This window comes from Streptomyces sp. NPDC048001, assembly GCF_043203115.1.
Lineage (GTDB): Bacteria > Actinomycetota > Actinomycetes > Streptomycetales > Streptomycetaceae > Streptomyces > Streptomyces sanyensis.
This window is the reverse complement of the sequence record NZ_JBIDBN010000005.1, coordinates 287852-343551: the sequence shown is the minus strand read 5'-3', so window position 1 is coordinate 343551 and position 55700 is coordinate 287852. Positions and strand designations below refer to the sequence as shown.

52 protein-coding genes and 3 riboswitches (2 of these 55 running past the window's edge) are annotated in these 55700 nt (G+C 75.5%); of the genes, 29 read left to right on the top strand and 23 right to left on the bottom strand.

What is annotated here, in order from left to right; all coding sequences use genetic code 11:
* Window positions 1-417 carry the 5' portion of a right-handed parallel beta-helix repeat-containing protein gene (locus ACGF15_RS11940; RefSeq protein WP_345609629.1) on the bottom strand. Its footprint begins 651 nt before the window's first position, so the window shows 417 of its 1068 coding nt (coding positions 1-417); it begins with the start codon at window positions 415-417; its stop codon lies beyond the left edge, outside the window.
* A 182-nt stretch (window positions 418-599) separates the two neighbouring features.
* Here ACGF15_RS11940 and hemC point away from each other — a divergent pair, with 182 nt between their 5' ends.
* The gene (gene hemC / locus ACGF15_RS11935) at window positions 600-1535 is read left to right on the top strand and encodes a hydroxymethylbilane synthase (RefSeq protein WP_362608652.1); all 936 of its coding nucleotides are present in this window, start codon (window positions 600-602) and stop codon (window positions 1533-1535) included.
* Between the two features lie 74 nt (window positions 1536-1609).
* On the opposite strand, the gene ACGF15_RS11930 is transcribed toward hemC, so the two are convergent.
* Window positions 1610-2155 carry a hypothetical protein gene (locus ACGF15_RS11930; protein ID WP_392798170.1) on the bottom strand — a complete coding sequence of 182 codons (546 nt, stop codon included), beginning with the start codon at window positions 2153-2155 and terminating at the stop codon, window positions 1610-1612.
* 302 nt (window positions 2156-2457) lie between these two features.
* Here ACGF15_RS11930 and ACGF15_RS11925 point away from each other — a divergent pair, with 302 nt between their 5' ends.
* The 5 genes from ACGF15_RS11925 (at window position 2458) to ACGF15_RS11905 (ending at window position 7485) form a co-directional block, all read left to right on the top strand.
* Window positions 2458-3279 (top strand): metallophosphoesterase, encoded by an 822-nt coding sequence (locus ACGF15_RS11925; protein WP_345609635.1) that lies wholly within the window; start codon window positions 2458-2460, stop codon window positions 3277-3279.
* Complete coding sequence (locus ACGF15_RS11920; protein WP_392798166.1) at window positions 3276-4016, top strand: 4'-phosphopantetheinyl transferase; 741 nt, start codon at window positions 3276-3278, stop codon at window positions 4014-4016. Before ACGF15_RS11925 ends, ACGF15_RS11920 begins: the two co-directional genes overlap by 4 nt.
* 221 nt (window positions 4017-4237) lie before the next feature.
* A riboswitch (cobalamin riboswitch) is annotated at window positions 4238-4362 on the top strand.
* Between the two features lie 80 nt (window positions 4363-4442).
* A complete protein-coding gene (locus ACGF15_RS11915; protein WP_392798308.1) occupies window positions 4443-5507 on the top strand; it encodes an ABC transporter substrate-binding protein in 1065 nt (354 codons plus the stop codon).
* Window positions 5504-6673 (top strand): iron ABC transporter permease, encoded by a 1170-nt coding sequence (locus ACGF15_RS11910; RefSeq protein WP_362608646.1) that lies wholly within the window; start codon window positions 5504-5506, stop codon window positions 6671-6673. Before ACGF15_RS11915 ends, ACGF15_RS11910 begins: the two co-directional genes overlap by 4 nt.
* Window positions 6670-7485: an ABC transporter ATP-binding protein gene (locus ACGF15_RS11905; RefSeq protein ID WP_392798162.1), complete on the top strand. Its 816-nt coding sequence runs from the start codon at window positions 6670-6672 to the stop codon at window positions 7483-7485. The genes ACGF15_RS11910 and ACGF15_RS11905 overlap by 4 nt, the downstream gene beginning before the upstream one ends.
* Before the next feature lie 7 nt (window positions 7486-7492).
* On the opposite strand, the gene ACGF15_RS11900 is transcribed toward ACGF15_RS11905, so the two are convergent.
* The 3 genes from ACGF15_RS11900 to ACGF15_RS11890 form a co-directional block, all read right to left on the bottom strand.
* Window positions 7493-8296: a class I SAM-dependent methyltransferase gene (locus ACGF15_RS11900; protein ID WP_392798159.1), complete on the bottom strand. Its 804-nt coding sequence runs from the start codon at window positions 8294-8296 to the stop codon at window positions 7493-7495.
* Window positions 8293-9498: an alpha-hydroxy-acid oxidizing protein gene (locus ACGF15_RS11895; RefSeq protein ID WP_392798156.1), complete on the bottom strand. Its 1206-nt coding sequence runs from the start codon at window positions 9496-9498 to the stop codon at window positions 8293-8295. Before ACGF15_RS11895 ends, ACGF15_RS11900 begins: the two co-directional genes overlap by 4 nt.
* Before the next feature lie 480 nt (window positions 9499-9978).
* A complete protein-coding gene (locus ACGF15_RS11890) occupies window positions 9979-10815 on the bottom strand; it encodes an alpha/beta fold hydrolase (protein WP_392798305.1) in 837 nt (278 codons plus the stop codon).
* Window positions 10816-11250: 435 nt separating this feature from the next.
* Between ACGF15_RS11890 and ACGF15_RS11885 the strand changes: the two genes are divergently transcribed.
* A complete protein-coding gene (locus ACGF15_RS11885) occupies window positions 11251-11940 on the top strand; it encodes a class I SAM-dependent methyltransferase (RefSeq protein WP_392798153.1) in 690 nt (229 codons plus the stop codon).
* Window positions 11941-12078: 138 nt separating this feature from the next.
* On the opposite strand, the gene ACGF15_RS11880 is transcribed toward ACGF15_RS11885, so the two are convergent.
* Together ACGF15_RS11880 and ACGF15_RS11875 are read right to left on the bottom strand one after the other, a co-directional pair.
* Window positions 12079-13149, bottom strand: coding sequence for a hypothetical protein (locus ACGF15_RS11880; RefSeq protein WP_392798150.1), 1071 nt, complete (start codon window positions 13147-13149; stop codon window positions 12079-12081).
* Between the two features lie 202 nt (window positions 13150-13351).
* Entirely contained in the window at window positions 13352-14104 is a 753-nt protein-coding gene (locus ACGF15_RS11875) for a (2Fe-2S)-binding protein (protein ID WP_345609653.1), read from the bottom strand.
* Window positions 14105-14275: 171 nt separating this feature from the next.
* A riboswitch (cobalamin riboswitch) is annotated at window positions 14276-14396 on the bottom strand.
* Between the two features lie 176 nt (window positions 14397-14572).
* Between ACGF15_RS11875 and ACGF15_RS11870 the strand changes: the two genes are divergently transcribed.
* Window positions 14573-14839, top strand: coding sequence for a metal-sensitive transcriptional regulator (locus tag ACGF15_RS11870; RefSeq protein WP_345609655.1), 267 nt, complete (start codon window positions 14573-14575; stop codon window positions 14837-14839).
* Window positions 14840-14932: 93 nt separating this feature from the next.
* Here ACGF15_RS11870 and ACGF15_RS11865 read toward each other — a convergent pair whose 3' ends face one another.
* Complete coding sequence (locus ACGF15_RS11865; protein WP_392798146.1) at window positions 14933-16270, bottom strand: cation:proton antiporter; 1338 nt, start codon at window positions 16268-16270, stop codon at window positions 14933-14935.
* 379 nt (window positions 16271-16649) lie between these two features.
* Between ACGF15_RS11865 and ACGF15_RS11860 the strand changes: the two genes are divergently transcribed.
* Both ACGF15_RS11860 and ACGF15_RS11855 read left to right on the top strand, forming a co-directional pair.
* Entirely contained in the window at window positions 16650-16952 is a 303-nt protein-coding gene (locus ACGF15_RS11860; RefSeq protein WP_345609659.1) for a metalloregulator ArsR/SmtB family transcription factor, read from the top strand.
* On the top strand, window positions 16949-17341 hold the full coding sequence (locus tag ACGF15_RS11855) for a VOC family protein (RefSeq protein ID WP_256522067.1): 393 nt from the start codon (window positions 16949-16951) through the stop codon (window positions 17339-17341). Before ACGF15_RS11860 ends, ACGF15_RS11855 begins: the two co-directional genes overlap by 4 nt.
* A gap of 94 nt (window positions 17342-17435) precedes the next feature.
* On the opposite strand, the gene ACGF15_RS11850 is transcribed toward ACGF15_RS11855, so the two are convergent.
* A complete protein-coding gene (locus tag ACGF15_RS11850) occupies window positions 17436-19040 on the bottom strand; it encodes an ABC-F family ATP-binding cassette domain-containing protein (protein WP_392798142.1) in 1605 nt (534 codons plus the stop codon).
* A 296-nt stretch (window positions 19041-19336) separates the two neighbouring features.
* Between ACGF15_RS11850 and ACGF15_RS11845 the strand changes: the two genes are divergently transcribed.
* Complete coding sequence (locus tag ACGF15_RS11845; protein WP_345609665.1) at window positions 19337-20542, top strand: cation:proton antiporter; 1206 nt, start codon at window positions 19337-19339, stop codon at window positions 20540-20542.
* Between the two features lie 123 nt (window positions 20543-20665).
* The gene (locus ACGF15_RS11840) at window positions 20666-22567 is read left to right on the top strand and encodes an alkyl sulfatase dimerization domain-containing protein (protein WP_362608728.1); all 1902 of its coding nucleotides are present in this window, start codon (window positions 20666-20668) and stop codon (window positions 22565-22567) included.
* Between the two features lie 81 nt (window positions 22568-22648).
* Here ACGF15_RS11840 and ACGF15_RS11835 read toward each other — a convergent pair whose 3' ends face one another.
* On the bottom strand, window positions 22649-22906 hold the full coding sequence (locus ACGF15_RS11835) for a lipopolysaccharide assembly protein LapA domain-containing protein (protein ID WP_392798138.1): 258 nt from the start codon (window positions 22904-22906) through the stop codon (window positions 22649-22651).
* Between the two features lie 183 nt (window positions 22907-23089).
* Between ACGF15_RS11835 and ACGF15_RS11830 the strand changes: the two genes are divergently transcribed.
* From ACGF15_RS11830 to ACGF15_RS11765, 14 genes are all read left to right on the top strand, one after another.
* Window positions 23090-23530: a DUF6325 family protein gene (locus tag ACGF15_RS11830; protein WP_392798135.1), complete on the top strand. Its 441-nt coding sequence runs from the start codon at window positions 23090-23092 to the stop codon at window positions 23528-23530.
* 101 nt (window positions 23531-23631) lie between these two features.
* Window positions 23632-23928: an SHOCT domain-containing protein gene (locus ACGF15_RS11825; protein WP_345609673.1), complete on the top strand. Its 297-nt coding sequence runs from the start codon at window positions 23632-23634 to the stop codon at window positions 23926-23928.
* A 516-nt stretch (window positions 23929-24444) separates the two neighbouring features.
* Entirely contained in the window at window positions 24445-24795 is a 351-nt protein-coding gene (locus ACGF15_RS11820; protein ID WP_392798132.1) for an NADH-quinone oxidoreductase subunit A, read from the top strand.
* Window positions 24786-26012 carry a hypothetical protein gene (locus ACGF15_RS11815; protein WP_392798129.1) on the top strand — a complete coding sequence of 409 codons (1227 nt, stop codon included), beginning with the start codon at window positions 24786-24788 and terminating at the stop codon, window positions 26010-26012. Before ACGF15_RS11820 ends, ACGF15_RS11815 begins: the two co-directional genes overlap by 10 nt.
* Window positions 26005-26934, top strand: a complete 930-nt coding sequence (locus ACGF15_RS11810; RefSeq protein ID WP_392798126.1) for an NADH-quinone oxidoreductase subunit H — start codon at window positions 26005-26007, stop codon at window positions 26932-26934. Before ACGF15_RS11815 ends, ACGF15_RS11810 begins: the two co-directional genes overlap by 8 nt.
* A 19-nt stretch (window positions 26935-26953) precedes the next feature.
* Window positions 26954-27523, top strand: coding sequence for an NADH-quinone oxidoreductase subunit J (locus tag ACGF15_RS11805; RefSeq protein WP_345609681.1), 570 nt, complete (start codon window positions 26954-26956; stop codon window positions 27521-27523).
* Window positions 27520-27825, top strand: a complete 306-nt coding sequence (locus ACGF15_RS11800) for an NADH-quinone oxidoreductase subunit K (protein ID WP_345609683.1) — start codon at window positions 27520-27522, stop codon at window positions 27823-27825. Before ACGF15_RS11805 ends, ACGF15_RS11800 begins: the two co-directional genes overlap by 4 nt.
* Entirely contained in the window at window positions 27822-29690 is a 1869-nt protein-coding gene (locus ACGF15_RS11795; protein WP_362608719.1) for a proton-conducting transporter membrane subunit, read from the top strand. The genes ACGF15_RS11800 and ACGF15_RS11795 overlap by 4 nt, the downstream gene beginning before the upstream one ends.
* A gap of 4 nt (window positions 29691-29694) precedes the next feature.
* Window positions 29695-31200 (top strand): NADH-quinone oxidoreductase subunit M, encoded by a 1506-nt coding sequence (locus ACGF15_RS11790; protein ID WP_345609687.1) that lies wholly within the window; start codon window positions 29695-29697, stop codon window positions 31198-31200.
* Window positions 31197-32618, top strand: coding sequence for an NADH-quinone oxidoreductase subunit N (locus tag ACGF15_RS11785; protein ID WP_345609689.1), 1422 nt, complete (start codon window positions 31197-31199; stop codon window positions 32616-32618). The genes ACGF15_RS11790 and ACGF15_RS11785 overlap by 4 nt, the downstream gene beginning before the upstream one ends.
* 161 nt (window positions 32619-32779) lie before the next feature.
* Complete coding sequence (locus ACGF15_RS11780; RefSeq protein WP_392798120.1) at window positions 32780-33598, top strand: hypothetical protein; 819 nt, start codon at window positions 32780-32782, stop codon at window positions 33596-33598.
* Complete coding sequence (locus ACGF15_RS11775; RefSeq protein WP_392798117.1) at window positions 33598-35880, top strand: bifunctional serine/threonine-protein kinase/ABC transporter substrate-binding protein; 2283 nt, start codon at window positions 33598-33600, stop codon at window positions 35878-35880. The genes ACGF15_RS11780 and ACGF15_RS11775 overlap by 1 nt, the downstream gene beginning before the upstream one ends.
* Window positions 35880-38090 (top strand): bifunctional serine/threonine-protein kinase/ABC transporter substrate-binding protein, encoded by a 2211-nt coding sequence (locus ACGF15_RS11770; protein WP_392798114.1) that lies wholly within the window; start codon window positions 35880-35882, stop codon window positions 38088-38090. Before ACGF15_RS11775 ends, ACGF15_RS11770 begins: the two co-directional genes overlap by 1 nt.
* A 191-nt stretch (window positions 38091-38281) precedes the next feature.
* Window positions 38282-39148, top strand: coding sequence for a hypothetical protein (locus ACGF15_RS11765; protein WP_345609697.1), 867 nt, complete (start codon window positions 38282-38284; stop codon window positions 39146-39148).
* Between the two features lie 57 nt (window positions 39149-39205).
* Here ACGF15_RS11765 and ACGF15_RS11760 read toward each other — a convergent pair whose 3' ends face one another.
* Both ACGF15_RS11760 and ACGF15_RS11755 read right to left on the bottom strand, forming a co-directional pair.
* Complete coding sequence (locus tag ACGF15_RS11760; protein ID WP_345609698.1) at window positions 39206-40435, bottom strand: aromatic amino acid transaminase; 1230 nt, start codon at window positions 40433-40435, stop codon at window positions 39206-39208.
* The gene (locus ACGF15_RS11755) at window positions 40428-41399 is read right to left on the bottom strand and encodes a DMT family transporter (protein ID WP_392798110.1); all 972 of its coding nucleotides are present in this window, start codon (window positions 41397-41399) and stop codon (window positions 40428-40430) included. The genes ACGF15_RS11760 and ACGF15_RS11755 overlap by 8 nt, the downstream gene beginning before the upstream one ends.
* A gap of 147 nt (window positions 41400-41546) precedes the next feature.
* Between ACGF15_RS11755 and ACGF15_RS11750 the strand changes: the two genes are divergently transcribed.
* The 3 genes from ACGF15_RS11750 to ACGF15_RS11740 all read left to right on the top strand — a co-directional run bounded on the left by ACGF15_RS11750 (window position 41547) and on the right by ACGF15_RS11740 (window position 44146).
* Complete coding sequence (locus ACGF15_RS11750) at window positions 41547-42041, top strand: Lrp/AsnC family transcriptional regulator (protein WP_256522105.1); 495 nt, start codon at window positions 41547-41549, stop codon at window positions 42039-42041.
* 172 nt (window positions 42042-42213) lie between these two features.
* The gene (locus ACGF15_RS11745; protein WP_392798106.1) at window positions 42214-43059 is read left to right on the top strand and encodes a DUF4253 domain-containing protein; all 846 of its coding nucleotides are present in this window, start codon (window positions 42214-42216) and stop codon (window positions 43057-43059) included.
* Between the two features lie 155 nt (window positions 43060-43214).
* A riboswitch (cobalamin riboswitch) is annotated at window positions 43215-43450 on the top strand.
* Window positions 43451-43705: 255 nt separating this feature from the next.
* Window positions 43706-44146 (top strand): acyl-CoA thioesterase, encoded by a 441-nt coding sequence (locus ACGF15_RS11740; RefSeq protein WP_392798103.1) that lies wholly within the window; start codon window positions 43706-43708, stop codon window positions 44144-44146.
* 391 nt (window positions 44147-44537) lie between these two features.
* Here the strand turns inward: ACGF15_RS11740 and ACGF15_RS11735 are convergent, their stop codons facing one another.
* From ACGF15_RS11735 to ACGF15_RS11685, 11 genes are all read right to left on the bottom strand, one after another.
* Window positions 44538-45368 carry an endonuclease I family protein gene (locus ACGF15_RS11735; protein ID WP_392798100.1) on the bottom strand — a complete coding sequence of 277 codons (831 nt, stop codon included), beginning with the start codon at window positions 45366-45368 and terminating at the stop codon, window positions 44538-44540.
* A 251-nt stretch (window positions 45369-45619) separates the two neighbouring features.
* Window positions 45620-45799: a hypothetical protein gene (locus ACGF15_RS11730; RefSeq protein WP_345609710.1), complete on the bottom strand. Its 180-nt coding sequence runs from the start codon at window positions 45797-45799 to the stop codon at window positions 45620-45622.
* Window positions 45796-46713, bottom strand: coding sequence for an alpha/beta hydrolase (locus tag ACGF15_RS11725; protein ID WP_392798096.1), 918 nt, complete (start codon window positions 46711-46713; stop codon window positions 45796-45798). The genes ACGF15_RS11730 and ACGF15_RS11725 overlap by 4 nt, the downstream gene beginning before the upstream one ends.
* Before the next feature lie 69 nt (window positions 46714-46782).
* Window positions 46783-47052: an acyl-CoA carboxylase epsilon subunit gene (locus tag ACGF15_RS11720; protein WP_362608689.1), complete on the bottom strand. Its 270-nt coding sequence runs from the start codon at window positions 47050-47052 to the stop codon at window positions 46783-46785.
* A complete protein-coding gene (locus ACGF15_RS11715) occupies window positions 47049-48689 on the bottom strand; it encodes an acyl-CoA carboxylase subunit beta (RefSeq protein ID WP_392798093.1) in 1641 nt (546 codons plus the stop codon). Before ACGF15_RS11715 ends, ACGF15_RS11720 begins: the two co-directional genes overlap by 4 nt.
* 198 nt (window positions 48690-48887) lie before the next feature.
* Window positions 48888-50357: an MFS transporter gene (locus tag ACGF15_RS11710; RefSeq protein ID WP_392798090.1), complete on the bottom strand. Its 1470-nt coding sequence runs from the start codon at window positions 50355-50357 to the stop codon at window positions 48888-48890.
* Between the two features lie 332 nt (window positions 50358-50689).
* Window positions 50690-53131, bottom strand: coding sequence for an SDR family oxidoreductase (locus ACGF15_RS11705; RefSeq protein ID WP_392798302.1), 2442 nt, complete (start codon window positions 53129-53131; stop codon window positions 50690-50692).
* 67 nt (window positions 53132-53198) lie between these two features.
* Complete coding sequence (locus ACGF15_RS11700; RefSeq protein WP_345609720.1) at window positions 53199-54143, bottom strand: aromatase/cyclase; 945 nt, start codon at window positions 54141-54143, stop codon at window positions 53199-53201.
* 45 nt (window positions 54144-54188) lie between these two features.
* Entirely contained in the window at window positions 54189-54974 is a 786-nt protein-coding gene (gene fabG, locus ACGF15_RS11695) for a 3-oxoacyl-ACP reductase FabG (protein WP_345609722.1), read from the bottom strand.
* Between the two features lie 107 nt (window positions 54975-55081).
* Window positions 55082-55351, bottom strand: coding sequence for an acyl carrier protein (locus tag ACGF15_RS11690; RefSeq protein ID WP_256522133.1), 270 nt, complete (start codon window positions 55349-55351; stop codon window positions 55082-55084).
* A 45-nt stretch (window positions 55352-55396) separates the two neighbouring features.
* On the bottom strand, window positions 55397-55700 hold the 3' portion of the coding sequence (locus ACGF15_RS11685; protein ID WP_392798085.1) for a ketosynthase chain-length factor. The gene runs 917 nt beyond the window's last position; only the last 304 of its 1221 coding nucleotides appear in the window; its start codon lies beyond the right edge, outside the window; the stop codon is at window positions 55397-55399.

Here is a 55700-nt window from a genome sequence, read left to right as displayed (position 1 = left end):
CGTCAGGCGGTCCGTCCAGGCGGCCCAGAGGCCGTTGCGGGGGTAGCCGTCGAGGGCCAGGGAGCGGATGCTCACCCCGGCGACGGGCGCCTCCCGGGTGCCCTCGACGCAGACGCCGTTGCCGTCGGCCGCGCAGCTCCCGGCCGCCGCCGTGCCGGGGGCGGGACGCAGGACGGTGTCGGCTCCGGATCCGCGCAGGGTCAGGCCGGGGGTGGTGATGCGCACGCTCTGCCGGTAGGTCCCGGCGGCGAGCTGGACCGTGTCGCCGGGGCGGGCGGCGTCGACGGCGTCCTGGATGGACTGCCCGGGGCCGATGAGGTGGGTGGTGGGAGCGGCGGCGTCCGCGGGTGCGGCCCCGATTCCGGTGGAGGCGAGGAGGACGGCGCAGCCGAGCAGGGTGATGTGTCGTCTCGTCATATGATGAAGCTATGCGGCGAACGGGGCGAAACGCATGAAACCGCCCCGGAGCGGTGTCGTGTCGCCCGTCCGGGAGCCCGCGTCGGGCATCGGCCCCGGGGCCCGCGGGCCCGCCCGACGCCCCGGAGGCAGGAGGGGCCGAAGGGGGAAGGGCGGGCCTCCGGAGCCCCTATCGTGGGGCCATGACCGTGCCCGAGCTGATCCGCATCGTCTCCCGCTCCTCGCCGATGGCCCTCGCCCAGGTGGAGCGCGTACGCACAGAACTCGCCGCCCGCCACCCCGGTGTCCGCACCGAGGTGGTGCCCGTCACCACCACGGGTGACCGCTGGATGGGCGACCTCTCCCAGGTCGAGGGCAAAGGGGCCTTCACCAAGGAGGTCGACGCGGCGCTGCTCGCCGGCGAGGCCGACCTCGCGGTCCACTGCGTGAAGGACGTCCCGGCCGACCGGCCGCTCCCCGCGGGCACCGTGTTCGCCGCGTTCCTCGCGCGCGACGACATCCGCGACGCCCTCGTCCACCCGGGCGGCCTCGGCCTGGACGCGCTCCCCGCGGGGACCCGGATCGGCACTTCCTCGGTGCGCCGCACCGCCCAACTGGCCGCCTCCCACCCGCACCTGGAGTGCGTGCCGATCCGGGGCAACGCCAACCGGCGCATGGAGAAGCTGCATGCGGGCGAGGCGGACGCGCTGCTCCTCGCCGTCTCGGGGCTGGAACGCATCGGGCGCCGGGACGTGATCAGCCAGGTGCTCCCGGTGGAGACCATGTGCCCGCCGATCGGCGCCGGGGTGCTGGCGCTCCAGTGCCGCGAGGGGGACGCGGCCGTCATCGACGCGGTCGGCCCCCTCGGCGATCCTGCCGCGCACCGGGAGACCACCGCCGAGCGGATGCTCCTCCACGTCCTCCAGGGCCACTGCAACAGCCCGATCGCGGGCTATGCGCGGTCCGAGCGGAACGGGGACCTCTCCCTGCGGGCCAAGGTGTTCACACCGGACGGCAAGACGGTGCTCAACGCGCACGAGTGGGCGGGGCCGCTCGACCCCGCGACCCTCGGGACCTCGGTGGCCGTCGCCCTTCTGCGGCAGGGTGCGCGCGAGCTCATCGACGGCATCGCGCACTGAGCGGGGCCGGGGACGGGGCCCCGGTCCCGCGGCGGGACCGGGGGCGCGCCGCAGGGGGCGCCGCCCCGCCCCCCCTACTCCTCGAAGTAGGCGTCGAGGACGGCGTCGAGCCCCGCCTCCCACTCCTTCAGGCGGCCGCGCCGGTCGGCCTCGACCTCGTTGGTGAACCACCGGTTGGCCGCCACGTGCACCACGACCGTGAAGCGGCGCCCGAAGCGGGGCAGCCTGACCTCGACGGCGCGGACCTCGTCCCAGCGGAAGTCCGCCTCCTGGTCGTCCAGGCGGAAGACGATGCCGCCCCCGTCGGCCGTGACGGAGCCGCGCCGGTCCCGGGCCTCGAAGGAGGGGCCGGAGCGGTCGCGGGGCGCGTCGGCGGCGCCCTCGTCCGCGTCGTCGGCCTCGCCGCCGTCGCGGGGAGCGGCGCCCTCCGGCCCCCCGGTCTCCTGCGCCTCGTCGGCCCCGGGTTCCCCGTGGGCCGCGGCACGGTTGCGGTCCTCCTCCGCGGCGCCCGCTGCCGCGGCCGGCACCGGGGACTGCGCGAGGCCGACGAGGGGCACGAAGGACGGGTCCGTACCCGCGGCGAACTCGGGCTTGGCGTTCGGATCTATGCGCTGCTCCACGGCGGGCAGTATGGACGACGAAGCTGTCGGAGGCCAATGAGGGCGGCACCGGTGCGGCCGGGTCGGCGCCGGGCGGCGGCCGGTCCGGAGCTCGGGACGGCCCGGCGCGCGCCCGGCACGCGGCACCGGGGGCGGACCCGGCCGTTCCGGTGGACCCCACCCCTGCCCGCGGGGGATTGGCCGGAATTCGCCGCTGTCCTCCGCCCCCGGACGCGCATTACCGTTGCGGCGGACGGCACACGCAGGCGGGCGGACGGGGGACCACGGTGGGCACGGGCTCGACGACGGGAAACCTGCTGGCCGTGAGCGACCTCCACACCGCGCTCAGGGACAACAAGTCCCGCGTGGACGCCGTGCGCCCGCGCACGCCCGGCGACTGGCTCCTCGTCGCAGGAGACGTGGCCGAGCTGACCACGGACATCGAGACGACGCTGCGCACCCTGGCGGACCGGTTCGCCAGGGTGGTGTGGGCCCCGGGCAACCACGAGCTGTGGACGGTCGGCGCGGACCCGGTGCAGCTGCGGGGCGAGAAGCGCTACCGGTACCTGGTGGACATGTGCCGCGCCCTGGGGGTCCTCACCCCCGAGGACCCCTACCCGGTCTGGGAGGGGCCGGGCGGTCCGCTCACCGTGGCGCCCCTGTTCCTGCTGTACGACTACTCCTTCCGGACCCCCACCGCCTCGACCAAGGAGGAGTCCCTGGCGCAGGCCGAGGAGGCGGGCATCGTGTGCACGGACGAGTTCGTCCTCGACCCCGAGCCCCATCCCTCGCGGGACGCGTGGTGCCGTGCCCGGGTCGCCGCCACGGAGCCGCGCCTGGCCGCGGTCGGCCCCTCGGCACCCCTGGTGATGGTGAACCACTTCCCGCTCGTCCGGGAACCCACCCGGGTGCTGCGCCATCCCGAGTTCGCCCAGTGGTGCGGCACGGAACTCACCGCCGACTGGCATGTGCGCTTCCCCACCGCCGCGGTGGTCTACGGCCACCTGCACATCCCGCGCACCACCTGGCACGACGGGGTCCGCTTCGAGGAGGTCTCGCTCGGCTACCCGCGCGAGTGGCGCCGGCGGGGGGTCGCCGAGGACCAGGACCCGTGCCGGCTCGTCTTCCCGGTGGAGGCGGCGTGATCGGGTCCCTCCTCCCGCCCGGCGTCCACCACGCCGAGGCCTTCGCGGACGACGAGGAGCCGGGCCGGTTCCCCGAGGAGACCGCCCTGGTGGCGCGTGCCGTGCCCGCCCGCCGCCGGGAGTTCGCCACCGTGCGGCGCTGCGCCCGCACCGCGCTGGCGGAGCTGGGGGTGCCCCCCGCGCCGCTGCTGAAGGGCCGTCGCGGCGAACCCCTGTGGCCGCACGGGGTGGTGGGCAGCATGACGCACTGCGCCGGGTACCGCGGGGCGGTGGTCGCCGCGGCCTCCGGCGTCGCCTCGCTCGGGATCGACGCCGAGCCCGACGAACCGCTCCCCGACGGGGTGCTGAAGCTGATCGCGGTCGCCGAGGAGCGCGAGCGGCTGGCCGCCGGGCCCTCCCCCGCCCCGGGGGTCCACGGCGACCGCCTGCTGTTCTGCGCGAAGGAGGCCGTCTTCAAGACCTGGTACCCGCTGATGCGGCAGGAGCTGGACTTCCACGAGGCGTCGGTGCGCTTCCACCGGACCGGCGAGACCTGCGGCACCTTCCACGCCGCGCTGCTGGTGCCGGGCCCGCAGGTGGCGGGGCGCCGCCTCGACGGGCTGAGCGGCCGCTGGACCGCCCGGAACGGCCTGCTGCTCACCGCCGTCACCCTCCTCGCGGACGGGACCCATCCGCAGGGCACGTCCTCCGGCAGGGGCGGCACGGCCGCCGGCTCCCGGTCCCCGGCGCCCCTCTGAGGGGCCGTCCGGGGGCACGGGCGGGGGCCCGCCGGCCGTGCACGGGGTGCCCGGCGCGCGGGTGCGCCGGGCCCGCCGGCCCCGCCGGGCCCGGAGCAGCACCCGGCACCGGGCGCCCGCGCCCCCTTCCGCGCCCCTGGTCCGCTGCCGTGCGCCGTCGGGTGGTCTTGGGGGGCCGGATTCGGACACGTAGTATCGCCTCGTCACTACCGCGACGGGAGACAGGAAGCCGGTGCGATTCCGGCACGGTCCCGCCACTGTGACCGGGGAGTGGAACCCTGCGGACGGCCACGGCGCGCAGCGCGGGAAGGCCAGGGGCAACGTCGATCCGGGAGTCAGGAAACTGACCCGTCGCGGGCCCGGTCCAAGGAGCGCGGACTCCGCAGGAGGCTTCACGTGTACGACGACGGCACCCGTCGCCCGGCCATGCCCATATCCCCCCTTTCCCCCCACTCCCCCGGAGCCCGCCCCGCCCCGGCGCTCAGGCGCCGGAGCGCCCCGCGGCGGCGCACGGCATGGGCGCTGGCCGCGGCGCTCACCACCGGTCTCCTCACCGGCTGCGGCACCCAGGAGAGCGGCGCCGCCCCCGACGCGGACGCCCGCGCCGCCACCGAGGGCTTCCCCGTCACCATCGAGAACTGCGGCATACGCACCACCTACCAGGAACCGCCCTCGCGTGCCGTCACCATCCACCAGCACCCGGCGGAGCTGATGCTGGCCCTGGGGCTCCAGGACCGGATGGTCGGCACCGCCTTCCCCGACTCGGCGGTGCTCCCCCAGTACGCGGACGCCTTCGGCGCGATCCCCGAACTGGCCGAACGCGAGCCCTCGTTCGAGACGGTGCTGGAGGCCGAGCCGGACTTCGTCTACGGCGGCTACGGCAGCGCCTTCGACGAGAAGGAGGGCCGCTCGCGCAGGGCCTTCGCCGACGCGGGCATCGACACCTACCTCAACCGCGAGTACTGCGGCGAGGACGAGGTGCACATCGCGGACGCCTACGAGGAGATCCGCACCGTGGGCAGCATCTTCGGAGTCGACGAGCGCGCCGAGAAGCTGGTGGCCGGGCTGAAGGCGCGGGTGGACGAGGCCACCTCCGCCGTGGACGGCGTGGACCCGGTGTCCGTGTTCGTCTACGACAGCGGCGACAAGGCACCGTTCACGGCGGGCGGCAAGGGCCTGGGCACCGAGATCATCCGTCTCGCGGGCGGCCGCAACGTCTTCGACGACCTCGACGCGGTCTTCGGCGACGCCTCCTGGGAGCAGGTCGTCGCACGGAAGCCCGAGGTCATCGCGATCTACGACTACGCCGGGTCCGGCAGCGTAGAGGAGAAGAAGGAGTTCCTGCTCGCGCAGCCCGCGCTCGCCGATGTGCCGGCCGTCCGCGACAAGCGCTTCGTGGTGCTGCCGCTGACCGCGACGCTGGTCGGGGTGCGTCCGCCGCTGGCGGTCGAGGAGATCGCCCGCGCACTCCACCCCGAGCGGTTCGCGTGAGGCCGCGGGGCGCCGTCGGTGCGGCCCCCGCCGGCACCGGGCAGCGCGGCCCCGGCACCGATCCGGGGCCGCCGTCCCGCCCCGCCGGCAGGCGGAAGGACGCCACCGGCGCCGCCGCTGCCGGCGGGCGCGCCGGCCGCCTGGCACCCGTCCTGCTCACCGGGCTGCTGCTGGTCTCCGTCACGGCGGGGCTCGGGGTCGGTTCGGTGCACGTGCCCCCGGGCGAGGTGTGGGGCATCGTGACGCACGCGCTGGGCGCCGACTGGGCCGAGCCCGCGTGGTCCCGGGCACGGGAGACGATCGTGCTCGACGTCCGGGCACCGCGGGTGCTGCTCGGGGTGGTCACGGGAGCGGGGCTCGCCGTGGTGGGGACCGCGCTGCAGGCGCTGGTCCGCAACCCCCTGGCCGAGCCCTACCTGCTCGGGGTGTCCTCGGGGGCCTCGCTCGGGGCCGTGGTCGTGGTCGTCACCGGGGTGAGGCTCCTCGGCCCGGTGTCCCTGTCGGCCGCCGCCTTCGCCGGGGCACTGCTGTCCATGCTGCTGGTGTACACCACGGCACGGGCGGGCGGGCGGATCACCTCCATGCGGCTGATCCTCGCCGGGGTCGCGGTCGCCGCCGTGCTGACGGCGCTGATGGACCTGATGCTGCTCACCTCCGACCGGGCCAACCACGCCCGGGAGGTGCTCGCCTGGACGCTCGGCGGCCTCGGCGGGGTCCACTGGGGGAGCCTGTGGCTGCCCGCGGCCGCGCTGCTGCTGGGCATCGGCGTGCTGACGGTGCAGGCTCGGTCGCTGAACCTGCTGCTCGCGGGCGAGGAGGCCGCCGCCACCATGGGCCTGGACGTGGCGCGCTTCCGGGCCCGGATGTTCGTGCTGCTGTCCCTGGTGACCGGCTGCCTGGTGGCCGCCGCCGGGCCCATCGGCTTCGTCGGGCTGATGATGCCGCACATCGTGCGGCTGTTCGTCGGCGGCGACCATCGGCGGGTGCTGCCGACGGCGGCGCTCGCCGGGGCCTGCTTCCTCGTCTGGGCGGACATCGCCGCACGGACGGTGGCCGCGCCGATGGAGATTCCCGTGGGCGTGCTGACCGCGCTGTGCGGCGGACCGTTCTTCCTGTGGCTGATGCGCCGGGACGCGCGGCGGGGCGACGAGCGGGGGCGGGCATGAGCGCGGCAGCACTGAGCGTCGAGCACCTCACCCTCAGCGCAGGGGTCCGCCGGGTGGTCCAGGACGTCTCCCTGGCCGCCGCCCCCGGCGAGGTGATCGGCCTGGTCGGCCCCAACGGCAGCGGCAAGTCGAGCCTGCTGCGGGCGGTCTACCGGGTCCTGCGTCCCGACGAGGGGCGCATCCGGGTGGACGGCGACGACCCCTGGGGGATGTCCGCACGGACGCTGGCGCGCACCCTCGCCGCCGTGGTGCAGGACCCGGGTGCGGCCTTCGACCTGACCGTGCGCGACGTGGTGGCCATGGGCAGGACGCCCCACAAGCGGCTCCTGGACGGGGACACCGCCGAGGACGCCCGGCTGGTCGCCGCCGCGCTGTCGGCCGTGGACGCCGAGGACCTGGCCGACCGCGGCTTCGACCGGCTGTCGGGCGGTGAGCGGCAGCGGGTGCTGATCGCCCGCGCGCTGGCCCAGGAGCCGGCGCTGCTGGTGATGGACGAACCGACCAACCACTTGGACGTGCGGCACCAGTTGCAGGTGCTCGGCCTGGTGCGCAGGCTGCCCGCCACGGTGCTGGTGGCCCTGCACGACCTCAATCTGGCCGCCTACTACTGCGACCGCATCCATGTGCTGCAGGCGGGGCGGATCGTGGCCTCGGGCACCCCCGCGGAGGTCCTCACCCCGCGTCTGCTGGAGGAGGTGTACGGGGTGGTGGGCGAGGTGCGGGTGCATCCCCGGACCGGGGCGCCGCAGGTCACCTTCCTGCCGGACGAGGCGGACCGGGAGGCCGCCGCGTCCGGTGCGCAGCCCTGCTGACGACGGCTCAGGCAGGCCGGGTCGCCGTGAGCGTGACCGTCGCCATGCCCATCTCGACGAGACCGGGCCGCGAGAGCCGGTCGAGCACGGCCGGGACGTCCTCGGGCAGGACGCCGGGCAGCTCCCCGATGCCCGGGGCGAGGTGGCCGACGGTCAGGCGCCAGAAGCGGCCCATCGGGGTGTCGTGCGCCACGGTCGGGACCGTGGTGCGCAAAGTGACGTCCGTGAGGCCGTGGGCGGCGGCGGTCCGGGGGAGGTCGGGGCCCCAGTCGGTGCAGTCGGTGCCGAGGCGGTCGGCCAGGACCTGCAGGGCGCCCAGCGAGACCCGCCGGTAGCGCGGGTCCCGTGCGGCCTCCAGGGGGAACCGGGCGGGTTCCTCGATGACGAGGCGGCCGCCCGGGGCCAGCCACCGGACGATCCGGCCGAAGACCTCCCGGCGGGTGGGCAGGTGGTGGAGGAGGTAGCGGACGTGGACGACGTCGAAGCAGCCGTCGGGGAAGTCCTCGGCCGTGGCGTCGTGGCGGAGGACCTCGAGCCGGTCCTGGCGTATCGCCTCCAGGAAGCGGAGGTCGAGCTCCGTGGCGGTCACCCGCGCGGAGGGGAAGAGGTCGAGCATCCGCAGGGCCACGCTGCCGGTCCCGGCGGCGAGTTCCAGACAGCGGCGGACGGGACGGGAGGGGGGCCCGCCCGCGGTGAGGGCCTCGACGGAGACCGGGTCCAGGACCTCGGCCAGGGCGGCCAGGCGGGCCGCCTCCTCGGCCCCGGTGTGGCTGAAGATACGGTCGCCGTAGCGCTCGGCGTGCGTGGTCATCGGGTCCTCCCGGGCGTGGGTGCGGGGACGGGGGTGAGGTCGGCGGGCGAGAGGGTGCCGGGGCCGCGGTGGCCGGTGAGGGCGAGCGCCCCGGTGAACTCGGACTCCAGGCACCGCAGGACGTGGGCGACGCCGTCCTGGCCGCCGACGGCGAGACCGTAGAGCCAAGGCCTGCCGATCATGACGGCGCTCGCGCCCAGCGCGAGGGCGATCAGGACGTCGGTCCCGGTGCGGACGCCCGAGTCGAAGAGGACGGGCAGCCGGCCGGCGACGGCCTCGACCACGCCGGGCAGGCAGTCCAGAGCGGCCGTACCGCTGTCGAGCTGGCGTCCGCCGTGGTTGGAGACGACGAGCCCGTCGGCACCCGCGTCCACCAGAAGTGCCGCCTCGTCCGGTCGGCAGACCCCCTTCACGACCACGGGCAGCTCCGTCCAGGAGCGCAGCAGCGCGAGGTCCCCGGGGCGGAGGGCGGGACGGGTGTAGAGGCGGTTCCAGGTGGCCGCGGCGGCCGGGACCTCGGCCGGGTCGAGGGCGGCACCGCCCGGGACCGGTCGGGCGCCGATTCCGGCGAGTTCCCGGAAGCGGGGGTCGGACACGTAGTTCCCGATGCCGTGCCCGTGCCGGAAGGGGAAGAACCCGGAGTCGAGTTCACGGGTGCGCCAGCCGGCGACATGGCAGTCGCCCTGGAGCACGAGGGCGGTGTATCCGGCGTTCTCCGCGCGTTCGACGAGCGAACGGGCCAGCTTCTCGTCGTCGGGCCAGGCGAACTGGAACCAGCGGCGGCCCCGGGGGGCCGCCGCGGCGACCTCCTCCAGCGAGGTCGAGGTGGCCGAGGACAGCACCTGGACGACCCCCGCGTCGGCGGCGGCACGGGCCGCCGCCCGCTCGGCCTCGGGGTGGGCCAGGTCGGCCACCCCGGCGGGGGCGAGCATCACCGGCACGGACAGGGTGGTGCCCAGCACCGTGCAGGAGGGATCGCAGCCCGTTCCGTCGCGCAGGATGCGGTAGTTCAGCCCCCACCGGGCGAAGGCGTCCTCGTTGGCGACGACGGTGCGCTCCCTTCCCGCGCCGCCCGCGATGTAGTCGAAATGCGGTCGCGGCAGGATGTCGCGGGCGGCATCCACCAGCCCTTGGACGGTGAACGGAAAGGGGCTTCCTCCATCGGCGAAGACCTGACTCTGATAGCCGCCCGTGTAGGACATCGCGAATTCCTCCCCCGTTGCGAAGACGACGCCGATTCTGACCGCGAGCGGGAAGGGGTTCAAGGGCGCACAGAGGGGGCGCACCGGATTCCCGCATTCTGCTCCTCGTGCCCCGTGTGACGGAAAACCAGGCCTCACCGACGTCAAACTGCTACATCAGGACGATCTTTGACGGCGGGGGGAAGAATCGGGGGTTGAACCCGGATCTGCTGCGAATCGACATCCGAGGCCCGCTGTTCCGCGAATCCGGCTCACCCCGACCAGCGCCGGATAGGCGCGTAGCACAGCCGCAGGACACCGGATGCGGGCATTCCGGCCTCTGTTTCCAGCCGATTCCCAGCAGGCTCGGAAAAGCGGGTCCCCTGCGGGCTGTCCCGTGAGTTGTGGTCGTCCGGGGTCCGGCGGTCAGCTGCAAGCGGGCGCGCCCCACTCTGGGTATCAGGGGGCACCAAGCGCCGCCGAACCGCTCGAACGACAAGGTCATCCCTTGATGAACTCGGTGATCTGCGAGGCGATTTTCCTCGGGGCCATGACGACGGCACCATGGTTGAGTCCGGGCAGGGAGCGGTGGTCGGCCTGCGGCAGGATCTCGGTGACGGCGAGGGCGGCGCGCCGGAACGCGGCCGGGCTCCTGCCACCGGTCAGTACTCGGGTGCGTACGGCCACCCCCTTCCACTCCTCGGCATCGAGCGGCTTGCCTTGCTGGGTATCGCCCATGACCGCGATGTCATAGGGCAGAGTGCCGGCCAGCTCGGTGAGATGCGCCCACGTCTTCGGCATGAGCTTCATGAAGAACACGGCGATGCCGGGCATGCCCTGCACTCGGGTCATGAAGTACGTGACCGCGTCACTGTGCCGACCTTCCGCAAGCAGCACGGTGATCTGCTGCGCGAGATCCTCGGGTGGCCCGTGGTCGCCTTCGGCGACCACGAACGGCGGCTCGTACACAGCCAGGCGGTGGAGGTTCACTCCGGCAGCGGCCGCGCGCAGGGCGAGGACCGCCCCTGAGGAGGAGCCGAACAGCGACGCCGAACCGCCGACGTGTTCGACCAGCGCCGCGATGTCCTCAATCTCGCGGTCGGGGGTGTAGGCGCGGGCGTCACCGCTGGCACCCCGTCCGCGCCGGTCGTAGTTGACGACGGTGAAGTGCTGGGCGAGGAGAGCCGCGAGCTTGGTCGTGTCGGAGCGGTCCGCCAGCGCCGAAGCGACCAGGATGACGGCCGGCCCGCGCCCCGACTGCTCGCATGCGATCTCGGTGCCGTCGGCGGAGACGACACGCGCCTCGACTCTGGCGGACCAGTCTCGGCCTGTTGGCATATTCATCTCTCCGGTTCACGCAGGGGCCGTACTACTGTGGTGTGCGTTGCTGCCGATAGGACCCCCGCGGGGCGGAGAACTCATCGGTGCGCACGGCCGATGGACGTCGAAGCCCTCACAGGTTGCGGGCGACCACCCGCCGCCCGCCGCCCTCGGCCGCCGCCTGGGCACCGGACGCCGGGCCCCGCGACCGCGCCGGGCCCCTCCCGGTACGGGCCGGGTGCGTGGACGACGCGGCGATACACCCGGGCCGGACACGCCCGGCCCGCCACGACCACCCACGAAGGGACCAGGACCCTGCAGAGCGATCTCACGACCTGTGGCACGCCCGTCGGCGAGCGCTACGGCGACAGGCTGTTCAGCGGCGCGGGGGACGGGGAGCTGGCGCGACTCACCGCCCTGGCGCAGGCGTTCGACCCCGCCACCCGGCACCGGTTGGACGCACTGGGGATCCGGCCCGGATGGCGCTGCCTGGACGTCGGTGCCGGGCCGGGCAGCATCACCGGCTGGCTCGCCGAGCGGACGGGCGACGGCGGCGAGGTCCTCGCCGTCGACCGGGACACCCGGTTCCTCGAACCGCTGAGGCAGCAGGGCATCGGTGTCCTCCGGGCGGATCTGCTGGACCCGGCGACCGACCCCGGCCTGTTCGACCTGATTCACGCCCGGTTCGTGGTGATGCACATCCGCGAACGCGGGCAGGTGCTGCGGCGGCTGGCGTCCTGGCTGCGGCCGGGCGGCCTGCTCGTCGTCGGCGACAACGCCGACCTGGGCACACCCGGATCGCCCCACGAGCGGTACCGCACCACCATGGGCGCGCTCTGGCTCGCCCTGGAGCAGGCCATCGGCACCGACATCGACCACGGCCGCCGCCTCCCCGCCGCCCTGGCGACCGCGGGCCTGGTCGACATCGGTGCGGCGGTGGACATCCCGCCCGTCGGGCCCGGCACCCCGATGTCGAGATTCTGGCGGCTCACCCTCGCCCAGGCACGCCCCCTGGTCGTGGCCACGGGTCTGGCGGACCACGCGGACGTCGACGCGGTGGAGGCGTACCTGGAGGCCCCGGACACCTGGGACCTGTCCCTCGGCCTGGTCACGGCATGGGGGCGGCGTCCCCGCGCCGAGTAGGGCGGGCGGCCGGGCTGCGGGGCTTGCCCGGGGTGCACTGCCGGCGCCGCCGGGCGGACCGCGGGAGGCCGGGCGCGAGGCGCCCGGCGGGGGCTTCCCGCCGGGCGCCTCGCGCGGGCCGGCCGGACTCCCGGCCCGTCAGGAGGCCCCGCAGAGCGCGATCGCCTGCACCTTGCCCTTGACCTGCTGCGCCACCCAGCCGTCACCCGAGCCGGACGGGGAACTGGTGCGCACGTAGTCGTAGATGTTCCCGCCGTTCGCGCGGTGGAAGGTGTTGGAGAAGTGGCCGCCTCCGACGACCCTGCTGCCGGACGGGCAGGTCGCCTTGACCGCCTGCGCGTCGCCGCTCGGGTCGCTCACCACCACACCCGGCGCCTCGTCCGCGGGCACGCACAGCGCCACCGCCTGCACCTTGCCCTTCATCTGCTGCGCCACCCAGGCGTCACCCGCACGTGAAGGGGAGTTCGCGAGCACGGCGTCGTACATCGTGCCGCCGTTGGCGTAGTGGAAGGTGTTGGAGAAGTGGCCGCCTCCGACGACCCTCCTGCCGGACGGGCAGGTCGCCCTGGCCGCCTGCGCGTCGCCGCTCGGGTCGCTCACCACCACACTCGGCGCCCGGTCCTCGGGCGCGCACAGGGCCACCGCCTGCACCTTCCCCTTGACCTGCTGCGCCAGCCAGCCGTCACCCGCACGCGAGGGGGAACTGCTGCGCACGTAGTCGTAGATCGTGCCGCCGTTGGCGTAGTGGAAGACGTTCGAGAAGAAGCCGCCTCCGGCCACCCTGGTACCGGAGGGGCAGGTCGCCTTGACCGCCTGCCCGTCCGCGCTCGGGTCGCTCACCGCCACGCTCGGCGCCTCGTCCGCCGGCACGCACAGGGCGACGGCCTGCGCCTTGCCCTTCAGCTGCTGCACGGTCCACCCGTCGCCCGCGCGCGTGGGCGCGTTCGCCCGCACCGCGTCGTAGATGTCGCCGCCGTTGGCGTAGTGGAAGGTGTTCGAGAAGTGGCCGCCTCCGGCCACCCTGGTACCGGAGGGGCACGTCGCCTTCGACGCCTGCCCGTCGGCACTCGACGGACCGACCACCACCTGCGGCGCGGTGGGTGCGGCGGCGGGCCGCGCTCCGGCGGGCGCCGCCCCGGTGAGCAGGAGCAGCGGCAGCACCGCGGCGGCGGCGCAGAGCCGGACCCGGGCAGTAGCCAGTGGGTTCATGTGGGGGAGGTTCCTTCCTCGGCCGCGACCCGCCCGGTGCGGATCGCCACCGCTGCCGACTCCCCGCCCCCACCCCCGACAAACACCCCAGGCAGCCGGACAACTCCTCTGGGTGACATTCGTCGTATCGCGAGAACCCCGGAAAGGATTCGCCCGTCTCGGCGCCGACCGCGGCGACGACACCGCGGCGGACGGGGCGGGTTCAGCCCGCGACCCCCCGCCGCACCGGGACGCCGCCCGGCCGTCGGTGCAGCACGCACTCCCCGCACATCCCGCCGCCGGGTGCGCGGTAGTACAGGCAGCAGCTACCGCGCCGGTAGGCGAGCGGGTCCCGGTCGAGGACCCCCTCCCCCGCCATCGGCTCCCGGTCGAGGAGCGCGCCGGCCAGGGCCACCGGGTCGCCCCCGGCGCCGGGAGCGTGTCCGCCGAGCACCCGGGCGGCACCGACCAGGGCCGAGGCCGCATTGCCGCGCAGGGTGAGCGGGGAGAGGGTGAACTCGCGGCGCAGGACCAGGGCGAAGGGCTCCAGGTTGCGCACCATGACGGTGTCGTGGAGCGCGTCCACCAGAGCCGCCGGGGACGGTGCGCCCACCGCGGTCCCGGGCGGCGGACAGGCCGAGGGCCGGGGCAGCCAGAGTTCGATCGGGCCGGTCGGGGGCGTCCGCCACAGCAGCCGGTCGGGGGCGAGGTCGGGCACCCGGCCGGTGAGCACGGCCGCCCCCAGGGCGACGGACCACAGCCGGGCGGCGGTGCCGATGTGCAGGGTGGAGGCGGCGACGCGCCGCTGGTCGGAGCCGAGTCGCCGGCCGACCTCCGCCACGTACCCCTCCAGCACCCGCCGGTCGCCGTAGAGGGCGGAGAGCGGCCGGAACCCGGCGGCGTCGGGCCGCTCGCCCGCAGCGATCTCGAAGTAGGGCCCGACCGCACCCACCCGCGCGAGCAGGTCCGGGGTCACCGCCCGGCCGCCCCGGCACGAGCGGTGCGGACCACCGCGCGGGGCCCGGTCCGCCGGGGTGCCGCGCCGCGCCGCGCATCGCCGTACCGGGGGTCGCCGCCTGGGAGGCACACGGTGCCACCGTCCTCTCTCGGGGAGCTCCGCCCCGGGGTGCCGAGGTGCGACGGCGCGAGTCTCCTGACTCGGGATCCACGCTCCCCCGGCCTTCAGGCCCCTCGCAGGGGCCGTGGCCGCCGCGGGGTCGCTCCCCCTTCACAGTGGCGGTACCGTGCCGGACTCCCACCGGCTTCCTGCGCGCCGTCGCCTGTCCGACGCAGCATCCCAGAAGCGGCGCCCGGCGCGCCAGCGGGCCTTCCGGGGGCGGTCCGGACGGTGGCACCCGCACGCGGAGCGGTTGCCACCTCCGGGAAATATACCCACAGGGGTATCCTGGGTCAGCGTGGAAGACGGAGGACGGGAGGAAACCCGGTGAAGGTAGAAGAAGAGGCGGCCCCCGCGGTCCTCAACCGCCTGCGCCGCGCCCAGGGCCAGCTCGCCGGTGTCATCGCCATGATCGAGTCGGGCCGGGACTGCAGGGAGGTCGTCACCCAGCTGGCCGCGGTCTCCCGCGCACTGGACCGCGCCGGGTTCAAGATCGTGGCCAGTGGGATGCGCCAGTGCCTGACCGACCCCGGCGAGGAGGCGCAGCCGCTGACGGAGCAGGAGCTGGAGAAGCTGTTCCTGGCCCTGGCCTGAGTCGCGCGGCGCCCGCTCCGGGGCCCCGGCCCGGCACCGGGCCACCGCCCCCGGCGCGGGCGCCGCGGGCGGTCGCACCCGGCCGGGTCCGGTTCAGTCCCCGGCGGTACGCCCCGGCCCGGCCTCGGCCGGGTCGGGAGCCGGTGCGGTGCGGGGGCCCGCGACCCTGCCGCCCTCCGGCCCGTCTCCCGGTGCCGCCTCCCGGCGGTCGGCCCCGGAATCGGACCCGGTGTCATCGTCGTCGCCGCCGGGGATGCCCGCCAGGTCGTCCACATGGAACATCCGCGCGATGGGCACATCGGTGCTGCTGTGGGCGACGATCGACGCCGCGATGCAGACGGCGATCAGCGTGTACGCCTGCTCGCCCTGCGGGATCCCCGCCTGCAGCACCAGCAGGCCGTAGACCACCGAGGCGAAGCCCTTGGGCCCGAACCAGGCCGCGACCAGCTTCTCCCGGCGTGTGAAGCGCGTCCCCACCAGGGACAGCAGCAGCGAGGCCGGGCGGATCAGCACGATGGCGAGGAAGACCGCCGCATACCCGCCGAGGGACAGGTCGCCGAAGAGCTGCGGGGTCAGCAGGGCACCGAAGACGAGCAGCGCGGCGAACTTGGCGAGCTCGGCCAGCGCCTCGCCGAGCGGCTCGAAGGCGGACTTGGCCTCCGGGGAGACGGCGGTGAGCACCGCACCGGCGGAGAAGGCCGCGAGGTAGGGGTTGGCATGGGTCAGGTGGCACAGGCCGTAGAGGATGACGCCGATCGCGAGCGGCAGCAGGGGCTGCAGCTTCGGCTCCGGACCCAGCAGACGGAAGCGCGCCAGGTAGTTGACGAACAGCGGCAGGACCACACCGAAGGCCAGTCCCAGCCCGAGCTCCAGGGCGATCTTGGCGGGCGAGGACTCGGCGCTGCCGGCCGTCGGGCCGGCGGCCGCGATCAGCAGCAGGACCACGGGGAGCGCCAGGCCGTCGTTGATGCCGCTCTCCACGTTGAGCAGTTGGCGGAGCTTGGCCGGGACCTCCTTGCGTCCGACGATCGCCGAGGCGAACACCGGATCGGTGGGCGCGAGGACGGCTCCCACGAGGAAGGAGGTCGTCCAGTCCAGCCCGACCAGGTAGTGCGCGATCACGGCCATGCCGACCAGCGCGAGCGGCATGCCGAGGCTCAGCGCCCTGGCCGGGTTGCGCCAGTTGCGGCGCAGCGCCGGGAGGGAGACGTGCATGCCGTCGGTGAAGAGGACGGCGAAGAGGGCGAGGTCCGCGGTGACGCCCACGATGCCGCTGTCGGGGGTGACATGGATCAGCCCGAGGAACCCGTCGCTGACGAGGGCGCCGCCGACGAGGAAGAGCAGCGAGGTGGAGAGCACCGTCCGGGCGGCCAGGCCCGAGAGCAGCACGGCGATGAGCAGCGCCGCTCCGAAGACAGCGACAAGGACCATGACCTGGACTTCCGTTCGGCGAGTGCGGCCGTCCGCCGGTCGTGGCCCGGTGCCGGCCGACCGGTCGCCACCCGTCGGCCACCGCGGTCCGGTCCGCGGGAACACGCCCCCGGACGACCGCTGTCGGCACCCTCCCGGCCGCGTCGCGGACGGCGGAGCCGCGGCCGGGCGGCACGACGGTAGCGCAGCGCGGGCCCCTGCGGGCTACCGGGGTCCCGCAGGGCGCGCGGCCGCTCCCGCGGGCCCCCGGGGCGCCCGCGGCGGTACGCCGTCAACTGCCGCGCCCCCGGCCCGGGTCCGGGTGCCGGGGCACCCGGACCCGGGGTACGGAGCGCGCGCCTCCTTGATGGGCAAGTGAGCACTTGCCTATCGTGGGGGTGTGGCCGACGACGTCTTCAGAGCCCTCGCCGACCCCACCCGCCGCACCATCCTCGACGAACTCGCCGAGAGATCCGGGCAGACACTCTTCGAGATCTGCGGGCGGTTGGGCACGAAGCACCGGCTCGGCCTCTCGCGCCAGGCGGTCTCCCAGCATCTGGCGGTGTTGGAGGCCGCGGGTCTGGTCGAGACCCGGCGGGAGGGCCGCTGCAAGTTCCATGTACTGAACACGGCCCCGCTGCGGCGGATCACCGAGCGGTGGCTCGGACCCGACACCGCGGGCCCCGAGGGGAGTTCCTCTTGAAGATCCATCTGACCAGCGTCTTCGTCGACGACCAGACCAGGGCGGAGCACTTCTACACCGAGATCCTCGGCTTCGTGAAGAAGCAGGACGTACCGGTGGGCGGGACGGACCGGTGGCTGACCGTCGTCTCCCCCGACGAGACCGGCGGGGCCGAGCTCCTTCTGGAGCCCGCCCGCCACCCGGCCGTGGGCCCCTACCGCGAGGCGCTGGTCCGGGACGGCATCCCGCTCGCCCAGTTCGCCGTCGAGGACGTGTACGCGGAGCACGCGCGGCTGAGCGGACTCGGCGTGCGCTTCACCCAGGACCCCCTGGAGGCGGGGCCGGTCACGACGGCCGTCTTCGACGACACCTGCGGCAACCTGATCCAGATCGCGACGGTCCCGCGGTAGCGGGCGCCGGCCCGCGCCCGTCCGGTTCCGGACGGGCGCGGGGGGCGCGGGCAGGCGGCGCGGGGCGGGCGCGGGCGAAGGCGGCGGGCGGGGGTCAGGCGAGGGCGACCAGTTCCCGGTACTCCTCGCCCCACAGGTCCTCGTCCGCCTCGGGCAGCACCAGGACGCGGTCGGGCCGCAGGGCGTCCAGGGCGCCCTCGTCGTGCGTCACCATCACGATCGCCCCCGGGTAGGCCCCCACCGCGGCCAGCACCTCGTCGCGGGAGGCGGGGTCGAGGTTGTTGGTCGGCTCGTCCAGCAGCAGCACATTGGCCCCGGAGTGCACCAGACCGGCCAGGGCCAGGCGGGTCTTCTCCCCGCCGGAGAGCACCCGGGCGGGCTTGTCGGCGTCGTCGCCGGAGAACAGGAAGGCGCCCAGCACCCGGCGGGCCTCACCGTCCGTCAGATGCGGTGCGGCCGCGGCCAGGTTCTCCCGGACGGTGCGGCCGGGATCCAGGGTGTCGTGCTCCTGGGCGAAGTAGCCGAGCCGCAGGCCGTGCCCGTGGACCACCCGCCCGGAGTCCGGGCGCTCGGCACCGGCGAGGACGCGCAGCAGGGTCGTCTTGCCCGCGCCGTTCAGGCCCAGGACGACCAGGCGGTTGCCGCGGTCGACGGCCAGGTCCACCCCGTCGAGGACCCGGTGGGCGCCGTAGGACTTGCCCAGGGCCACGGCCCCGAGCGGCATCCGGCCGCAGGGCGCGGGCTCGGGCAGCCGGATCCGGGCGGTCCGCTCGGTGCGCCGCACCGGCTCCAGCTCGGCCAGCATCCGGTCCGCGCGCCGGGCCATGCTCCTGGCCGTGACGGCCGTGGCGGAGCGGGCCTTCATCCGGTCGGCCTGGGCGTGGAGGGCGGAGGCCTTGCGCTCCGCGTTCGCCCGCTCCCGGCTGCGGCGCCGCTCGTCCGCGGCGCGCTGGGCGAGGTAGGCGCTCCAGCCCGTGTTGTGCAGGTCGACCGCCGCCCGGGTGGCGTCCAGGTGGAGGACCCGGTTGGCGACCACCTCCAGGAGCGCGGTGTCGTGGCTGATCAGGACCAGCCCGCCCTGGTGCGCCCGGAGGTGGTCGCGCAGCCAGGCGACCGAGTCGGCGTCCAGGTGGTTCGTCGGCTCGTCCAGCAGCAGCGTGCCACCGCCGCCGGCGAAGAGGATGCGCGCCAGTTCCACGCGGCGCCGCTGGCCTCCGGACAGGGATCCCACCGGCTCGTCCATCACCCGCTGGGGCAGTCCGGTCCCGGCGGCCACCCGGGCGGCCTCGGCCTCGGCCGCGTAGCCGCCGCCCGACTGGAAGGCGGCCTCGGCCCGCGCGTAGGCGTCCATCGCCCGCTCCAGGGCCCTCGGGCCCGCCGCGTCCGCCATGGCCTGCCCGGCCGTGCGCAGGGCGCGCCCCGCGGCGTCCAGGCCGCGGGCGGACAGAATGCGGTCCGTCACGGTCACGGACGGGTCGGCGGCCCGGGAGTCCTGGCCGAGGAAGCCGACCGGGCCGGTACGGGCGATGGTCCCGGCCGCGGGCCTGGTGATCCCCGCCAGGGCGGTGATCAGGGTGGTCTTGCCGGCGCCGTTGCGGCCGACCAGGCCGATGCGGTCGCCCGGGGAGACGGTGAAGGAGAGGTCGGACAGCAGCAGGCGCGCGCCGGCGCGCAGCTCGATGCCACGTGCGGTGATCATGGGGTGACGCTCCGAGTAGGCAGGAGGACGGACTTCTGGCGGGGAAGCGGGTCCTCGGCTAGGAGACTCGGGGCGTCGACATGCGGCCACGGTAGCCGGGCGGCACGGAACGGCGCACCCGCTTTTCGCCCGCACCGCGGTCCGCGACCACCGCCCGGGCGGCCGCCGCCCCGTCACCGGCCCGCTGCTCCGCGCCGCCCCGTCGGCCGTGCGCACCCGCCCCCGCTCCCCCGAAGGACACGCAAGCACGCGGCAATGCACGGGGTTTCGCCACCTCGCGCCGGAAGAATGCCCCTATGGGGCATCCTGAGTACTTCCTCCTGGTCATGGTGGCGGCCGCGCTCGCGCCCGTGCTCGCCTTCGCGGGCCTCCGCTGGTGCCGCATCCCGGTGATGATCTTCGAGATCGCCCTCGGGGTGCTCATCGGGCCGGACGTCCTCGGGTGGGTGGACTCCGACACGGTGCTGGACACCCTCTCGGAACTCGGGCTCGCCATGCTCATCTTCCTGGCCGGCTACGAGCTCGACTTCGGCGCCGTCGGGCGCGCCACCATGCACCGGGCCGTCTGGTCCTGGCTGATCGCCCTCGGCGTGGGCATCGGCCTGGCGGCCGCGCTCTCCGGCGGGGACGTCGACCGCGCCCTGATCGTGGGGACGGCGCTGACCAGCACCGCGCTCGGATCGGTGCTGCCGATCCTGCGCGACAGCGGGCGGCTGACGGGCCGCTTCGGCACGGTGATGCTCGCCTTCGGCGCCGTGGGGGAGTTCGGGCCGATCGTGGCCATGGCACTGCTGCTGAGCGGGCGCCAGCCGCTGACGTCCGCCGTGGTCCTCGCGGTCTTCGCCGTCATCACGGTGGTGGCCGTGTGGTGGGCCTCCCGGCCGCGGCCCTCCTGGTTCTCCGCGGTGGTGGAGGCGACCCTGCACACCAGCGGTCAGTTCGCGGTCCGCCTGGTGATGCTGCTGCTCGCGGCGATGCTCGGGCTCTCCGCCGCGCTCGGGCTCGACGTGCTGCTCGGCGCCTTCTCCGCGGGCATCCTCGTCCGGCTGATCCTCTCGGGGGCCGCGGCCGAGACGAGCCGCGAGGTGATGGGCAAGGTGGAGGCGATGGGCTTCGGCTTCCTGGTGCCGCTGTTCTTCATCGTGACGGGCGTCGAGTTCGACCTGGACGCCTTGCTGGAGGGCGGCACGGCACTGCTGTACGTCCCCGTGTACCTGCTGCTCTTCCTGGTGGTGCGCGGGCTCCCCGTGTACGCGCTCGCCCCGCGGGACCTGCCGCGGCACGACCGGACGGCCCTCACCTTCTTCGCCGCCACCTGCCTGCCGCTGGTGGTGGCGATCACCACCATCGGGCTGGACGAGGGGGCGATCGCCTCGGACCAGGCAGCGGCACTGGTCGGCGCCGCGATGCTCTCGGTCCTGATCTACCCGCTGGTCGCGCTGCGCGCCGGCCGGGCCCCTGCGGGGCCGGGCGGCGAGGGGGAGGTCCGGACGGGCCGCTGAGCGGACGCCGCCCCGGGGGCCCACCCCGACGGTCCACCCCCGCTGGCAACCGGGTGACCGGGCACGCAGGCTGGCAGCGGACCCGCCCCGGTCCCCCCGCCGCGTGCCGCAAGGGAGTGCGAGTTGACCGGTACCTCAGCGCCCGAGCCCGCCGGGAAGGCGGTGCTGCGCTCCAACGACGCGGTGCGGGAGCGCTTCCCCTTCGACGACACCCGCGACCTCCAGGACGCCCGGCGGGGGTTCCTCGGCACCGCGCGGGACGGCCGGATCACGGACTCCGGTGGCCGCACCGTATGGGACCTCGACGCCTACGGCTTCCTCGGCGAGGACTGCCCGCCGACCGCCAACCCGAGCCTGTGGCGCCAGAGCAGGCTGGTCTCCGACCACGGCCTGTTCGAGGTGGTCGAGGGCGTCTACCAGATCCGCGGCTTCGACCTGTCGAACATGACCGTGGTCGAGGGCGAGCGCGGCATCCTGGTGGTGGACCCGCTGATCTCGGCCGAGACGGCGGCCGCGGCACTGGCCCTGTACCGGGAGCACCGCGGCACCCGGCCCGTGACCGCGGTGCTGTACACCCACAGCCACGTCGACCACTTCGGCGGGGTGCGCGGGGTGGTGACCGAGGAGCAGGTCGCCGCGGGCGTCCCCGTCCTCGCCCCGGAGGGGTTCCTGGCGCACGCGGTCAGCGAGAACGTCCTCGCGGGCACCGCGATGGCCCGCCGCGCGGCCTACATGTACGGAGCGGCGCTGCCGAAGGGCCCGCGGGGGCAGATCGGCGCGGGCCTGGGGCAGACGACCTCGACGGGCGCGGTCGGGCTGATCCCGCCGACACTCGGCATCACCCGCACCGGCCAGAGCGAGACGGTCGACGGCATCCGGATGGTCTTCCAGCTCACCCCGGGCACCGAGGCACCGGCCGAACTCAACATCCACTTCCCCGGCCGCGCGGCCCTGTGCATGGCGGAGAACGCCACGCACAACCTCCACAACCTGCTGACACTGCGCGGGGCGGAGGTGCGCGACCCCCGGGTGTGGGCGCGCTACCTGACGGAGGCCGTCGAGCTGTTCGGCGAGTCCACCGAGGTGGCCTTCGCCTCCCACCACTGGCCCGTGTGGGGGCGCGAGCGGGCGGTCGCCTTCCTGCTGGAGCAGCGCGACCTGTACGCCTACCTGCACGACCAGACACTGCGGATGCTCAACCAGGGGATGACCGCCGCGGAGATCGCCGAGGAGCTGCGGATGCCCCCGGCGCTGGAGCGGGCCTGGCACACGCACGGGTACTACGGTTCGGTCAGCCACAACACCAAGGCCGTCTACCAGCGGTACCTGGGCTGGTTCGACGGCAACCCCGCGCATCTGTGGGAGCACCCGCCCGTCGAGGCGGCGAAGCGCTACGTGGCGTTCATGGGCGGCGCGGACGAGGTGCTGCGCCGGGCCCGCGGGTCCTTCGAGGACGGGGACCTGCGCTGGGTGGTGCAGGTCGTCGGCCATGTGCTCTTCGCCGACCCGGGCAACGCCGAGGCCCGGGAGCTCCAGGCGGACGCCCTGGAGCAGTTGGGCTACGGCAGCGAGAACGGCACCTGGCGCAACTTCTTCCTCACCGGGGCGCTGGAGCTGCGGCAGGGCACGGTCGGCTCGCCCACGGTGACCGCCTCCCCCGACCTGCTGCGGGCGCTCAGCCTCGACCAGCTCTTCGAGAGCCTGGCCGTCCGGCTGGACGGACCGCGCAGCTGGGACGCCGCGATCACGGTGCGCTGGGACGTCCGGGACGGGCCCCGCATCACCTGGCGGCTGCGCAACGGCGTGCTCACCCATGTCAGGGGCCCCGGCCCGGGCGCCGACGAGCCGGACGTGGCGGTCGGGCTCGCCGAGGCCGATCTGCGGGCGGTCCTGCTGGGGGCGCTCGCCCCCGGGGAGCTGGCCGCCGGGGGCAGGGCCCGGGTGACCGGCGACATCGGCCGGCTCGTCGAGCTCCTCGGGTACCTCGGCGATCCGGACCCGGACTTCGCGATCGTCACACCCTGATCGACCGACCGTGACCGGACCGGGGCCCGGGGCCGCCGGGCCGACGGCGACGGCAGCCGCCGTGCACGGCGGCTGCGCGCCTCACTTCCCCCGGCCCCTGATCAGCAGCGCCCCGCAGAGGCCGCCGAGGACGAACATGCCGAGCAGGGCCAGGTAGAGCGGCATGGTGACGACGGGGACCAGCAGCCGGATCTCGACCTTGCTGGTGTTCTCGACGATGAAGACGACGGCGAGCGCGAGCAGCACGAGTGCGGTGACGCGGGACGGTGTGAGGCCCTTGGCGCGCCCGGTCCCTCCGGAGGAACGTCCGCGCGGCTTCTTCTCGGATGCTGGGGTCATGCCCCCAGCATCCGCACCCGCGGGTCCGGTGCTGCGGTGGACTGGCGCGAACGGGTGACGCGGCGGAAGCGGCCGCCTTCCGGGCCGCCGGGCGGTATCCCACCTTCGAGGGGCCTTGTCCTTCTGTGCTACCTATGCTCGTGTCTGTTCGTTTCACCCGGAGTGACGGAAGGGTGGCATCCCATGGTCCATGGCCTGACGGCCGACTCGGTCGGCCCGGTCGACGTCGCCGTGGTCGCCTTCGAGGGCAACCGGTTCAACGGCGAGATCGTCCCCGCGCTGCGCGAACTCCAGCAGAACGGGACCGTCCGCATCCTCGACCTGACCTTCGTCCGCAAGGACGGCGACGGCTCGGTCGGCGTCGTCGAGCTCGCCGACCCGGAGGTGGCCGAGGAGTTCGAGCGGATCACCGACGACCGCTTCGACCTGCTGAGCGACGAGGACCTGGCGGCCGTGGCCGAAGCGCTGCCGCCGGAGTCCTCGGCCCTGGTGGTGGCGTGGGAGAACACCTGGGCCTCGCGGCTCGCCACCGCCCTGCGCGACTCCCACGGCCGCATGGTCTTCATGGAGCGCATCCCCCGGGACGACGTCCTCGCGGCGATCGCGGCGCTCGACGCGGAGTGAACGGCGCCCCGCACGGCGGCACGGCCGCCGCGTGCGGGGCGGAACGCGCCCGCGGGGGCCACGGCCCGCCGCGGGGACGGGACGAGAGGAAGGGGGCAGTCATGCCTCAACGGTTCGGACGGCCCGGCCTGCTGGGTGCGATGGCCCGCACCGCCGTCGTCGCGGGGACCGCGACCGCGGTCTCCGGCAGGGTGGAGCGCAACGCGGCCCGCCGCGACATGGAGCGGCAGGCGCAGGCGGGGGCCCCGCAGCAGCCCCCGCCCGGCCCGGCCGCCGCCCCGGCGGCGCCCCCCGCCGACCGGGTCTCCCAGCTCACCGCGCTGGCGGAGCTGCGGGAGCGGGGCGTCCTGACGGACGAGGAGTTCGCGGCGGAGAAGCGCCGGATCCTCGGCGGCTGACGGCAGCGGGCGGCGGGCGCACCGGCGGACCGGGCGCCCGCCGCCGGCGTGCCCGCACCCGGCGCGGGGCGCCCCCAGGACTGTCCCGCACGTCCCGGCGGGTGCGCGACGACGGCGACGGCACCTCGCCGCGTCGCGGAGCAGCGGCAGGCATCCGGTACGCGAAAGCCCCTCCGCCTGGCGATGCACGGCCTCCGACGCCGCATGCCGGTCCACCGCTGATCGCGCAGCAGTCCCCGGGGGTGCGGCCCCGCAGCCGGTCCGCCCGTGGCAAACGGGGGCGCTTCGGCACCCGTACGGGCGCGCCGCCCGCCGCCGCGGGCCCGGGACCGTGATCATCCGAGGCACGCCGGTCCGCCGGGGAAGCGCTCCCCCGCAGGGATGCGCGGTCGGCGCGGAGGACGGCGGTGGAGAGGGGAACGGGGAGTTGAGCACCCGAGCGGACGGCCGCGCCACGGGCGGCGGGGGCCGCCACAGCGCAGCCGTACGGTCCGGCCGCCGCGGCGGTGGACTCCGGTGACCGCCACCGCGGCCGCCCTGTCCCTGCTGGGCCTCGCGGCCCTCGCCGTGCTGGGCCTGCACGGAGCGGCGCGCGCCCTGCGGGTGTCCGCCGACCCGCTCCCGGTGATGCCGTTCGGCTCCGGCCTGGAGCCGGTCGAGCACGCGGTGAGCCGCTTCCATGTGCGCTGGTACACGGTGACGATGCTGTTCCTGGCCTTCGACATGGAGATGGTGTTCATGTACCCGTGGACGCTGGTGGTCTCCGCCATGGGCCCGGGGGCCGTGATCGAGATGTTCGTCTTCCTCGCGATCCTGGTCGCGGGCGTCGTCTACGCCTGGCGGGAGGGCGCGCTGCGATGGACCTGACCCGCCGCGCCCTGCGTGCCGCCGCGGCCCGGCCGCGGGTGCTGCCCGCCGCCCTGCCGGGCGGGACGCCCGCCCGGCTGGAGGCCGAGCGCCTGCTGCGGCTGCGGGACTGGCCGGTGGCCGCCACGCCCGCGGGGGCCGACCTGCTGCTCGTCACGGGGCCGGACTGCCCCGCGCTGCATGAACCGCTGGAGCGCCTCTGGGGCGATCTGCCCGCCCCCCGGGCCCGGGTGCACGCCGCCACCGCGGCGGAGGTGGCCTCCGCGCTGGACGCGGGGCGGGAGCGGCTGGCCGCCTGGCCCGGCCACGGCTCGGGAGTGCAGGGGCACCCGGGACGGGACGACCGGCCGCGGACGCACCCGGAAGAGGGAGGCGGGCACACCCACGGGCACGCGGGCGACGGGGGCACCGGGACGGGCATGCCGATGCCGGGCGGCCTGCCCCTGGCGGAGACCGGCCCCGACCGGGACGGGCTGGCGCTGGACCGCCTGCATCTCGCCCTGGGCCCCTTCCTGTGCGACTGGCCGACGGGGCTGACCGTCCGTCTGGTCCTCCAGGGCGACGTCGTCCAGGAGGCCGTCTGCGAGACTCCGGCGGCGTCCGGCGGCGTCCCGTTCTGGTCGGGCCCCTGGCTGCGCGCGGCGGCGGGCGAGCCGGTGACCGCGGGGGCGGCCGCGCGGCACCGGGCCGCCGCCACCTGCGACAGCCTCGGACGGCTGCTGGCGGTGGCCGGCTGGCCCGAGCAGGCGGTGGCGGCCCGGCGGTTGCGCGACGAGCTGCTCGCCGGTACGCCGGGCGGGGCGCTCCGCGGCCCGGCCGACCGTCTGGCCCGCCGCGTCGGCCGGTCACGGGTCCTGGCCTGGCTGACCCGCGGGATCGGCCGGGTGGACGGCGGGCGGACCGGGGGGGCCGGGAGGTCCGCCGCCCCGGCCGGACCGCCCGGGGCGGACGGCGATGCGACGGACCGCTACCGCCGGTGGCTCGACCGCCTCGGCCGTGATGTGCGGCACCTGGACGACCCGGCCCCGCTGGACCCCTGGGCCACCGAGTCCCCGCGCGGACCGTGGGAGCCCGCGCACCCCCCGTCCGCCGCGCTGCTGGCGCTGCTCCCCGCGCTGCTGGTCGGCGCCGAACTCGCCGCGGCCCGCCTCGTCGTGGCCGGTCTCGACCCGGACCCCGAGGAACTCGCGGGCGCGGGGGTGGCGCCGCGTGGTTGAGCGAGGTCCCTGGTGGACGGTTGCGGCGGCGCCCCTGCTGCTCGCCGCGCTGGCCGCCCTGGCGGTGGCGGCCAACGCGCTGCTGGCCGCCCGGAGTGCGGGGCGCCCGGTCACCCTCACGGCCGCCGCGAGGCCCTTCCTGGCGCTGCCGCGGGCACTGGTGGCCGGGCCCAGGCGGCTGCCCGCGCCGGACCTGCTGCTGTGGCGGGCCGGTGTGGTCACCGTGCCGGTGGCGGCGGTGCTCTCGACCCTGGTGATCCCGTTCGGGAACACCGTCGTGGCGGACCTCTCGGTCGGGGTGGTGTGGTTCAACGCCATGGAGGTGACGACCTGGGCGGCCCTGTGGCTGGCCGGCTGGGGCCCCAACGCCGCCTTCTCCCTGATCGGCGGCTACCGCTTCCTCGCCCAGGGGCTCGCCTACGAACTGCCCCTGATGTTCGCCCTGATCGCCGCCGCCACCGGGGCGGAGTCGCTGCGGGTGGGCGACATCGCCGCGGCACAGCAGGGGCTGTGGTACGCGGTGTGGATGCCGGTGGCGTTCGCCGCGCACCTCGCGGGCGTCCTGGCGTTCTCCTTCCTGGGGCCGTTCGCGCACCCGGCGGGGCGGGACGCGGCCGGGGGTGTGCTGGGCGAACTCTCCGGCCCGGACCGGCTGCTGCTCCAGGCGGGCCGGTGGCTGTGGCTGGCCTCCGGTGCGGCGATGGCGGTGCCGCTGTTCCTCGGCGGCGGGGCCGGACCGGGGCTGCCCGCCTGGGCCTGGTCGCTGGTGAAGACGCTGCTGGTGCTGGCCCTGCTGCTGGCCGCCGTGCGCCGGCTGCCCGTGGTGCGGCCCGACCGCTACGTGGAGCTGGCCTGGGTGGTGCTGGTTCCGCTGACGATCCTGCAGGTGCTGGTGCCCGCCCTGGTGGTGCTGGGCCGTTGACGAGAGCGGAGGGATCCCGATGGACACGACCGGCACCGTGGTGCTGACCGTGCTGGGCGTCCTCGCCCTGGCCGGCGGGGTGCTGGTGTTCGTGCTGGACTCGATGGCCCGGGTCACCTTCGCGCTGCTGGTGTCGCTGGCCTGCGTCGGGGGCGTGGTGACCCTGCTCGGGCTGCCTTACCTCGGGGTGGTGACCGTGCTGATGATGGTCATGGAGATGGTGATCATGGCCGTGTTCATGATCGCCTACATGATGAACCCGGCCGGCCTGATGCCGATGTCGATGCTGCACAACACCCGCGGGGCGCTGGCCGTCAGCGCGGTGCTCTTCGCCGCCCTGACCGCCGGGATCTTCGCGGTGCCCTGGCCGGGACGCGAGGGGAGGCCGCCCCGGGACTCGACGGTGCAGCTCGGCACCGCACTGATGGAGGGTCAGATGCTGACCATGGTGGTGCTCGGCCTCGTGCTCCTCTCGACCATGGTCGGCGCGACGGTCCTCGCCACGCAGCGCGGGCGCTACGACCGCTTCGGCGACGACCTCGACCGGCGTCCGGCGCAGGACCCCGTCGGCGGAGGGGTGGGCCGGTGACCTTCGAACTGCTCCTGGTCCTGGCCGCCGGGCTGTTCTGCACCGGTCTGTTCGGCGCCCTGTCCCAGCAGTCCATCGTCATGATCATGATGGGGATCGAGCTGATGATCGGCGGGATCATCGTGGCGGCCGCCGCCTTCTGGCACTTCCTGGCGCCCGCCGCGGCGAGCGGCCAGGTGGTCGTCGTGGCCGCGGTGGTGGCGATGGCCGTGGAGATGGCCATGGGCTTCGCGGTCACCACCGCGCTCTACCGGTCCCGGCGCATCGACACGGCGGACCTGGCACGGGACCTCCGCGGATGAGCGCCCTGCCGTGGCTGCTCGTCGCCGTCCCCCTCTGCTCCGGCGCCCTGCTGGCGGCGGCGGGGAGGCGTGCCGACCGCCTGGCCCCCGTGCTCGGGCCCGCTCTGGCCGCGGTGACGCTCGTGCTGGCCGGGACGGCGGCCGCCGTCCGCCCGAGCGCCGGCGCCCCGCTCCTCGCGGGGGTGCGCGCCGGGCTCGCGGTGGACGGGCTGTCGGCCGTCATGGTGGTCACCGTCGCCTCGGTGATGCTCTGCGTCCTGGTCTTCTCCGCCACGGAGTTCGGCCCGGAGGAGGCCCGCGGGCGCTTCCACGGGCTGATGCTGTTCTTCGGCGGGGCGATGCTGCTCACCGTCACCGCGACCACGCTGCCGCTGCTGCTGATGGCCTGGGAGGCCATGGGCGCCAGCAGCTGGGCGCTGATCGGCTACTGGTGGCGGCAGCCGGCGCGGGTCCGTGCGGCGGACACGGCCTTCCTGGCCACCCGCAGCGCCGACCTGGGCCTGTACCTCGCGGCCGGGGCGGCGCTGGCCGGCGGGGCCGGCGGTCTGGAGCTGGCGGAGCTGCCCGCCGCCGCCTCGCCCTGGGTGCACGTGGCCGCCGGGGGCGTGGCGGCCGCGGCGCTCGGCAAGTCCGCCCAACTGCCCCTGTCCTTCTGGCTGTCCCGCGCCATGCAGGGCCCGAGCCCCGTCTCGGCGCTGCTGCACTCGGCGACCATGGTCGCCGCCGGTGCCTATCTGCTGCTGCGGCTGCACCCCCTGCTCGCCGCCACCTCCTGGGCGGGCCCGCTGGTGGCCTGGACGGGTGCCCTGACGGCGCTGCTGCTGGGCGCCGTGGCCCTCGCCCAGCGGGATCTGAAGCAGTTGCTGGCCGCCTCCACCTGCGCCCAGATCGGCTATATGGTGCTGGCCGCGGGCAGCGGCGCGGTGGCGGGCGGCGTCACCCAGCTCGTGGCCCACGCGGCCGCCAAGTCGGCGCTCTTCCTGGCGGCCGGGGCCTGGCTCACCGCGCTGGGCACCAAGCAGCTGCCCGCCCTCAGGGGCGCCGCCCGCCGCTACCGGGCGGTCGGCACCGCCTTCGTCGTCTGCGCCCTGACCCTGGCGGGCCTGCCCCCGCTGTCGCTGTGGGCGGCCAAGGACGAGGTCCTCGCCGGGGCCCGCGCCGAGAGCGCGGGGCTGTACGCGGTCGGCCTCGCGGGAGCGGCGCTGGCGGCCGCCTACAGCGTCAAGGCCGTCTGGTACGTCACCCGGCCGCGGCCCGCGCGGGCCGCGGAGGGCTACGACACCGAGCAGCGCGGGACCCGGCACGTCGGACGCTCGGCACCGCAGCCGCTCGCCGTGCTCACCGCCGCCGCCGCGGTGCTGGGCGTCCTGGCGCTGCCGGGCCCCGCGGCCTGGCTGAAACGCCTGGTGGGCAGCCCGGCGGAGCCCTCGCCGACCGCCTGGGAGCTGGTGCTGTCGGGGGCGCTGGCCGCCGCGGTGGCCGCCGCGGCCTGGTGGTGGGGCAACCGCCCGGGTGCGCTGCCCGCCGCGCCGCGCTGGGCCCGGGAGTGGCTGTACCTGGAGCGGGCCGCCGACGCGCTGGTGGTGCGGCCGGTGCTCGCCCTGGCCCGGTCGCTCGCCGCCTTCGACGACCGCGTGGTGGACGGCGCGGTGCGGGCCGCCGCCCGCGGCGGCCTGGCGGCGGCCCGGACCGCCCGCCGGGTGGACGACGACGGTGTCGACGCGGCGGTCCGCGCGGTGGCCGCGGGGACCGGGCGGCTGGGCCGCTGGGCGCGCCGCCCGCAGACCGGGTTGCTGCACCAGTACTACGCCCAGGCCGCGGTCGGCTTCGCGGTGCTGGCCCTGATCGTGCTTCTGGCGAGGTAGCCCTGTGCTGAGTGTCCTGACCTTCCTGCCCCTGCTGGTGTGCTGCGTCCTGCTGGTGCTGCCGCGCGGCCTGCCGGACCGGAGGTGCGTGCAGGTGTGGATCGCCACCGCCGCGGCCGAGCTGGCGCTGGTGGCGTACCTGTGGGCGGCCTTCGACCCCGGCGGGGGGATCCAGGCCGAGGAGCGGGTGCGGTGGATCCCCGGCGCGGGGGTCGGCTACCACGTGGGCGTCGACGGCCTGTCGCTGCCGCTGGTGGCGCTGACCTGCCTGGTGTTCCTCGCCGCCGCCGTGTACTCGCTGCGCGAGACGCGGCGGGTGCGCGCGTACGTGTGCCTCTTCCTCTTCCTCCAGACGGTGTCCGTGGGCCTGTTCGTCGCCCTGGACCTGATCCTGTTCTTCGTCTTCTTCGACCTGTCGATCGTCGGCATGTTCTTCGTCATCGCGGGCTGGGGGCACGGCGAGCGGGCGCGGGCCGCGGCCCTGACCTTCTTCCTCTACACCTTCGTCGGCTCCCTGGCGCTGCTGCTCGGGTTCATCGGGCTGTTCCTCGCCGCGAGCCCGCACACCTTCGACATCGTCGACCTGACCCGGGAGAACCCGCTGGCCGGGCGGGGGACCTACGCGGGCCTCGTGCTGCTGGCCATCGGCGTGGGGCTGGCCGTCAAGACGCCCACCGTGCCCTTCCACACCTGGCTGCCGCCGGCCCACTCCGAGGCCCCCGCCGCCGGGTCGGCGGTGCTGGCGGGGATCCTGCTGAAGATGGGCGCCTACGGCTTCGTCCGCATCGCCATGCCGCTGCTGCCGGGCAGCTGGCGCCATTACGCGCTGGTCGTCGTGGTGGTCGGTGCCGTCTCCGTGGTGTACGGGGCCCTGGTGGCCCTGGCGCAGACGGACCTCAAACGCATGGTCGCCTACACCTCGGTCAACCACATGGGCTACATCGTGCTCGCCGTGGGCGCCGCCGGGACGCTCGCGGGCAGCGACGCGCAGGCCCGCTCCCTGGCGGTGACCGGCGCGGTCGTGCAGATGGTCAGCCACGGCCTGATCACCGGGGCGCTGTTCCTGCTCACCGGGGTCCTCTACGCCCGCGGCAGGACGTACGCGATCGACGCCTACGCGGGCGTCGCCGCGCACGCCCCGCGGTTCGCGGCGCTCACCTTCGCGGCGGCGTTCGCCAGCCTCGGCATCCCCGGGTTCTCGGGGTTCATCGCCGAGTTCCAGATCTTCACCGGCTCGCTGGGCCAGCAGACGGTGGCCACCGCCGTCGCCCTCACCGGGATCCTGCTGACCGCCGCGCTGTTCCTGCGCGCGCTGCGGTCGATGCTGCTGGGCGCCCCGCGGCTGCCGGAGGCCGCCTCCGCCGGGGGGTTCGGCGACCTCGCCCGCCACGAGGCGTGGTCCGCGGGCCCGCTGATGGCCGTCGCCCTGGCGATCGGCGTCGCCCCGCGCTGGCTGCTGGACGTGGTCGAACCCGCGGGCCGTGCCGTCGTGGGGCTGGTGGCCCGGTGAACCAGGACGTGGCCGCGCTCCTGCCCGAACTCTCCCTGGCCGCGGCGGCCGTCCTCGGGCTCCTGGCCGGTTCCTGGCTGCCGCGCCGCCGCCAGTGGCTGGTCGCGGTGCTGGCCGCCGCCGCCTGCGCGGTCGGGCTGGCGGCCACGGGCATCGCGCTGGCCCGCGGCACCGAGCAGGGCGTCTTCGCGGAGGTGTTCGCCGTCGACACGGCGACGGGGGCCGGGCGCCTGACGGTCCTGGGCGCGCTGCTGCTGGTGATCGGCCTGTCGGTGGAGACCGTCCGCGGCCATCCGCGGGAGAGCGAGTACTGGGTGCTGCTGCTGCTGACGGGGGCCGGCACCCTCGCCCTGGTCGGCGCGAACGACCTGCTGATGCTGTTCGCCGCCTACCTGCTCTCCAGCCTCCCGGCCTACGCCCTGGCCGGGTTCGCCAAGGACCCCCGGGGCACCGAGGCCGCGCTGAAGTACTACCTGCTGGGCGCGCTGCTGGGGACGGCCATGCTGGCGGGCACGGCCCTGCTCTACGGCGGGGGCCGCGGCACGCTCTACCGGGAGCTGCGCGAGGCGCTGCCGGGCGCGCCGTTCGCGGTGGTGGCCCTCGGCCTGGTGGGCGTCCTCGCGGGGCTGCTGTTCAAGGCGGGCGGGGTCCCCGCGCACTTCTGGGTGCCCGACGTCGCCCAGGGGGCCCCCGCCCCGGTCGCCGCCTACGTGACCACCCTGCCCAAGGTGGGCGCGCTGATCGCGGGCTACCGGCTCCTCCACCAGGCGCTGCCGGGGAGCGACGTGGACTGGCCGCTGCTGCTGGCCGTGCTCGCCGCCGCGACGATGACCCTCGGCAACCTCGCCGCGTTCTTCCAGACCGACGTGCGCAGGCTGCTGGCCTACTCCGCCGTGAGCCAGGTCGGGTACCTGCTGACGGCCCTGGCGGTGGCCACCCGCAGCGACCTGGCGCAGCGCGGGCTGCTGTTCTACCTGGCCGCCTACGCCGCCACCAACCTCGGCGCGTTCGCCGTGGTGACCGGGCTGCCCCGGGCGCGGACCCTGGAGGGCTACCGGGGCCTGGCGGGCCGTCACCCCGGCCTCGCCGCGGTGCTGGTGGTGTGCCTGCTCGGCCTCGTCGGCACCCCGCCCACCGGGGTCTTCCTCGGCAAGCTGGAGATCTTCAGCGCGGCCGTGGACGGCGGCTACACCTGGCTCGCGGTGCTCGCCGTCGCCAACACGGTGGCCTCGCTCTTCTACTACCTGCGCTGGCTGGGGCCGGTGTTCGCGCGCACCGGACCGGCCCCGGCCGGGACGCAGGCGGCACTCGGCCGCTGGGCGGCCGGAACCGCGTACACCGCCGCCGCCGTGTCCCTGGCCCTCGGCCTGGCGGCCGGGGCGGTGCTGCCCCTCGCCACCGGACCGCTGCTGCCCTGAGGGGCGGGCGCCGCAGACCCGCTCCCCTTGGCCAAGCTTCCGACGTCACCCTGCGGGACCTGCCGCGCCGGGGGTAGTGTCGGCAGGTGACGGACCGGCAGGAGCCGTCAGCCGTACCGCGGGGGCGGTACGCGACCGACACCGGCACGGGGGGATGCAGGGTGACCACAGTCCGTCCCGGGGCGCTGCGCACGGCGGCGCTCCTGCTCGCCTTCTGCGTGCTGGCCGCGGGGTGCTCGGCCGCACCGGACGACGGCGGCGAGGGCGCATCCCCGTCGAAGGGCTCCCCCTCGGCGAAGGCTCCGGAACCCTCGCGGTCCGCCGAGTCCAAGGGGGCGTTCGTGCCCGATGCCGACCGCCTTCCCCGGACCCGGGCCGAGGCGCTGGCCCTCGCCCGTGCCGTGGCGTTCCGGCCCGAGGAGTGGGGCGCCGACTTCGTCGCCCTGGCCCCCGGTGAGAGCGACCCGGGCACCTGGGCGGTCCTGGACGACGACTGCCGCTGGAGCCGGGAGCCGCTGCCCGACGGGGTGCTCGCCGCCGTGTCCCGCTACAGCGAACTCCCGCTCGGCCAGGGCCGGGGAGCGGTCCGGGTGACGGCCGCCGTCACCGTGCACACCACGGAGGCGGGCGCCGACGCGCGGCTGAGCACCACCCTGGAGGAGGCGATGCGCTGCCCGGAGCAGGAGATCCGCGCGGGCGAGCGGATCACGGAGCTCAACTCGGTGGGCCGCCCGGCCGGTCAGGGGCAGAACTACGCGGACGACTCCGTCTTCGAGATGGGCACCCATGTCCGCACCGTCGACGGACGGGCACTGACCAGCCCCTACCACTGGACCGTGGACCGGCTGGGCCCGGTGACGATCGCGGTCTCGGTCCGGGGCACCACGGGCGAGGGCTCCCCGGAGGCGACGTCCGTCTCCTCGCACGGCACGGTGACCATGCGGTCCCGCCTGGTCGACCTGCTGGGGGAGAAGCCCTGATGCGCCCGCTGCACCCCTCCGACCCGGCGTCGATCGCGGGCCACCGGCTCCTGGGCCGCCTCGGCGCGGGAGGCATGGGCGTGGTCCACCTGGCGCGTTCCGCCGGGGGCGCGCTGGTGGCGCTCAAGGTGGTCCACGCCGAGTTCGCGCAGGACGGCGGGTTCCGGGAGCGCTTCCGCCGGGAGGTGGACACGCTGCGCCGGGTGCGCAGCCCCTGGGTCGTCCCCTTCGTGGCCGCTGACCCCGACGCCCCGGCGCCGTGGCTGGCGACCGCCTTCGTCGCCGGGCCCTCGCTGGAGGAGGCCGTCGCCGCCCACGGTCCGCTGCCGCCGGCCTCGGTGCGCGCCCTGGGCCGGCGGCTCGCCGAGGCGCTGCGGGACGTCCACGCGGCCGGGCTGGTGCACCGGGACGTCAAGCCCGCCAACGTGCTCCTCGCCCTCGACGGCCCCCGCCTGATCGACTTCGGCATCGCCCGCGCACCGGAGGACACCGCGCTCACCGCGACCGGCCTGGTCGTCGGCACCCCGGGCTTCCTCGCGCCGGAGCAGGTCCACGGCGGCGGGCCGGACGCGATCGGGCCGCCGAGCGACGTGTTCGCGCTGGGCTGCGTCCTGGCGTACGCGCAGACGGGGCGGCCCCCGTTCGGCACCGGGCCGGTCGACGCCCTGCTGTTCCGCGCCGTGCACGAGAGCCCCGACCTGGACGGGGTGCCGGAGGAGCCGGCGGAGCTGCTGCGCAGGTGCCTGGAGAAGGATCCGGCGCTGCGGCCGTCCGCGGCGGAGGTGGCGCGGGCGCTCGCCGCGCCGCAGGACGGCGCAGCGGACGACCCGCACTGGCTTCCCGAGGCGGTGACCCGGCTGGTCGCCGACCGCGCGGCCGCGGGGGCCGCGCTCCCGGACATCGAGCCGACCGCGGTCGACGCGGGGGCGGCCGGGCGGGACGAGGGCGGAGCCACCGACGCGGACGGAACCGGCACCGACGGGACCGGTACGGACGGGACCGGTACGGACGGGGCCGCCGGGCGCCCTGCCGAGGGCGGAGCCGCCGACGGGGACGAGGAGGCGGAGCGCGAGGGGGCGGCCGGACCGGGGAGGCGGCGCTTCCTGCTGCTCACCGGCGGCGGGGCCCTCGCGGCGGGCGGCGGGGCCCTCGCCCTGTGGCGGTGGCGGGACGGGGACGGGGAGGCCTCCGCCGCCCGGCCCGCCCACACCATCGCCCTCCAGGCGGACCTCTCGGGCGACGCGCGGCGCACCGGGACCGCCCAACTGCGCGGGGTGCGGCTGGCCGTCCAGGAGTTCAACGCCCGGCAGGACGCCCCCTTCACCCTCTCCCTGCTCGTCAGGGACGACGGCGGGGACCCGCAACGGGCGGCGGCGACGGCCGGGGAACTGACGGCCGACTCCTCCGTCCTCGCCGTCATCGGCCCCACCACGGAGGCGGCCGCCGAGGCCGTGCTGCCCGTCTACGACCGCGCCCTGCTGCCCCTGGTCTCGGTCACGGCGGGCGCGGTGAAGCTCCTCGTGCTCGGAGCCCGCTCCTTCGTGCAGGCCCGGCCGCACAACTCGCTGCTGCCCTTCTTCCTCAGCGCCCATCTGCGGGGCACCGCCGGGTCCCGCACCATCGGCATCGTCAACGACCGGGCGGCGGGCGACCACGGCTGGGAGATCGCCGGCACGCTCAGCAAGCTCCTGAACCAGGGCGGCCACCCCTATGTGCCCAAGGTGGTGAGCGGGCGGTACGGCGATTTCGGGCCGGCGATCGACGCCCTGCTCTCCGGCGGCGCGGACTCCGTGGTCTTCGCCGGGCTGCACGAACGCGGTGCCCGGTTCGCCCGCGCCCTGCACGAACGCGGCTTCACCGGGCCCCGGGCCGCCGCCCACGGGCTGCTCGACCCCCGGTTCGTCGAGGCCGCGGGCGAGGCCGCCGAGGGCTGGGTGATCGCCGCTCCCGCGCTCGACCCGGCGGAGCACCCCGGCGCCGAGCGGTTCACCGCGGCCCACCGCGCCCGCTTCGACGCCCCGCCCGCCCCGTTCGCGGCGGAGGCGTACGACGCGACCGGGCTCGTCGCCCACGCGCTGCGCGGCCTGGCCGCCCGCCGCAGGACCCGGGGGAACCTCACGGCCGCGATCCGCGGGACGAGCTACCGCGGCATCACCCAGACGCTGAGCTTCTCCGAGAAGAACGGTGCCCGCACCATCGACGGCACGGGCGTGCACCTGTGGCGGGTCACCGGCGGGCGCCTGCGCTACACCGGGCCCGGCACACCCGTGATCCCCGGCTGATGCGGCCGCTGCTCCCCTCCGACCCGGCCCGGGTGGGGCGCCACCGGCTGCTGGGACGACTCGGGGCGGGCGGCATGGGCGTCGTCTACCTGGGACGCACCGACCAGGGGGCGCTGGCGGCGGTCAAGGTGGTGCGCGCCGCCTACGCCGACGACCCCGGCTTCCGGGCCCGCTTCGCGCGCGAGGTGCGGGCCGCGGGCCGGGTGCGCAGCCCCTGGGTGGTACCGCTGCTCGGGGCCGGGACGCGGGAGACCACGCCGTGGCTGGCCACCGCGTACGTCCCGGGGCCCTCGGTCGCGGAGGCGGTGGAGGAGTGCGGGCCGCTGCCCCTCCGCTCCGCGAGAGTGCTCGGCGCCCGGCTCGCCGAGGCGCTGCGGGACGTCCACGCGGCCGGGCTGGTGCACCGGGACGTCAAGCCCGCCAACGTGCTCCTCGCCCTCGACGGCCCCCGCCTGATCGACTTCGGCATCGCCCGCGAGCAGGCGGGCACCGCGCTCACCGCCACGGGCACGGTGGTGGGTTCGCCGGGGTTCCTCTCGCCGGAGCAGGCCCGGGGCACGGGTGCGGGGGTCGGCCCGCCGAGCGACGTGTTCTCGCTGGGCTGCCTGCTCGCCTTCGCCGTCTCCGGACACCGGCCGTTCGGCGACGGCTCCCCCGCCGCCGTCCTGGTGCGGACCGCGTACGAGGAGCCGGAACTCGACGGGGTGCCGGGCGACATGGCGGCCCTGGTGCGCTCCTGCCTGGCCAAGGAGCCGGGCGACCGCCCCACCGCGGCGGAGCTGCGCGCCGCCCTCGGCGGGGCGCCGCCCGCGGAGGACTGGCTGCCCGGGCCGGTGGTGCGGCTGATCGCCCGGCGCTCGGCGGCGGCCCTCGCGCTGCCCGCCGTGCCGCCGACGACGCTGGACGGCCGGGGCGCGGCCGCCACGCGGGCGGCGGGCGACGCGGGCGCGGGGCCCGCCGCGGAGGAGGCCGCCGGTGCGCCGACGGAGCCGGCCATCGCGCCGCCGCGTCCCGGGCTCCCCCGGCGGCGCCTGCTGCTGGGCGCGGCCGGGGTCCTGGCCGCCGGGGGCGGGGCCGGGGCCTGGTGGGCGTGGGGCCGGGGGCGGAAGCCCGCGGCCGCGGTGCGGAAGACGCTCGTCCTCGCCCTGCACGCCGACCTCTCCGGTCCGGGAAAGGCGCTCGGCACGGCCCAGGAGCGCGGGGTGCGCCTCGCCCTGGAGGAGTTCAACTCCCGTGCGGAGCACGGCCTCCGGCTCGACCTGCTGGTCCGCGACGACCGGGGGGATCCCCGGCGGGCGCAGGAGGTGGCCGAGGAGCTGTCCGCCGACGGGAAGGTCCTCGCGGTCCTCGGGCCCAGCGACGAGGACTGCGCGGCGGCCGTGGTCGATCGCTACCAGAAGGCGCTGCTGTCCATGGTGTCGGTGTCGCTGGGCCGCCTCCCCGCCAAAGGCCTGCACACCCAGCGGGTGTTCGTGGCCACCCGCCCCGTCGACGACGCGCTGGGCGGGCCGCTGGCCGTGCACCTCGCCCACACGGTGGACAGCCGCCACACGGTGTTCCTGGCCGACGCCGAACTCGGCGCCACCAGCTGGACGGTCTGCAGCCGCACGGCGGACGCGCTGGGGGCCTCGACCCGCTCGGAGCGGTGGACGGTCGAGGAGGACACCGACGCCCGGGGCTTCGCCGCGCTCGCCGGGCGGGTGGTGGACTCGGGTGCGGACGCGGTGGTCTTCGTCGGCGGCGCGCGGCGCACCGCCGAGCTGGCCCGCGCCCTCCCGGCCGCCGGCTTCGAGGGCGCCCGGCTCGGCACCCACCACGCCGTGACATCCTCCTTCCTCGGCCTCGCGGGGCGGGACGCCGAGGGCTGGGTGTTCGCCACGCCGTTCCTCGACCCCCTGGCGGAGGAGTCCACCGGCGCGTTCGCCACCGCCTACCGGAGGCGCTTCGAGGGAGCGGACCCGCCCTGGTACGCGGCCGAGGCCTACGACGCCGCGCTCTTCCTCGCCCGGGCGGTGACCGAGCTCGGCGCAATCGGCTACGAACGGGGCGGCCTGGTGCGGCAGTTGCGCGAGACCCGCTACGAGGGCATCACCAAGGCGCTGTACTTCGACCCCGACACGGCCGCCTACAACCTGGAGGCGCTGTACCTCTTCGCGGTGGAGGGCGGCGGGTTCGTCTACCGGGGGCGGGCGGCGGACGGCGCGCGCTGAGCAGCCGCCGCCCGCCTCGCCGCGCACGACGTCGGGTCGGGCCGGATCGGGGGTCCGCCGTTGCCGGACCGGTACAGGAGCGCCCTGTGCCCGGACCGCCGCCGATGGGACGATGTCGGGCACAGCCCCGGACGGGCCCTGGGCGGCCCGACGGGCGGTCCCTTCCCTGTCGTCGTCCGTCTGGGGCACCTATGACCATCCGGCTGCCGTTCCGTCTCCTCGCCGCGGCGTCCGTGGCCGCCCTCGCGCTCACCGGCTGCGACGGCTCCGGCGCGTCCCCGGACGCGTCCGCCCCGCCGACCGCGACATCGGCATCGACCGCGACACCGGCCGCCGCGAGCCCGACGGCCTCCCCGCCGGACGCGTCCCCCTCACCCGCACCGTCGGGCACGGGCCCCTCCTCACCGGCACCCCCGTCGGCGACGGCGGACCCGGGGGGCGTACCGCCGCTGGGCTCCCGGGGGCTGCAGCCGCTGTGGCCGTTCACCACCCCGGCCCAGGCCGAGGAGTGGCAGCGCGCCTACCGCTCCGGCGGCCACCAGCCCTGGCACCTCGACGCGGAGCACACCGCCCTGGCCTTCACCCGGGACTACCTCGGCTTCACCGAGATCGACCGGATCACCTCGCGAAGGATCTCCGGCCGCGACGCACGCATCGGCGTGGCCCCCACCGGGCCGGAGGGCGGGACCGCGGCCGTGATCCACCTCGTGCGCTACGGCGCGGGACCGGACGCCCCCTGGGAGGTGGTCGGGACGGACGACACGACCTTCTCGCTCACCACGCCCGCCTACGGGTCGGTCGCCCGCTCCCCGCTGACGGCGGGCGGGCGGATCACCGGTGTGGACGAGAGCATCGCCGTCCAGGTGCGCCAGCCCTCCTCGGAGACCCCGCTCGGGACCTCCCCCTGCTGCACCCCCGGCGGCGGCACCGACCAGCCCTGGAGCGTGACCGTGCCCTACTCCGGGGCGCGCGACGCGGTGCTCACGGTGGTGGCCTCCACGGGCGGGCACGTCGCCACCGTGGAGCGCTTCACCGTCACGGCGGTGCGCACCCGCTGAGCGCCCCGCCCGTACCGGCCCGGGCGGTTGCGCGCCGGTACGGTGGGGGCCGTCGGGTCAGAGCGCCGCGACGGCCGCGGCCTCGGGGGCGGGCGGCGCGTCCGGGCCGCCGGACACCGCGGCCACGCTCACGGCCAGGTACGGGATCCGGTGCGCCGCGACGCCGGCGATGTTGATGCGCCCGCCCGCGGTGCCGTAGACACCGTGGCGCTGCCGCAGCTCGCGCATCTGCCCGGGCCCCAGCGGCAGCATCGAGAACATGCCCTTCTGCCGGGCGAGGGTCTCGGCGAGACCGCCGCGGTCCAGGGCCCGGAGGTTGCCGACCAGCTCGGCGCGGTTGGCGGCGATCCGGCCGCGCATGGTGTCGAGCTCCGCCCGCCAGTCGGCGCGCAGCCGCTCGTCGCCCAGGATGCAGGCGACGACGGCCGCCCCGTGCTCCGGCGGCATGGAGTACAGGGTCCGGGCGGCGTTCTGGAGGGCCGTCTCCACATGGCGCAGCTCCCGGGCGCCGGGGCCGAGGACGATCGCGCAGCCGGTGCGGTCGCTGTAGAGGCCGAAGTTCTTGGAGCAGCTGACGGCGATCAGCAGCTCGGGCAGCCGGTCGGCCAGCATCCGGGTGGCCCGCAGGTCGGCGTCGAAGCCGTCGCCGAGCCCGTGGTAGGCGAGGTCGAGGAAGGGGACCCAGCCGGCCTCCGCGGCGAGCTCGGCGAGCGCCTCCCAGCAGGCGAACGACGGGTCGACGCCGGTGGGGTTGTGGCAGCACCCCTGGAGGAGCACCACGTCGTGGCGGCCCGCCTCGCGCAGGTCGTCGAGGAGCGCCGCCTCGTCCGGGCGCCCCGCGGCGTCCCGCGTGCGGTAGGTGCGGACGGCCAGGCCGGCCGCCCGGAGGATCGGGCCGTGGTTGACGTACGCCGGGTCGCTGATCCACACCGTGGCACCGGGGCGGGTGCGGCGCACCAGGTCCGAGAGCAGCCGCAGGGCGCCGGTCCCCGCCACGGTCTGGACGGCGGTGGCGCGGGCGGTGCGCTCGGGGGTGGCCAGCACCTCCTGGAGCATGGCCCGGTTGAAGGCGGTGTTGCCGGAGAGGCCGCGGTACTCCTTGGAGGCGGAGCGCTCGGCCAGGCGCAGTTCCGCCTCCCGTACGGCCGACATCACGGGCGTGACGCCGGTCGCGTCCCGGTAGACGCCGAGGACGAGGTCGAGCCGCTCGGGCCGGGTGTCGGCGGCGAACTCGGCGGCGAGGTCCCACAGCGGGTCGGCGGGAGGGGGTGCGAGGAGCTCAAGCATCTGCGGAAACCTTGGTTCGTGGACGGTGGTTGGCGAGGACCACACCGGCGGTGATCAGGGGGACTCCGACCAGCACGGGCAGGGTCGGCGACTCGTCGAGCAGGGGGATGGCGAGCAGGACCACGACGACCGGGCTGAGGCTGCCGACGACGGAGCTCCGCTCCGGGCCGAGCCGGCGGATCGCGAAGGCGTACAGCAGCCCGGCGCAGAGGCCGACGCCCAGGCCCTGGACGAGGAGGAAGGTCAGGACGTCGCCGCCCTCGGCCCGGTGGAGGTGCGCGGGCAGCACACCGGTGAGCACCAGCAGGGCGACGACCGCGAAGGACGGCAGGCACAGCAGGCCGATGGAGCCGACGGGGTCCAGGTCGACCTCGCGCAGCCCCACCGTGTACAGCGCCCACAGCCCGCTGGCCAGGAGCAGGGTGCCGGTGCCGAGGAGCACGTCCCCGTCGAGTGCGACGGTGTAGCGGCAGACCAGCGCGGCGACCCCGGCGACGATCATGACCAGTCCGGCCCGCTGCGTCCCCCGGGGGACGGCCCCGCCGCCCGCGACGAGGAGGGCGCTGACGAACAGCGGGACCATCCCGGGGACGATCGCCCCGACGAAGGCCGCGGAGGTGAGGGAGCCGCCGAACATCGCGGCGAGGAAGAAGGGCACGCCCGCACCGCAGACGATCTTGGCGGCGGTGGCCGGGCGCACGGCGGCCAGCCTCCGGCGGCGGCGCCACAGGGCGGGTGCCAGCACCACGAGGGGGACGCCGAAGCGCAGCAGGGCGGCGTCGGCGGGCAGCAGCGTGGAGGAGCCGAGAGCGCGGGCGCTCAGCGCGAACCCGGCCCAGATCGCCACCGTGAGCAGCAGGGCCAGCAGCCCCGCCGCCTGCGGGGAGATTCCGGGGCCCGGGCGCACGCCGGAGCGCGGCGCGCCCCCCGCCCGGGCGGGGCCCTTCTTCGTCACGACCGCCACGGGTTTCCCTCCGCCTGTCGAACACACCGGGCGGAACCGTCCCGACCCTGACCTGGAAAGCAACGCTAGACCAGACGGAGGGGCAGGCGATTGCTAGTTCTGCCTCCCAGGCGTAGTTTTGGGGCAGGATCTGCCAAGGAGTACCTCATGGACGCCGTCGATCTCCAGATCGTCCACGCGCTGCAGGCGGACGGGCGCCTGTCGAACCAGGACCTCGCCGACCGGGTGCGGCTGTCCCCCTCGCCCTGTCTGCGGCGGGTACGCCGCCTGGAGGAGTCCGGCCTGATCAGCGGCTACACCGCGATGGTGGACCAGGTCGCCTTCGGCCTCCCGATCACGGTGTTCGTCCGGGTCCGGCTGGAGCGCCACACGGCCGAGGCCGTCAACGTCTTCGAGGAGCACGTCGGGCTCATCGAGCACATCCAGGACTGCTATCTGATGGCGGGCAGCAGCGACTACCTGCTCAGGGTCGTCATCGAGAGCCTGGAGGCCTACGAGGTCCTGGTGCGCACCCGGATCCACGCCATCCCCGGTATCGCCTCGATCGAGTCGAGCTTCGCCTTCGGCAGCGTGAAGCAGTCCCGGGTGTTCCCCCGGCCGGACCTCCCGGCCCACCCCGCGCCCGGCACCCGCGGGCGGTGAGCGGCGCCCGCCGGGACCGCGGCGGCCGCACCCCGTCCCGCAGGAGTGCCTGCCGGAGGCGGTCCGCAGCGCCGCCTCCCACCGCGGGACCAGAACGCCCGGGCCCCGGGGAGCCCTTGAGTCCCGGGCCCCGCCACCCGGCTGTCGGCGCCGGCCTCTACTGTCACTGTCCATGCTGACGGACACGAACAACCTGATCACGCTCGCGGCCGATCCGAGCGGCGGCACCCTCGGCCTCGAACTGCCCCCCGGGAGGCTGGTGGACGAGACGTACCAGGGGCAGTGGCCGTATCCGCTGCTGTGGCTGGCGGACACCCGCGCGGAGCCCGGGCAGTGGTCGGCGCAGGGGCCCGCGCTGCGCGCGGCGGATCTGGTCCCGGTGCTGGTGGACGTCGGCGGCCCGGCGGGCGGTCCGGAGAAGTGGGACCTGCTGTGCGGGAACCTGTCCTACCCGGAGGACCTCGGTGCCGATGAGGTGCTGGGCTATCTCTGGGGGGAGGTCCGGGAGAAGCGGGCCCGCAGGGAGGCCGGGGTACCCGGGCCGGGCGGGACGGCGGCCCCCTTCGACGTGCCGTGGCCGGGGCTCGCCCCCGCGGCCGGGCCGGGGGACGACCCCGACGCCCTGGCGGCCCGGACCGCCGACGCCCTGGCCGGTGCGGGCTCCTGGCTGCGGGACCCGCGTGCCGCCCTGGTGTCCGCGGAGTGCAACGCGGACATCCCCGCGGCCTGCGGCTGGTCGGGCTCCCTGAGCCACGAGGACGACCCCGGCGCCCTCAGCGCCGTCCTGCGCAGCTGGGGGGAGCGCTTCGGCACCCGGGTCGTCGCGCTCGGCGCGGACCACCTCGTCCTCTCGGTCGCCGCGCCGCCGACCACCGAGGCCCATGCCGAGGCCGTGGCCGCCGAGCACGCCGCCTTCTGCCCGGACGACCTCGTCCGCAGCGGCCACACCACGCTGCGCGACCACGCCGTCCACGAGATCCTCGGGCGGCGGACCTGGGTCCACCGCTGGGACTCCTGAGCCGACCACTGAGGCTGAGGTGCGCCGCCCGTCGGCAACGGGCGGGGGCCGCGCGCTCGTCCGCCGTGCCGGGCGGGGCCGCGGCGCCGGGCGGTGGCACGGGCCGGCCCGTGCCGCCCGGAGGATCGCCCGCCGGGACGGACGGGACAGCCCGTAGAGTGTGCCCTGCAGCTGGTTCGCCCCGTCCGCCAGGCGGGATGCGTCGCAAGAGGGAACCCGGTGGGAATCCGGGACTGCCCCGCAGCGGTGAGTGGGAACGAACGCCGTCTCACGCACTGGGCCCGTAGGAAGGGGCCCGGGAAGCGACGGCCACTAGGCGGCCCGCAGGCGCCCCGGCGTCCGCAGGCCGGGCCCGCGAGTCCGAAGACCTGCCGCTGCCCGTGCCCGACGACGCGCACGGAGATCCCGGGACCTCGAGGGCGGGTCGGCGGCAGGGGCCTTCCGCGCCCATCGCCCCTTCGCGTCCGCGCCCCCTTCCGGGATCGCCGACCCGGCCCGCGGAGGCGAGGTGCGTGACCGCGCACACCACCGTGTCCGGGTACCCCCGCCCCGGGGACGGGGGCGAGACCCGCCCCGGCCCCTCGAAACACCGGGCGGCGGCCGCCTGCACGGTCGGCGACCGCCCGCCTCGTACGGAGCTGACGACATGAACACCGGCACCACCGTCGGCGAACGGGCCCACAAGGCACCGGCCGACTCCCGTGTCACCCTCGCCACCATCATGAGCGAGCACGACACCAACCTCTACGGGACCATCCACGGCGGCGTGGTGATGAAGCTGATCGACGACGCGGCCGCGGCGTCGGCGGGCCGCCATGCCGACGGCCCGGCCGTCACGGTCTCGGTGGACCGGATGACCTTCCTCTCCCCCGCGCGCGCCGGTGACCTGCTGACCGTCCACGCGGAGCTGGAGCGCGCGGGCCGCACCTCGATGACGGTGGCCGTCCGCGTATCGGCGGAGCGCTGGAACGCCACGACCACTCCCCCCACCGAGGTGGCCACCGCCCGGCTGACCTTCGTGGCCGTCGACGAGCAGGGCCGCCCGCGGGCCGTGCCGGGGCTGGCGGCGCCGGAAAACCCGGCGTAGGCACCGCACGGGGCGGCGCGAGGACTCGCGGCGCCGTCCCGTGCCGTCGGGGCACCGGCGCCGGTGGGCGCCGCACGCTCCCCCGGTCAAGGCCGCCACACCGGCCCGCCGTACAGGGCCGAAACCCGACGTGCGCCGCACGGACCGCTTCTATGATCGGCCGCGCACCCGGCCCCTCGTCCGTGGCCCGCGGCCGCCTGCCGTACGGCCCCGCGGCGGGGATCCCGCCGGGCGCCCCGGCACCGGCCTGCCGGGACGGCACCAGCACCACCGCGACGCAGGACCTTCGCACGGCGCGGGGCGGCAACCGGAAGGCGGGGACGGCACGTGGGCCCGCCGACGCTGCGCCCGTGCCACGTGGCCGGGTGGTCGGGGCCCCGCCCCGCGGCGGCTACCCCCAGATGTCCTCGACCCACTCGGGGTGGTCTATGAAGGGGTTCCGGTTGCCCTGGATGGCGAATATCCGGTCATTGCGGGTCTGCTCGAAGGCGTCGGGCGGGTCCTGCAGGTTCCACTGGCGCAGCACGGACAGGCGGCCCATGAACGGGGAACTGCCGTTGCCCACCTGGTCGTTGGCTTCGAGGTCGGCGTAGCCGTCGCCGCCCTCGTAGCGCACGGTCATATAGAGGATCATCCGCGCGACGTCGCCCTTGACGGCGTCGCGGGGCTCGAAGCTGTCGGAGTCCCGGTAGCAGTCGCCCGCCTCGGCGACCGGTGAACCGCCCTCGTCGAAGTCCAGGTTGCCGCGGGCGGAGTTGACGGAGACGTCGGTGGGACGCAGGTGGTGGATGTCGGTGCCGGGCCCCTTCGAGGTGCCGAAGTCGCCGTGGGACTTGGCCCAGACGTGCTCGCGGTTCCAGTCGTCGGCGCCGCCGCCGTTGGTGTTCTTCGCCTGGGACCGGCCGGAGTAGAGCAGAAGGACGTTGTCCGGGTCGGCCGGGTCCTCGTCGGTGGTCTTCAGTGCGTCCCAGACCTGGGAGTAGGACAGCACGGTCTGCTCGCTGATCGTCGTGTGCAAGGCCGCCTTGAGGGCGGTGCCGGTCTTGCCCAGGGCGTCCTCGTAGTAGGTGCCTTCCCAGGATCCGGCGGCGGTCCCGGCGGCCGGGGACGCGGCGCGCGGGGCGGCGGTGGCGGATGCCGCGACGGGGACGGCCGTCGCGGCGGCGGCCACGCACGCGACGACGGGAAGCAGCCACGGGCGGCGTGTGCGGTGAGCGGACATGAGTGGGGGTGCCCTCTCCGTTCGGGCGGGCAGAAGCCCCGGCCCGGCGCTCGGGCGGGTTGCGGTGCACTGCCCGGCAGGTGGGTGCGGAACATTGGTTCCAAGCCAGAGCAGCTTGACATGATCAAGTCATGTTCGAGTGGACAGTACGTGCCGATCACGTGCCGAGGGCGTGAAGAGCACCTCGCGTGCGACGGCCGGACGTACACCCGGCACGGCGCCCGCCGGGCCGGGGCGGCGCCCGACGTCCCTCAGTCGGTCCCCCGGAAGATGTGCCGGTCCGGGGCGTCCACGTCCTCCCCCGCCAGCAGGGCCGGCCGCAGCGGGCGCCCGGGGAGCGCGCGCGGCGGCCCGGCCGGGCGGGCGCCCGGGGGCGGTGCCACGGGGTCGCGGTCGAGCACGAGCTTCTCCATGGTGCCTCCCGTCGTCATACGGCCGCCGCCTCGACCGGGCGCCGCGGCGGCGCCGCGGCGCGTGCGAGGAGGCACTCCTCCAGGAACCCGCAGACCCGCAGGTGGTACGTGCGGGCCGCCCAGCCGAGGCTGATGTTGTGCCCCGCGTCCGGCTGGTGGTCGACGCGGACCGGAGCGGACGTGAACGGCGCGGTCAGATCCGCCACGGCCGCGGCGTCGCACCGCCACCACTGCTCCTGCTCCGCGAAGGTGAAGCGGACGGGGACCTTCACCCGGGCGGCCAGGTGCGGGTGGAGCACCGGCCACCGGGGGCCCTCGGCCGCCTCGCTCTCCGGGACCGGCGCGATCAGGGCCCGGCCCAGCCGGAAGGCGTCCGGCGGGTAGAGGCGCAGGGCGCCCCAGTGCCTGCGCCACTCGCCCTGCCGCCCCGGGCCCGGCAGTTGGTGCGGGGCGACCGCGAGGCGGCTCCCGAGCCCGGAGACGTCCATGCCGATCAGGGCGTCCCCGAGCACGTCGGAGGCCGCCAGGGCGAGCTTGCCCCCGAAGCTGTGGGCGACCAGGAACACCCCGGCGCCGGTGTCGTGCCGCGCCGAGAAGCCGGCCAGCGCGGCGCCGAGCACCACGGCCGCCTCCTCGACGGCCAGGCCGCGGGGAAGCGGTAGGGCGGAGCTGCCGTATCCGGGCCGGTCGACGGCGAGCACCGTGTAGCCGAGCTGGGCCCCCAGGGTGAGGAGGGAGAGTCCGGGGCGGGCCCGGTTGTCGAAGTAGCCTGCGCGCATGCCTCCGCCGTGCAGGGCCACGAGCACCGCGCGCGGCGCCGCGCCCACCGGCTCGGCGAGCAGGGCGGAGAGGCTGAGGCCGTCGGCCTCCAGGGTGGTCGCGCGGACCCGCGGTGCGGGGGCGGCGCGGCCGGTGGCGGGCAGCTGGGCCATCGGATGGGGACTCCTTCCGTGCGGACGGATGGCGGGGCGGCGCGGCGGAGCCGCGGGCCGGGGTCCGGTTCAGCCCCTGCCGCGCGGCGAGCCCCGCCAGCCGCGGGGGTCGCGGTGCGGTGCCGTTCGCTCCGGGCGGCGCCAGCCCGCCGTGCGGGGGCCCGCGGCGCCGTCCTCCCGGCGGGGGCCAGCCGGCTCCGCGAGCCGGCTCAGCAGCACCGCGGTCAGGGCGGCGAGGTCGGCCGCGGTGGGCCGCCCGCGCACGATGCGCACGGCGGCCGCGTCCTGCGCCGCGGCCGGTGTGCCCGCCGTCGGCGCCTCCGTACCGGGCGCGCTCACTGGGGCGGGTTGCCGTGCTTGCGCGACGGCAGGTCGGCGTGCTTGTTGCGGAGCATCGCGAGGGACCGGATGATGGTCTGCCGGGTCCGGCGCGGGTCGATGACGTCGTCCACGAGCCCGCGCTCGGCCGCGTAGTAGGGATGCATCAGCTCGACCTGGTACTCCTTGATCTTCTGCTGACGGACCGCCTCCGGGTCGTCGGCGTCGGCGATCTCGCGCCGGAAGATGACGTTGGCCGCGCCCTCGGCGCCCATGACGGCGATCTCGTTCGAGGGCCAGGCGAGAGCGATGTCGGTCCCGATGGAGCGGGAGTCCATGACGATGTAGGCGCCGCCGTAGGCCTTGCGCAGCACGAGGGAGACGCGGGGCACGGTGGCGTTGCAGTAGGCGTACAGCAGTTTGGCCCCGCGCCGGATGATGCCGTTGTGCTCCTGGTCGACACCCGGCAGGAAGCCCGGTACGTCGATCAGCGTCACCAGGGGGATGTTGAACGCGTCGCAGAACTGCACGAACCTGGCCGCCTTCTCGGAGGCGTTGATGTCCAGGACGCCCGCCAGGGACGCGGGCTGGTTGGCGACGATGCCCACGACCTCGCCGCCCATCCGGGACAGCGCGCAGACGACGTTGGTGGCCCAGGCCGGGTGCACCTCGAAGTAGTCGCCGTCGTCGACGATCTCCTCGATCACGGTGCGCATGTCGTAGACCTGCTGGGGGTCGGCGGGCACCAGTTCCAGCAGCCGGTCGGTGGACCGGTCGACCGGGTCGCCCGCGGGGTCGGCGGGCGGCAGGTCCCGGTTGTTGGAGGGCAGCAGCGACAGCAGGTGGCGGACGTCCTCCAGGCAGCTGTGCACGTCGTCGTACGGGAAGTGGGCCACGCCGGAGGTCGAGCCGTGGACGTCGGCCCCGCCGAGGCCGTCGTGGGTGATCTCCTCGCCCGTCACGGACTTCACCACGTCCGGGCCGGTGATGAACATCTGCGAGATCCCGCGGACCATGAAGACGAAGTCGGTGAGCGCGGGCGAGTAGGCGGCGCCTCCCGCGCAGGGGCCGAGCATCACCGAGATCTGCGGGATCACCCCGGAGGCCCTGGTGTTCCTGAGGAAGATGCCGCCGTACCCGGCGAGCGCGGACACCCCCTCCTGGATGCGGGCGCCCGCACCGTCGTTCAGGGAGACCAGCGGCGCACCGGCGGCCAGGGCCATGTCCATGATCTTGTGGATCTTGGCCGCGTGGGCCTCGCCCAGCGCCCCGCCGAAGATCCGGAAGTCGTGCGCGTACACGAAGACCGTCCGGCCGTGCACACTGCCCCAGCCGGTGACCACGCCGTCCGTGTAGGGGCGCTTGCCCTCCAGGCCGAAGCCGGTGGCCCGGTGCCGGCGCAGCGGCTCGACCTCGGTGAACGTGCCCTCGTCGAGCAGCAGGTCGATGCGTTCGCGGGCCGTCAGCTTGCCCTTGGCGTGCTGGCGTTCGGTGGCACGGGGATCGGGGCCCTTGCGGACCTCCTCCTTGATGAGGCCGAGTTCCTCCAGGCGCTCCATGGCCGTCCAGTGGCCCCGTGCGGCGATCCGGGTGGTGGTGCTCTGCGCCGTGCTGCCGGGAACGGTGGTCCGTGGGGTCGTCTTCTCGTCGGTCGACATGGTGCACGCTCCTCAACGTGGGCTTCGGGTGGTCGTGCTGCCGGGGCCGCCCGCGGCCGCCGTCGCCGAAGGGGTCTCCCCCGGGGCAGCCGCCGAACGGTGTCGGGTGCGGGGCGGTGCCGCCTGCCGCGCCGGGGGCGGGCCGCGCCCGGCGGGCCGGTCGGCGCGGGTCGGTCGGCGCGGGTCGGGTACCGGTGCTCAGCGTGCCCGCGCACCGCCGGTCCGCGCCCTGGTGAGACCGGTGAGTGCGGTGAGCAGGCCGAGGCCGCCGAGCGCGGCGACCAGGGCCAGCGCGGGGCGGCAGGCCGCGGCCGCCTCGGCCGGGTCCGCGCCGGGAGGCGGGGCGAACCCGGCGAGCAGGGCCGCCACCAGGGCCACCGCGAGCATGGCGCCCACCTGGACGCCGGTCTGGTAGAGGCCGCTGCCCGCCCCCCGCTCGGCGGGTTCGAGCCGGGAGGTGGCCTGGCTGTTCAGCGCGGCGAAGGAGAGCACGAATCCGGCCCCCACCAGCAGCAGCGTGGGCAGGATGCCGGTGGTGTACGCCGGTGGCCAGGGTGCCCGCAGGTACAGCAGCGTGCCGGCGAGCGGCAGCAGCGCCCCGGCGGCGATCAGGCCCGGTGCCCCGAAGCGGGTGACCATCCGGCCGGAGAACAGTGCGGTCACCACGAGGGGAGCCGCGGCCGGCAGGAAGGCGGCCGCGGTCTTCAGGGGGGACCAGCCCGCCAGGGTCTGGAGCTGGTGGCCGAGGATGAACAGCAGGCCCAGATAGGACCCGTTGAGGCAGGCCGCGCCGAGGGCCGAGCGGCTCAGTGCGCCGTTGCGCAGCAGGCCGTGGCGGGCGAGCGGCTGCGCCGAGGTGCGTTCCAGGGCCGCGAAGGCGGCCAGCAGCACGGCCGCCAGTGCCAGCGCGCCGGTGGAGCGCGGGTCGGACCATCCGTGGGCGGGTAGCGCGGTGATGCCCTGGACCAGGGCGAGCAGGCCGCAGAGCAGCGCCGCCGCGCCGGGCAGGCCGTAGTGCCGACGGCCCGGGTCCGGTCGGCGCGGGCCCCCGTCGCGTTCCGTGCCGGGGACGAGCCTCAGTCCGAGGGCGAAGAGGACCAGGACCACCGGGGCCGGGAAGGCGAAGGTCAGCCGCCAGCTGATGCCGGTCAGCCAGCCGGAGAGGAGCAGCCCGGTGGTGAACCCCGCGGCGCCGAAGAGGGTGTAGACGGACAGGGCCCGGTTCCGGGGCGGGCCTTCGGGGAAGGCCGTGGCGATGATCGCGAGCCCGGTCGGCGCGGTCAGCGCCGCGCAGAAGCCCTTCACCACCCGGGTGGCGGTGAGGAGCGAGGGGTCCTCGGCGAGGGCGCCGGCCAGCGAGGCGGCGGCGAAGCAGAGGAGGGCCGCGAGATAGGTCCGGCGCCGTCCCAGGAGCGCCACGAGCCGGGCGCCGAAGAGCATCAGGCCGCCGAAGCCGATGGCGAAGCCGGTGATGGTCCACTGGGTGGTCGTCAGGGGTGCGCCCAGGTCCGCGCCGATCGCGGGGAGCGCCACGAGCGCGACGGACACCTCGAGCGCGTCGATGAGCATGTTGCCGGCGAGCACCACCAGCAGCCCCCACATGCGGGGGCTCCAGGCCGGGTGCGCCGGGGCGGGTGCGGTGTGCGGTGGCACGAAGGAGCTGGTCATGGTCCGGCGCTCCAGCGGTGGTCGGGGTGGGAGGGCGGCGGCGCCGGGCGGGACGGCGCCCCGGGGACCGGTCCGGCACACGGCCGCCCCGGGGACCTGTCCGGCACACGGCGTCGTCCCGCCCGGAGGGCGGGCCCCGGTGCCCGGTGCGTGCGGTCGCACGGCGGAGCCGGGAGAGCGCGGCGGGCCGCGCCCGGCGGCGCGGTGGCGCGCGTGCCGGGCGCCGGGGCCCCGGCGGAATGTGCCGGACAGGCCCTCGCACCGGGGCCGGCGGCGGTCGGCCGAGCGTCCCGCCGACGGCGGTCGGCCGAGCGGCGTCCCGCCGGCGGTGGTCAGCCGAGCAGTGTGCCGCCGCTGGCGTCGACGAAGGATCCGGTCACCCAGCGGGCGTCGTCGGAGACCAGGAAGGCGATGACGTCGGCCACGTCCTCGGGCTCGCCCACGCGGTTGAAGGTGGACAGCCCCGCCATGGCGGTGACCGCCTCGGGGATGTCGAACACGGGGTTGCTGTTGCGGGTGATGCCGGGCGCGACCGAGTTGATGGTGATGTTGCGCGGGCCGAGCAGCTTGGCGAAGTGCAGGGCGAGCATCTCCACGGCGCCCTTGCTCATCGCGTAGGCGATCTCGTCCGGGTTGGCGAAGCGCGTGAGCCCGGAGGAGATGTTCACGATCCGCCCGCCGTCGGGGATGTTGGTCAGGGCCCGCTGGATGATGAAGAAGGGCGCCTTCGCGTTCACCGCGAAGATGCGGTCGAACTGCTCGGGCGTGGTGTCCTCGGCGGCGACTCCGCCCATCACCCCTGCGTTGTTGACGAGGATGTTCAGCTCGGTGGAGCCGATGCGCTCCTTCAGGCCCCGCTCGAGTCCGAGGAAGAGCTCGTGGACGCCGCCGGGCTCCCCCAGTTCGGCCTGGACGGCGAAGGCGCGTCCGCCGTCCTGCTCGATGCCCTCCACGACCTCGGCCGCCGCGTCCGCACCGGTGGCGTAGTGGACGGCGACGAGCGCGCCCTCGCGGCCGAGCCGTTCTGCGGTGGCCCGCCCCATGCCCCGGCTCGCGCCGGTGACCAGAGCCGTCTTTCCGGTGAGCTTGCCCATGTTCTCTCTCCTGCCGATGTGTGAGCCGATGTCTGAGCCGATGTGTGACGGGTGCCGTCGCGAGGGTGCGCCCCGCAGGGCGGGGGCCGGGGCGGCGGGGGCGGTCTCGGGGACGGCGGCGGCGGGGGCGCTGGTGGCTCCCCCGTCCGGCCGGGTCCCCGCGCCCCGGGTGAACCAGGTGGTGAGCGCGGCTTCGAGTCCGGTGGCCGAGGTGCCGGCCCAGGCGACGTATCCGTCCGGCCGCACCAGGACGGCGTCCGCCCCGTCGAGGCCGACCCCGTCCGGGCCGGTTTCCGGGGGGAGGGCCGCGACGAGGTCCACGTCCGCCGCGAACGGGCCCGCGGTCCGCGCCAGCACCTCCCGGCGCTCCGCGTCGTCCGCCGTCAGCAGCAGCACCCCGCGGGCGCCGCGGAGCAGGTCCGCCGGACTCGCCGTTACGGGCTCCGGCCGGTCGCCGTGCGCGGACGGGGTCTCCGCCGCACCGTCCCGGGGCCCCGCACGGCCCCGGGACGGGCGGAGTACCAGGGGGACGGGCGGGAGCCTGCTCCCCGCCCACGGGTGCGGTCCGCTGCCCGGGCGCCCCGCGTCCGGGAGCGCGGCGCCGTAGCGGATGTCCAGACCGCTGATCATCCCCGCCAGCCGGGCCCGCACCTCCTCGTAGGGCAGGAGTTCGCCGATCACCTGCCGCAGGCCCGTCACCTCCGGACCGCCGAGCAGCAGGCGGGCCTGGGCACGGATGTTGGACAGCACCCGGCGGCCCACCTCGTGCCGCTCCTCGTGGTAGGAGTCCAGCAGGCGGGCGGGCGCCCGGCCGCGGACGGCGGCGGCCAGCTTCCAGCCCAGGTTGACCGCGTCCTGCAGCCCGAGGTTGAGGGCCTGGCCGCCGATGGGCATCTGCGCGTGGGCGGCGTCCCCGGCCAGGAACACACGCCCGTGCCGGTAGCGGTCGGCCTGGCGGGAGACGTCGCCGAAGGAGTTGACCCACAGGGGCGTTCCGGACGACAGGTCCTCTCCGGTGACCGTGCGCCAGGCGTCCACCACGTCGGCGAAGGACGCCTCCCCGGCGCGGGGTGTGCGGCCGAACTGGTGGACCATCACCCGGGTGACGCCGTCGCCGCGCCGGGCCGCGATGGCCAGACCGCCCGGCAGCCGCTCGAAGCGGCGGCCGCGGATGTCGATGCCGTCGACGTCGGCACGGATCAGCTCGCGGCGGGCGTCGGTCCCGGTGAAGGGGATCCCGGCGAGGCGCCGCACGGTGGACTGCTCGCCGTCGCAGCCGACCACATAGGAGGCCGTGACGCGGACGGGCGCACCGCCCGGCCCCGCCGCCGCGGCCACGACCCGGTCCGGGTGCTGCTCCAGCCCGGTGAGCCGGTGGCCGCGCCGCACCTCGGCGCCGAGCCCCGCGGCCCAGGCGCCGAGGACGGCCTCAGTGCCGGTCTGCGGGACCTTCCACTGCCCCGGGTGGGGTCCGGGCAGGCGCAGGTCCAGCGGGAGCCCGCCGAAGTGGCCCATGGGCTCGGCCGGCGGGGTGCCGAAGTCCTCCAGCAGGCCCCGCTGGTCGAGGAGTTCCATGGTCCGGGCGTGGAGGGTGGATGCGCGGGACTCGCTCGTCGGCGCGTCGAGCTGCTCCAGCACGACCACGTCGGCGCCGCCGAGGCGCAGTTCCCCGGCGAGCATCAGCCCGACGGGGCCCGCGCCCACGACGACGACGTCCGTGTCCGTGGCGAGGGGGGCCCGCACCGCGTCAGCGCCGTGCTTCGGCGTAGTCCTTGGCGTGGCCGAGCGTCGCGCGGCTGTTGGTGCTGAGCGCGGACCGCACGTACTCCTTCGCCTGCGCCACGTCCGCCTCCGGCCCGAGGATCCGCCCGATGTTCTCGGCCCGGATGACCACGGTGTGCTGGGAGGTGGCCAGGGTCCCCGCGTCGGTCTCGCGGAAGGTCCACAGACCGGTGTGCAGGTTCATCAGGGCGGGCAGGGTGGTCTGCTTGTACGCGATGCGCTCGCCCTCCAGGCAGACCCGGTACGACTTCGTGGTGTGCACGGAGCCGTCCTTGGCGCGGGTGTCCATCTCCAGGGTCTGCAGCCCGGGGCTCTCCTCGGAGAGCCTGACGGTCGCGACGTGCGGCAGCCGCTCGGACCAGAGCCCGGCCTCGTTGATGAAGTCGTAGACGTCCTTGGCGGCACCGGCGATCTCGACGGTGTCCTCGAAGGAGAAGGTCAGCTCCCCGGACGCGGTGGCGAGTTCGACGTTGGTCCGCAGGGCGGCCAGTTCGGAGCGCGAGTTGCGGTCGACGGCCTCCTCGATCCAGGCGAGCCCGGCGGGGTCGTCGCCGACGGCCGTGTAGTCGTGCTGGAGGCGGACGCGGGACTCGGTCTCCGAGAGCGCCTCGATGATCCAGGTCCCTCCCATGGTGGCGACGGGCGGGGTCGAGACCTGCTGGCGGAAGGTGATGCGCATCGCCTCGGGGTCCAGGTGGCGGCGCGAGGTCCAGTTCTTCGCCTCGCCGTTGGCCGTGGCCCAGATCCTGATGAGCTCCTCGTCGCCGGAGCGTTCGACGTGGTCGACGTAGATGGTCGGCGGGAAGATCCGCGGCCAGTTCTCCACGTCGGCGATCAGCCGGTACACCTCGGAGGCCGGGGCCGAGACGGTGATCTCGTGCTCCACCTCGCGGGGCTGGGAATCGGACATGCTCTTCGTCTCCTCGGGTGGTCGGCTCGGGAAGCGGGGCGCGGCTCAGAAGTTGCCGAGTCCGCCGCAGACGTTGAGGGCCTGGGCGGTGATGGAGGCCGCCGTGTCGGAGGCGAGGTAGCCGACCAGCCCGGCCACCTCCTCCGGGGTGGAGTACCGGCCGAGGGGGATCTTGGCCGTGAACTTCTGCATGATCGCCTCCTCGGAGGTGTCGTACGCCGCCGCGTAGCCGGCCCGCACCCGCTGGGCCATCGGCGTCTCGACGTAGCCGGGGCAGACCGCGTTCACGGTGATGCCGGTGGGGGCGAGCTCGTTGCCGAGCGCCTTGGTGAAGCCGACCACCCCGTGCTTGGAGGCGGAGTAGGGCGCTCCCAGCACCACGCCCTGCTTCCCGGCGGTGGAGGCGATGTTGATGATCCGGCCGCGGTCCTTGCCGCGCATGCCGCCGGTGTTCAGCACGGCACGGGTGAGCCGGAAGACGCTGGTGAGGTTGGTCTCCATGACGTCGTTCCACAGCTCGTCGTCGAGGTCGGCGGTGACCCCGCCACCGCTGCGTCCGGCGTTGTTGACGAGGACGTCGACGGTGCCGAAGCGGTCGACCGCGGCCTGCACGAAGGCGTCCACGGACTCGGGCGAGCGCACGTCGAGCGCCGTGCCGTCGACGTCCAGCCCCTCGTCGCGCAGGGTCTTGACGGTGGCCGCGACGTTCTCGGCGTCACGGGCGCCGATGTAGACGCGGTGGTCCTGCGCGGCCAGCAACCGGGCCACCGCCAGGCCGATGCCGCTGGTGGCACCGGAGACGAGGGCGACGGGTCGGGGGTTTTCGGGCATGGCTGCTCCTTCGGGAGACCGGGATGCGGCAGGGCGTGCGGGGAGCGGCCCGCGGGGCTGCACGGGCCGTGCGGGGCCGGTGGGTTGTCGGGGTCGGGCGGGGAGGGTCAGGCGGGCGCCGTCTGCCCCAGGTGCTCGTTGACGACCTCGACCATGCGGCGCGGGGTGCGCACCTCGCCGACGACCGAGTCGTCGAGGGTGATCGCGTACTCGCGCTCGATGCGGCCGCACGTCTCCAGGAGCGCCAGGGACTCGTAGCCGAGGTCCTCGAACTCGGTGTCGAGGATGTCGCCGTCGAAGTCCACGCTCTCGTCGGCGCCGGCCCCCTCGCGCAGGATGCGCTTGAGGTCCTCCAGGGTGAAGGTCTGGTTGTCCATGTCCTCTTCCGTTCTGTGGTGTCGGGGAAAGGGGTCCCGAAGGGGCTACGGCGCGCCGACGACGGCGGCCGAGTTGAATCCGCCGTGGCCGCGGGCCAGCACCAGGGCGTGGCGGACGGCCATCACCCGGGGCTGCCCGGTGACCAGGTCGAGGTCGTAGCCGGGGTCCGGCTCGACGTTGACGGTGGCGGGGACGAGGCCCTCCCGCATGGCGAGCAGGGCGGTCGCCACGTCGAGGGGCGCGGCTCCGGAGTAGAGGCGCCCGGTCATCGTCTTCGGGGCGGTGACGGGCACCCCGCGCGGCCCGAAGACGGCGTTCAGCGCCTCGGCCTCGGCCCGGTCCAGCTCC

Bases quoted from the DNA above. Each gene is read 5' to 3' on its own strand.
- hemC (WP_362608652.1), top strand. From the start codon at position 600: ATGACCGTGCCCGAGCTGATCCGCATCGTCTCCCGCTCCTCGCCGATG.
- ACGF15_RS11915 (WP_392798308.1), top strand. From the start codon at position 4,443: ATGCCCATATCCCCCCTTTCCCCCCACTCCCCCGGAGCCCGCCCCGCC.
- ACGF15_RS11905 (WP_392798162.1), top strand. From the start codon at position 6,670: ATGAGCGCGGCAGCACTGAGCGTCGAGCACCTCACCCTCAGCGCAGGG.
- ACGF15_RS11900 (WP_392798159.1), bottom strand. From the start codon at position 8,296: ATGACCACGCACGCCGAGCGCTACGGCGACCGTATCTTCAGCCACACC.
- ACGF15_RS11895 (WP_392798156.1), bottom strand. From the start codon at position 9,498: ATGTCCTACACGGGCGGCTATCAGAGTCAGGTCTTCGCCGATGGAGGA.
- ACGF15_RS11890 (WP_392798305.1), bottom strand. From the start codon at position 10,815: ATGCCAACAGGCCGAGACTGGTCCGCCAGAGTCGAGGCGCGTGTCGTC.
- ACGF15_RS11880 (WP_392798150.1), bottom strand. From the start codon at position 13,149: ATGAACCCACTGGCTACTGCCCGGGTCCGGCTCTGCGCCGCCGCCGCG.
- ACGF15_RS11865 (WP_392798146.1), bottom strand. From the start codon at position 16,270: ATGGTCCTTGTCGCTGTCTTCGGAGCGGCGCTGCTCATCGCCGTGCTG.
- ACGF15_RS11850 (WP_392798142.1), bottom strand. From the start codon at position 19,040: ATGATCACCGCACGTGGCATCGAGCTGCGCGCCGGCGCGCGCCTGCTG.
- ACGF15_RS11845 (WP_345609665.1), top strand. From the start codon at position 19,337: ATGGGGCATCCTGAGTACTTCCTCCTGGTCATGGTGGCGGCCGCGCTC.
- ACGF15_RS11835 (WP_392798138.1), bottom strand. From the start codon at position 22,906: ATGACCCCAGCATCCGAGAAGAAGCCGCGCGGACGTTCCTCCGGAGGG.
- ACGF15_RS11830 (WP_392798135.1), top strand. From the start codon at position 23,090: ATGGTCCATGGCCTGACGGCCGACTCGGTCGGCCCGGTCGACGTCGCC.
- ACGF15_RS11825 (WP_345609673.1), top strand. From the start codon at position 23,632: ATGCCTCAACGGTTCGGACGGCCCGGCCTGCTGGGTGCGATGGCCCGC.
- ACGF15_RS11815 (WP_392798129.1), top strand. From the start codon at position 24,786: ATGGACCTGACCCGCCGCGCCCTGCGTGCCGCCGCGGCCCGGCCGCGG.
- ACGF15_RS11805 (WP_345609681.1), top strand. From the start codon at position 26,954: ATGGACACGACCGGCACCGTGGTGCTGACCGTGCTGGGCGTCCTCGCC.
- ACGF15_RS11795 (WP_362608719.1), top strand. From the start codon at position 27,822: ATGAGCGCCCTGCCGTGGCTGCTCGTCGCCGTCCCCCTCTGCTCCGGC.
- ACGF15_RS11775 (WP_392798117.1), top strand. From the start codon at position 33,598: ATGCGCCCGCTGCACCCCTCCGACCCGGCGTCGATCGCGGGCCACCGG.
- ACGF15_RS11770 (WP_392798114.1), top strand. From the start codon at position 35,880: ATGCGGCCGCTGCTCCCCTCCGACCCGGCCCGGGTGGGGCGCCACCGG.
- ACGF15_RS11765 (WP_345609697.1), top strand. From the start codon at position 38,282: ATGACCATCCGGCTGCCGTTCCGTCTCCTCGCCGCGGCGTCCGTGGCC.
- ACGF15_RS11760 (WP_345609698.1), bottom strand. From the start codon at position 40,435: ATGCTTGAGCTCCTCGCACCCCCTCCCGCCGACCCGCTGTGGGACCTC.
- ACGF15_RS11750 (WP_256522105.1), top strand. From the start codon at position 41,547: ATGGACGCCGTCGATCTCCAGATCGTCCACGCGCTGCAGGCGGACGGG.
- ACGF15_RS11745 (WP_392798106.1), top strand. From the start codon at position 42,214: ATGCTGACGGACACGAACAACCTGATCACGCTCGCGGCCGATCCGAGC.
- ACGF15_RS11740 (WP_392798103.1), top strand. From the start codon at position 43,706: ATGAACACCGGCACCACCGTCGGCGAACGGGCCCACAAGGCACCGGCC.
- ACGF15_RS11735 (WP_392798100.1), bottom strand. From the start codon at position 45,368: ATGTCCGCTCACCGCACACGCCGCCCGTGGCTGCTTCCCGTCGTCGCG.
- ACGF15_RS11730 (WP_345609710.1), bottom strand. From the start codon at position 45,799: ATGACGACGGGAGGCACCATGGAGAAGCTCGTGCTCGACCGCGACCCC.
- ACGF15_RS11725 (WP_392798096.1), bottom strand. From the start codon at position 46,713: ATGGCCCAGCTGCCCGCCACCGGCCGCGCCGCCCCCGCACCGCGGGTC.
- ACGF15_RS11715 (WP_392798093.1), bottom strand. From the start codon at position 48,689: ATGTCGACCGACGAGAAGACGACCCCACGGACCACCGTTCCCGGCAGC.
- ACGF15_RS11710 (WP_392798090.1), bottom strand. From the start codon at position 50,357: ATGACCAGCTCCTTCGTGCCACCGCACACCGCACCCGCCCCGGCGCAC.
- ACGF15_RS11705 (WP_392798302.1), bottom strand. From the start codon at position 53,131: ATGCTCGCCGGGGAACTGCGCCTCGGCGGCGCCGACGTGGTCGTGCTG.
- ACGF15_RS11700 (WP_345609720.1), bottom strand. From the start codon at position 54,143: ATGTCCGATTCCCAGCCCCGCGAGGTGGAGCACGAGATCACCGTCTCG.
- fabG (WP_345609722.1), bottom strand. From the start codon at position 54,974: ATGCCCGAAAACCCCCGACCCGTCGCCCTCGTCTCCGGTGCCACCAGC.
- ACGF15_RS11690 (WP_256522133.1), bottom strand. From the start codon at position 55,351: ATGGACAACCAGACCTTCACCCTGGAGGACCTCAAGCGCATCCTGCGC.